Origin of the sequence: Deinococcus sp. HSC-46F16 (assembly GCF_024171495.1) — a bacterium.
Classification (GTDB): Bacteria; Deinococcota; Deinococci; order Deinococcales; family Deinococcaceae; genus Deinococcus.
The window spans coordinates 51,759-106,352 of record NZ_JALJZW010000001.1; the positions used below are offsets into that span (position 1 = coordinate 51,759).

57 protein-coding genes (2 of these 57 running past the window's edge) are annotated in these 54,594 nt (G+C 71.6%); 21 read left to right on the top strand and 36 right to left on the bottom strand.

Translation table 11 applies throughout. The features are described from left to right. Positions 1–466: the 3' portion of a signal peptidase I gene (lepB, locus tag L1280_RS00350; RefSeq protein WP_253580012.1), read on the top strand. 164 nt of this gene lie to the left of the window's left edge; 466 of the gene's 630 nt are visible here — the last part of the coding sequence; its start codon lies off the left edge, out of view; it ends in the stop codon at positions 464–466. A 1-nt stretch (position 467) separates the two neighbouring features. On the opposite strand, the gene L1280_RS00355 is transcribed toward lepB, so the two are convergent. The 6 genes from L1280_RS00355 to L1280_RS00380 all read right to left on the bottom strand — a co-directional run bounded on the left by L1280_RS00355 (position 468) and on the right by L1280_RS00380 (position 3,974). After that, entirely contained in the window at positions 468–1,022 is a 555-nt protein-coding gene (locus tag L1280_RS00355) for a DUF1684 domain-containing protein (protein ID WP_253580013.1), read from the bottom strand. Then, positions 1,019–1,222 carry an RNA-binding S4 domain-containing protein gene (locus L1280_RS00360; RefSeq protein ID WP_104991146.1) on the bottom strand — a complete coding sequence of 68 codons (204 nt, stop codon included), beginning with the start codon at positions 1,220–1,222 and terminating at the stop codon, positions 1,019–1,021. The genes L1280_RS00355 and L1280_RS00360 overlap by 4 nt, the downstream gene beginning before the upstream one ends. 82 nt (positions 1,223–1,304) lie before the next feature. After that, entirely contained in the window at positions 1,305–1,823 is a 519-nt protein-coding gene (locus tag L1280_RS00365; RefSeq protein ID WP_253580014.1) for a hypothetical protein, read from the bottom strand. Continuing rightward, complete coding sequence (locus tag L1280_RS00370; RefSeq protein WP_253580015.1) at positions 1,823–2,590, bottom strand: hypothetical protein; 768 nt, start codon at positions 2,588–2,590, stop codon at positions 1,823–1,825. Before L1280_RS00370 ends, L1280_RS00365 begins: the two co-directional genes overlap by 1 nt. Then, positions 2,587–3,501, bottom strand: a complete 915-nt coding sequence (locus L1280_RS00375) for an Ig domain-containing protein (RefSeq protein WP_253580016.1) — start codon at positions 3,499–3,501, stop codon at positions 2,587–2,589. The genes L1280_RS00370 and L1280_RS00375 overlap by 4 nt, the downstream gene beginning before the upstream one ends. A gap of 296 nt (positions 3,502–3,797) precedes the next feature. Beyond that, positions 3,798–3,974: a hypothetical protein gene (locus tag L1280_RS00380; RefSeq protein WP_253580017.1), complete on the bottom strand. Its 177-nt coding sequence runs from the start codon at positions 3,972–3,974 to the stop codon at positions 3,798–3,800. Between the two features lie 50 nt (positions 3,975–4,024). Here L1280_RS00380 and L1280_RS00385 point away from each other — a divergent pair, with 50 nt between their 5' ends. Then, complete coding sequence (locus L1280_RS00385; RefSeq protein WP_253580018.1) at positions 4,025–6,946, top strand: insulinase family protein; 2,922 nt, start codon at positions 4,025–4,027, stop codon at positions 6,944–6,946. A gap of 56 nt (positions 6,947–7,002) precedes the next feature. Here the strand turns inward: L1280_RS00385 and L1280_RS00390 are convergent, their stop codons facing one another. Further along, positions 7,003–7,443, bottom strand: coding sequence for a 23S rRNA (pseudouridine(1915)-N(3))-methyltransferase RlmH (locus L1280_RS00390; RefSeq protein WP_253580019.1), 441 nt, complete (start codon positions 7,441–7,443; stop codon positions 7,003–7,005). A gap of 71 nt (positions 7,444–7,514) precedes the next feature. On the opposite strand from L1280_RS00390, the gene L1280_RS00395 reads away from it, so the two are divergent. The 4 genes from L1280_RS00395 to pfkA all read left to right on the top strand — a co-directional run bounded on the left by L1280_RS00395 (position 7,515) and on the right by pfkA (position 10,169). After that, on the top strand, positions 7,515–7,943 hold the full coding sequence (locus L1280_RS00395) for a hypothetical protein (protein ID WP_104991140.1): 429 nt from the start codon (positions 7,515–7,517) through the stop codon (positions 7,941–7,943). 68 nt (positions 7,944–8,011) lie between these two features. Beyond that, positions 8,012–8,242 (top strand): hypothetical protein, encoded by a 231-nt coding sequence (locus tag L1280_RS00400; protein WP_253580020.1) that lies wholly within the window; start codon positions 8,012–8,014, stop codon positions 8,240–8,242. Next, entirely contained in the window at positions 8,239–9,099 is an 861-nt protein-coding gene (gene rsmI / locus L1280_RS00405) for a 16S rRNA (cytidine(1402)-2'-O)-methyltransferase (RefSeq protein ID WP_253580021.1), read from the top strand. Before L1280_RS00400 ends, rsmI begins: the two co-directional genes overlap by 4 nt. 26 nt (positions 9,100–9,125) lie before the next feature. Continuing rightward, entirely contained in the window at positions 9,126–10,169 is a 1,044-nt protein-coding gene (gene pfkA / locus L1280_RS00410; protein WP_253580022.1) for a 6-phosphofructokinase, read from the top strand. A 61-nt stretch (positions 10,170–10,230) separates the two neighbouring features. Here the strand turns inward: pfkA and ftsZ are convergent, their stop codons facing one another. The 11 genes from ftsZ to L1280_RS00465 form a co-directional block, all read right to left on the bottom strand. Continuing rightward, positions 10,231–11,331: a cell division protein FtsZ gene (ftsZ, locus tag L1280_RS00415; protein ID WP_253581047.1), complete on the bottom strand. Its 1,101-nt coding sequence runs from the start codon at positions 11,329–11,331 to the stop codon at positions 10,231–10,233. Between the two features lie 108 nt (positions 11,332–11,439). Further along, positions 11,440–12,807: a cell division protein FtsA gene (ftsA, locus tag L1280_RS00420; protein ID WP_253580023.1), complete on the bottom strand. Its 1,368-nt coding sequence runs from the start codon at positions 12,805–12,807 to the stop codon at positions 11,440–11,442. Beyond that, the gene (locus L1280_RS00425) at positions 12,807–13,556 is read right to left on the bottom strand and encodes a cell division protein FtsQ/DivIB (protein WP_253580024.1); all 750 of its coding nucleotides are present in this window, start codon (positions 13,554–13,556) and stop codon (positions 12,807–12,809) included. Before L1280_RS00425 ends, ftsA begins: the two co-directional genes overlap by 1 nt. 84 nt (positions 13,557–13,640) lie before the next feature. After that, positions 13,641–14,531, bottom strand: coding sequence for a UDP-N-acetylmuramate dehydrogenase (locus L1280_RS00430; protein WP_253580025.1), 891 nt, complete (start codon positions 14,529–14,531; stop codon positions 13,641–13,643). Next, the gene (gene murC / locus L1280_RS00435; protein WP_253580026.1) at positions 14,528–15,943 is read right to left on the bottom strand and encodes a UDP-N-acetylmuramate--L-alanine ligase; all 1,416 of its coding nucleotides are present in this window, start codon (positions 15,941–15,943) and stop codon (positions 14,528–14,530) included. The genes L1280_RS00430 and murC overlap by 4 nt, the downstream gene beginning before the upstream one ends. 31 nt (positions 15,944–15,974) lie before the next feature. Then, a complete protein-coding gene (gene murG, locus L1280_RS00440) occupies positions 15,975–17,063 on the bottom strand; it encodes an undecaprenyldiphospho-muramoylpentapeptide beta-N-acetylglucosaminyltransferase (protein ID WP_253580027.1) in 1,089 nt (362 codons plus the stop codon). 95 nt (positions 17,064–17,158) lie between these two features. After that, a complete protein-coding gene (locus tag L1280_RS00445; protein ID WP_253580028.1) occupies positions 17,159–17,908 on the bottom strand; it encodes an AIM24 family protein in 750 nt (249 codons plus the stop codon). A 55-nt stretch (positions 17,909–17,963) separates the two neighbouring features. After that, complete coding sequence (locus L1280_RS00450; protein ID WP_253580029.1) at positions 17,964–19,136, bottom strand: pyridoxal phosphate-dependent aminotransferase; 1,173 nt, start codon at positions 19,134–19,136, stop codon at positions 17,964–17,966. A 101-nt stretch (positions 19,137–19,237) separates the two neighbouring features. Then, positions 19,238–19,822 (bottom strand): response regulator transcription factor, encoded by a 585-nt coding sequence (locus L1280_RS00455; protein ID WP_152869689.1) that lies wholly within the window; start codon positions 19,820–19,822, stop codon positions 19,238–19,240. Then, positions 19,819–20,892, bottom strand: coding sequence for a sensor histidine kinase (locus tag L1280_RS00460; RefSeq protein WP_371922854.1), 1,074 nt, complete (start codon positions 20,890–20,892; stop codon positions 19,819–19,821). Before L1280_RS00460 ends, L1280_RS00455 begins: the two co-directional genes overlap by 4 nt. A 91-nt stretch (positions 20,893–20,983) precedes the next feature. Further along, the gene (locus tag L1280_RS00465) at positions 20,984–21,940 is read right to left on the bottom strand and encodes an MBL fold metallo-hydrolase (protein ID WP_253580030.1); all 957 of its coding nucleotides are present in this window, start codon (positions 21,938–21,940) and stop codon (positions 20,984–20,986) included. Positions 21,941–22,109: 169 nt separating this feature from the next. Here L1280_RS00465 and L1280_RS00470 point away from each other — a divergent pair, with 169 nt between their 5' ends. After that, on the top strand, positions 22,110–22,718 hold the full coding sequence (locus L1280_RS00470; RefSeq protein WP_253580031.1) for a LysE family translocator: 609 nt from the start codon (positions 22,110–22,112) through the stop codon (positions 22,716–22,718). Between the two features lie 197 nt (positions 22,719–22,915). Here L1280_RS00470 and lepA read toward each other — a convergent pair whose 3' ends face one another. Further along, complete coding sequence (gene lepA / locus L1280_RS00475; protein ID WP_253580032.1) at positions 22,916–24,721, bottom strand: translation elongation factor 4; 1,806 nt, start codon at positions 24,719–24,721, stop codon at positions 22,916–22,918. Positions 24,722–24,821: 100 nt separating this feature from the next. Here lepA and L1280_RS00480 point away from each other — a divergent pair, with 100 nt between their 5' ends. Then, on the top strand, positions 24,822–26,162 hold the full coding sequence (locus tag L1280_RS00480; RefSeq protein WP_253580033.1) for a M28 family metallopeptidase: 1,341 nt from the start codon (positions 24,822–24,824) through the stop codon (positions 26,160–26,162). A 54-nt stretch (positions 26,163–26,216) separates the two neighbouring features. Further along, the gene (locus tag L1280_RS00485; RefSeq protein WP_253580034.1) at positions 26,217–27,044 is read left to right on the top strand and encodes a GNAT family N-acetyltransferase; all 828 of its coding nucleotides are present in this window, start codon (positions 26,217–26,219) and stop codon (positions 27,042–27,044) included. 8 nt (positions 27,045–27,052) lie between these two features. On the opposite strand, the gene L1280_RS00490 is transcribed toward L1280_RS00485, so the two are convergent. Then, positions 27,053–27,265, bottom strand: coding sequence for a hypothetical protein (locus tag L1280_RS00490; protein ID WP_253580035.1), 213 nt, complete (start codon positions 27,263–27,265; stop codon positions 27,053–27,055). 159 nt (positions 27,266–27,424) lie between these two features. Between L1280_RS00490 and L1280_RS00495 the strand changes: the two genes are divergently transcribed. Further along, a complete protein-coding gene (locus tag L1280_RS00495; RefSeq protein ID WP_253580036.1) occupies positions 27,425–27,775 on the top strand; it encodes a hypothetical protein in 351 nt (116 codons plus the stop codon). 131 nt (positions 27,776–27,906) lie between these two features. Here the strand turns inward: L1280_RS00495 and L1280_RS00500 are convergent, their stop codons facing one another. Continuing rightward, positions 27,907–28,539: a ribonuclease HII gene (locus L1280_RS00500; RefSeq protein WP_253580037.1), complete on the bottom strand. Its 633-nt coding sequence runs from the start codon at positions 28,537–28,539 to the stop codon at positions 27,907–27,909. An 84-nt stretch (positions 28,540–28,623) separates the two neighbouring features. On the opposite strand from L1280_RS00500, the gene L1280_RS00505 reads away from it, so the two are divergent. Beyond that, complete coding sequence (locus tag L1280_RS00505) at positions 28,624–29,817, top strand: methyltransferase (RefSeq protein ID WP_253580038.1); 1,194 nt, start codon at positions 28,624–28,626, stop codon at positions 29,815–29,817. A gap of 4 nt (positions 29,818–29,821) precedes the next feature. Here the strand turns inward: L1280_RS00505 and L1280_RS00510 are convergent, their stop codons facing one another. The 5 genes from L1280_RS00510 to recF form a co-directional block, all read right to left on the bottom strand. Continuing rightward, entirely contained in the window at positions 29,822–30,427 is a 606-nt protein-coding gene (locus tag L1280_RS00510) for a hypothetical protein (RefSeq protein ID WP_253580039.1), read from the bottom strand. A 73-nt stretch (positions 30,428–30,500) separates the two neighbouring features. Beyond that, entirely contained in the window at positions 30,501–30,866 is a 366-nt protein-coding gene (locus L1280_RS00515) for a DUF4397 domain-containing protein (RefSeq protein WP_253580040.1), read from the bottom strand. Positions 30,867–31,037: 171 nt separating this feature from the next. After that, positions 31,038–32,942, bottom strand: coding sequence for a hypothetical protein (locus L1280_RS00520; protein WP_253580041.1), 1,905 nt, complete (start codon positions 32,940–32,942; stop codon positions 31,038–31,040). Positions 32,943–33,070: 128 nt separating this feature from the next. Next, positions 33,071–33,928, bottom strand: coding sequence for a DUF721 domain-containing protein (locus L1280_RS00525; RefSeq protein WP_253580042.1), 858 nt, complete (start codon positions 33,926–33,928; stop codon positions 33,071–33,073). Positions 33,929–34,021: 93 nt separating this feature from the next. Then, complete coding sequence (gene recF, locus L1280_RS00530; protein ID WP_253580043.1) at positions 34,022–35,098, bottom strand: DNA replication and repair protein RecF; 1,077 nt, start codon at positions 35,096–35,098, stop codon at positions 34,022–34,024. 80 nt (positions 35,099–35,178) lie between these two features. Here recF and L1280_RS00535 point away from each other — a divergent pair, with 80 nt between their 5' ends. Continuing rightward, positions 35,179–36,003 (top strand): N-formylglutamate amidohydrolase, encoded by an 825-nt coding sequence (locus tag L1280_RS00535; protein ID WP_253580044.1) that lies wholly within the window; start codon positions 35,179–35,181, stop codon positions 36,001–36,003. A gap of 45 nt (positions 36,004–36,048) precedes the next feature. Here the strand turns inward: L1280_RS00535 and L1280_RS00540 are convergent, their stop codons facing one another. Continuing rightward, positions 36,049–37,038 (bottom strand): polyprenyl synthetase family protein, encoded by a 990-nt coding sequence (locus L1280_RS00540; protein WP_253580045.1) that lies wholly within the window; start codon positions 37,036–37,038, stop codon positions 36,049–36,051. A gap of 67 nt (positions 37,039–37,105) precedes the next feature. Here L1280_RS00540 and L1280_RS00545 point away from each other — a divergent pair, with 67 nt between their 5' ends. From L1280_RS00545 to L1280_RS00565, 5 genes are all read left to right on the top strand, one after another. Further along, positions 37,106–37,807 carry a TVP38/TMEM64 family protein gene (locus L1280_RS00545; protein ID WP_253580046.1) on the top strand — a complete coding sequence of 234 codons (702 nt, stop codon included), beginning with the start codon at positions 37,106–37,108 and terminating at the stop codon, positions 37,805–37,807. A gap of 122 nt (positions 37,808–37,929) precedes the next feature. Further along, positions 37,930–39,009, top strand: coding sequence for a phosphoribosylformylglycinamidine cyclo-ligase (gene purM, locus L1280_RS00550; protein ID WP_253580047.1), 1,080 nt, complete (start codon positions 37,930–37,932; stop codon positions 39,007–39,009). After that, positions 39,006–39,719: a histidine phosphatase family protein gene (locus tag L1280_RS00555; protein WP_253580048.1), complete on the top strand. Its 714-nt coding sequence runs from the start codon at positions 39,006–39,008 to the stop codon at positions 39,717–39,719. The genes purM and L1280_RS00555 overlap by 4 nt, the downstream gene beginning before the upstream one ends. 78 nt (positions 39,720–39,797) lie before the next feature. Further along, the gene (meaB, locus tag L1280_RS00560; protein WP_253580049.1) at positions 39,798–40,730 is read left to right on the top strand and encodes a methylmalonyl Co-A mutase-associated GTPase MeaB; all 933 of its coding nucleotides are present in this window, start codon (positions 39,798–39,800) and stop codon (positions 40,728–40,730) included. Continuing rightward, positions 40,727–41,254, top strand: a complete 528-nt coding sequence (locus L1280_RS00565) for an isoprenylcysteine carboxyl methyltransferase family protein (RefSeq protein ID WP_253580050.1) — start codon at positions 40,727–40,729, stop codon at positions 41,252–41,254. Before meaB ends, L1280_RS00565 begins: the two co-directional genes overlap by 4 nt. 9 nt (positions 41,255–41,263) lie before the next feature. Here L1280_RS00565 and L1280_RS00570 read toward each other — a convergent pair whose 3' ends face one another. After that, positions 41,264–41,773, bottom strand: coding sequence for a hypothetical protein (locus L1280_RS00570; protein WP_253580051.1), 510 nt, complete (start codon positions 41,771–41,773; stop codon positions 41,264–41,266). 165 nt (positions 41,774–41,938) lie between these two features. On the opposite strand from L1280_RS00570, the gene L1280_RS00575 reads away from it, so the two are divergent. After that, positions 41,939–43,108: an MFS transporter gene (locus L1280_RS00575; protein WP_253580052.1), complete on the top strand. Its 1,170-nt coding sequence runs from the start codon at positions 41,939–41,941 to the stop codon at positions 43,106–43,108. A gap of 316 nt (positions 43,109–43,424) precedes the next feature. Here L1280_RS00575 and L1280_RS00580 read toward each other — a convergent pair whose 3' ends face one another. The 4 genes from L1280_RS00580 to L1280_RS00595 form a co-directional block, all read right to left on the bottom strand. Beyond that, the gene (locus tag L1280_RS00580) at positions 43,425–44,945 is read right to left on the bottom strand and encodes a hypothetical protein (RefSeq protein WP_253580053.1); all 1,521 of its coding nucleotides are present in this window, start codon (positions 44,943–44,945) and stop codon (positions 43,425–43,427) included. After that, positions 44,942–45,715, bottom strand: coding sequence for an ABC transporter ATP-binding protein (locus tag L1280_RS00585; protein WP_253580054.1), 774 nt, complete (start codon positions 45,713–45,715; stop codon positions 44,942–44,944). The genes L1280_RS00580 and L1280_RS00585 overlap by 4 nt, the downstream gene beginning before the upstream one ends. A gap of 52 nt (positions 45,716–45,767) precedes the next feature. After that, positions 45,768–47,156, bottom strand: a complete 1,389-nt coding sequence (hisD, locus tag L1280_RS00590; protein ID WP_253580055.1) for a histidinol dehydrogenase — start codon at positions 47,154–47,156, stop codon at positions 45,768–45,770. A 96-nt stretch (positions 47,157–47,252) separates the two neighbouring features. Continuing rightward, positions 47,253–47,696, bottom strand: coding sequence for a hypothetical protein (locus tag L1280_RS00595; protein WP_371922855.1), 444 nt, complete (start codon positions 47,694–47,696; stop codon positions 47,253–47,255). Between L1280_RS00595 and L1280_RS15775 the strand changes: the two genes are divergently transcribed. Further along, positions 47,691–47,888, top strand: coding sequence for a hypothetical protein (locus L1280_RS15775; protein ID WP_253580056.1), 198 nt, complete (start codon positions 47,691–47,693; stop codon positions 47,886–47,888). The two genes, L1280_RS00595 and L1280_RS15775, sit on opposite strands and share 6 nt — an antisense overlap. On the opposite strand, the gene L1280_RS00605 is transcribed toward L1280_RS15775, so the two are convergent. Further along, entirely contained in the window at positions 47,885–49,054 is a 1,170-nt protein-coding gene (locus L1280_RS00605) for a phosphopentomutase (RefSeq protein WP_253580057.1), read from the bottom strand. The genes L1280_RS15775 and L1280_RS00605 overlap by 4 nt on opposite strands. Positions 49,055–49,191: 137 nt before the next feature. Between L1280_RS00605 and lptB the strand changes: the two genes are divergently transcribed. Then, on the top strand, positions 49,192–49,971 hold the full coding sequence (lptB, locus tag L1280_RS00610; RefSeq protein WP_234009047.1) for an LPS export ABC transporter ATP-binding protein: 780 nt from the start codon (positions 49,192–49,194) through the stop codon (positions 49,969–49,971). Between the two features lie 15 nt (positions 49,972–49,986). Next, positions 49,987–51,882 carry a DUF3084 domain-containing protein gene (locus L1280_RS00615; RefSeq protein ID WP_253580058.1) on the top strand — a complete coding sequence of 632 codons (1,896 nt, stop codon included), beginning with the start codon at positions 49,987–49,989 and terminating at the stop codon, positions 51,880–51,882. A 78-nt stretch (positions 51,883–51,960) separates the two neighbouring features. Here L1280_RS00615 and L1280_RS00620 read toward each other — a convergent pair whose 3' ends face one another. The 3 genes from L1280_RS00620 to L1280_RS00630 all read right to left on the bottom strand — a co-directional run. Further along, complete coding sequence (locus L1280_RS00620) at positions 51,961–52,812, bottom strand: carbohydrate ABC transporter permease (RefSeq protein ID WP_253580059.1); 852 nt, start codon at positions 52,810–52,812, stop codon at positions 51,961–51,963. A 12-nt stretch (positions 52,813–52,824) separates the two neighbouring features. Beyond that, complete coding sequence (locus L1280_RS00625) at positions 52,825–53,778, bottom strand: carbohydrate ABC transporter permease (protein WP_253580060.1); 954 nt, start codon at positions 53,776–53,778, stop codon at positions 52,825–52,827. A 114-nt stretch (positions 53,779–53,892) separates the two neighbouring features. Next, a protein-coding gene (locus L1280_RS00630; RefSeq protein WP_253580061.1) for an ABC transporter substrate-binding protein crosses the window boundary here: on the bottom strand, positions 53,893–54,594 show its 3' portion. Its footprint extends 561 nt past the window's final position; only the last 702 of its 1,263 coding nucleotides appear in the window; the start codon falls outside the window, past its right edge; it ends in the stop codon at positions 53,893–53,895.

Below are 54,594 nucleotides of genomic sequence, written 5' to 3' on the forward strand. Positions count from 1 at the left end.
CAACCGCGACCTCTTGCTGCTGCTCAAGTACCCGCGCTGGCTGCGGGCCTGGGGCGTGCCCACCGCCTACCCGCAGCGCGGCGACCTGCTGATCTTCAAGGCGCCCGCCGACAGCCCCTACAGCTATGACACCCGCCTGGGGCTGCGCTACCGCCCCTACAACGTCAAACGCCTGATCGCCCTCCCCGGCGAGACGGTGGAAATCCGGGACGGGCAGGTTGTCGTGAATGGCCGCGTGCTGGCCGAGAGTTATGTCAACGGCGGCGTGCTGAGCGACCAGCCGCCCGTGCAGGTGCCCCCTGGCAAGGTCTGGGTGCTGGGGGACAACCGCCTGATCGGGGAGAGTCTGGATTCCCGCGCGTATGGCCCGGTGGACCTGCGCGACGTGGCGGGACCGGCCAACCTGCGGCTGTGGCCGAAACCTGCGCTGGTGGGTGGGCCAGAGGCCAGAGGCGACGGGTCCTGAGTCAAGGCTGCTCGGATTCTGGCAGCCGTTCGCCCGCCCGTACGGGCACGGGCAGCCAGTGCTCGCGCGGGGGCAGGGGGCACGTCCACCCGTCCCCATACGCGCAGTACGGGTGGTAGGCGAGGTTGAAGTCGAGGCTCACCCGCAATCCCTCCGGGGTGCGGGCCAGCGGCGCGTCGAGGTAGCGCCCGGCCCCGTAGGTGTCCTGCCCGCTGGTGCCGTCGCGGAAAGGCACAAAGACCCGTGCGGGGGCCTCATCGCTGGGAGGGGCGAAGAGGGTGAGGCGGTGGGGGCCGTCCGGCAGCGGCAGCGTGACCTCCCCGAAGCGGGCCATCGGGCGCGGCTCACCCGTGTTCGTCGCTAGGGTGACCTTGGCGCCGTCGCCCGGTTCGACGGGCAGCACGAAGGTCCACTCCGGGTCGGGGGCGAAGTAGCTCAGGCCGTGGAAGTCGGCCAACGCGTCCGCAGGAATAGGCCCCTTGCCCGATGCGAAGTGCGCGTCCTTGCGGCGGCGGAAGTCGAGCAGGGCTTCTGCCCAGGCCGCGTCCCCGGTCACCAGTCCACCCGCAGGCGCTCGCCCGCGTACTCCACCACGTCACCCCGGCGCAGTTTTTTGCGCCGACGCGTCTCGATCTCCCCGTTGACCCGCACTTCGCCGCCCTGCACCCGGAACTTGGCCTCGCCGCCGGTCTCGACCATGCCGCGCAGCTTCAGGAAGTCCTGAAGGTCGATGGTGTCGCGCTCGTCGCCTGTCATGGGGGCAGGGTAGCAGGGGAAAAGCTCTCAGCCGTCAGCCATCAGCTTTTTTTGCTGACGGCTGATGGCTGAGAGCTGATGGCTAGAACTTGTACTGCGCCGAGAACAGCCGCACGTCCGCGTCGTCCACCTTGCGGTCGGCGTTGAGGTCGCCCGCCAAAGCGCCCGTCTTGCCGTAGTTGTTCATCAGCAGGGCGAGGTCGGTCAGGTCGATGGTGCCGTCCCCATTAAGGTCCGCTCCGCTGAGGCGCACGCGGGCGGCAGCGGGCGTCCACTCGCGCAGGCCAAGTTCGCGGGTGAGTTCGGTTCGCAGCACCTCTGCCAGCGGCAGCGGCCCCTGCGGGTTGAACTCGATACGGCGCTCGCCGCCCACCGTCAGTGTGCGGGCGGCCACGTCGGGGTTGAAGGGCACCGTGCCCCCCAGCACCAGCACCGGGCCGCCGCTGGTGTCCAGGGTGACCGGATTCTCGGGCGTGCTGAGGGCCGCCAGCGCCGCCTCCACCGCGCGGGTGAGGTCCGCGCCCTGGGGACGCAGCTTCACGCTCGCCGCGCCCGCCGTGCCCGCCAACAGCGCGAGGGCCAGCAGAGAAACCCGCCGCATCACTGGCCCCCCCGCGCCGCCCGCAGCGCGTCCCGGAAGGCGGCCGGGTCAGTGGGAAAGGCGTTTGGGTCGGCAGGAGCGGTCGCGGCTGGGGCTGTCGTCGCGGGTGTGCTGGGGGTGGCTGGAGGAGTTGTCGGAGTCGTCGCGGCCGGAGGGGTTGTGCCTGTCGTTCCCGTGGTCGTGGTTCCGGTCGCCGCCGGAGCAGTGGGCGTCGTTGTCCCAGGCGCGGTCGTCGTGGTGGGAGGGGTCCCTGCTGTCCCCGTGGTCGCCGGAGTTGTGGGCGTGGTCGCCGTTCCCGTCGCCGCAGCGGGCGCAGTGGCCGTCGCCGTGCTGCTCGTGGCGGCAGTATCGGCAGCCGCGGCACCGGGCCGCGTCACCTGCCCGTTTACGATGGGATAGAAGCCCTGCGAGAAACCCACCAGCGGGCTGTCCATTCGCCCACCGTAGAGCAGGAAAAAGCCCTCCTGCCCGGCGCGGAGTTCCGGCACGCCTTCCAGGCCCGCGAGCACGTACAGCGCGGGCTTGCCCTCCCGCTGCGGCAGGGCCGCGGGGTCGCCCACCACGGCCTCACCCACGGTGAGGGGGTAGACCACCCAGGTCACGTCGCCCTCGGTGACGCGCGTGGACGTTCCCAGCGTGGCCCGCACGATGATCGCCGCCTTGCGGGCCTGCTGGGTCAGGGTGAGGGTCGGTGCCGTGGTCGCCTGCGCCGTGAGTGGAGCGGCTCCCAATGTCAGCGCGGCCAGCAGCGCCAGCGTCCGCTTCACTGTCCGCCCCCGCTGCCCGGTGTGGTGGGGGGGGTGGGATTGGGAGCGGACGGCGCGGCAGGCGTAGTGGGGCTCGGCGTGGTCGTCACCGGGGTCGCGGCGGGCGGCGTGGTCGTGGACGACACCGGGGCCGTGGTGCCCGTGCCACTCGTCGCCGGGGCCGGAGTCGCCGTCGGCGCGGGGGCAGGCGGGGCGGGTAGCTTCTGCTCGGCCAGCAGCTTCCCGGCCCCGTCCCGCGCCTCGAACGCGAAGCGCGTGGTGTCCAGCTTGACGACCTTTTCCGGCTTCATGCCCACCAGGGCGACGCGGGTGCCGTTCGCGGGCACGCTCTTGAAGCCCAGATCGACCGTCAGGGTGCGGCCCGTGACCTTCCAGAACAGGACCCCGGCAGCGTCGGCGGGCTGCACGCGCGTCACCGTCACGCCCTCCGGCAATTCCCAGGTCACGCGGGCGGCGCGGACGGTGCGTGGGGCGGTGATGTTCAGGGGGATGCGGGTCTCGCCGCGCAGCTCGCCGTTCGGAAGCTGGGGCTTGAGGGCCAGCGCGGGCAGCTCGTTCACGTTGAGGGTGTACTCGCGCACCTTGGAGCTGAGGTTGGCGTCGGCCGTTTCCAGCGTGAAGGTGTACGCGCCCGTCTTGGTGGGCGTGCCCGACAGCCGCAGGCCGCTGAGGGTCACGCCGGGGGGCAGCGTGCCCGAGGCGAGGCGCACCGTGTACGGCCCCGCGCCGCCCGAAACCGTGACCGGGGCCTCGTAGCGCTCGCCCGCGTAGGCCACCGGCAGGCTGTTCGTCGTGAAGTTCAGGGCGTCGCGCAGGCCCGTCGCGCCCGACCCGGTCGGCAGCGTGTCGCCGCACGCCCCCAGCACCAGGGTGCCGAGCAGCAGCACGCACGCGGAGGTGACTTGTCGCATGGGGGGAGTTTAGCGGGCCGGGATGAGGAGGGGAGGGGTGGGCACTCAGTTTCGCGCGTTACTGGCACCCTGGGCAGGAAAGCGCCGGGGCCAGTGTTGACCCTCTCCCCCTGCGGGTGACTTGCAAAGCTCCGAACGAGAGGGGGCGTGTGACCCGCCTGGGCGCCCCCTCAGAATCAACGGAGCCTGCCCACTGGGTTGAGAGAACAGCATGTTCCGGCTGGCATTCGGCAGGACGCCCTCCCTGGGTCGAACGCCTCTGCCAGGACAGGGCGTCGGGCCGCCGTCCTTGCCCTTCACCCCCCCGACTTCAGCCCCTCCCGCCCCCGCGCCTCAGCCCCGAAATAGAGGGCACCCGTCAGCGGGTCTACTGTTCCGCTGCCACGTTCTAGACTCGGGCGCAGGCGCCAGAAGCCCCATAGCAGCGCGGCGGGAATACCGATCAGCCCCAGCCCAATCAGGAGGTCCGTCATGGCTCAGCGTACCGCGTTTTCCCGCCAGCCCCGGCGCTAGACTTTCCCCCATGACCGTCACAACCCGCACCGCCCTGCCCGCCCCCGGCGACCGTCTGGGCCGCTACACCGTCGAGCGCGTGGAAAGCCTGCCGGAGATGCAGGGCACGCTCGTGCTGCTGCGCCACGAGCTCGGCGCCCGGCACGCCCACGTCGCCCGCGAGGACGACAACCTCGCCTTCGGGGTGACCTTCCCGACGGTGCCCAAGGACTCCACGGGGGTGGCGCACATCCTCGAACACGTCGTGCTGATGGGCAGCCAGCAGTACCCGGTGGCCGATCCCTTCTTCGCCATGCTGCCCCGGTCGCTGAACACCTTCATGAATGCGATGACCGCGAGCGACTGGACGACCTATCCCTTCTCCACCCGCAACGAGCAGGACTATTTCAACCTGCTGGGCGTGTACCTCGACGCGACCTTCTTCCCCCTGATGCGCTACGAGAGCTTCCGGCAAGACGGGCACCGCTTCGAGTTCGAGACGCCGGACGACCCCACGACCCCCCTCAAGCTTCAGGGCGTCGTCTACAACGAGATGAAGGGCGCGATGGCCTCGCCCGGCGCGGTGATGTACCGCTCGCTGGGCGCGGCGCTGTACCCCGACCTCACCTACGCCAACAACTCCGGCGGGGCGCCCGAACACATCCCCGGCCTCACCTACGAGGACCTGCGGGCCTTCCACGCCGCGCACTACCATCCTAGCAACGCCTTTTTCTACACCTACGGCACCCTCGACCTGACCCGCGTGCTGGAGGAAATCGAATCGCACGTGATGTCCAAGTTCAGTCCCCAGACGCTGGACGTGAGCATTCCCGACCAGCCGGGTTTTGACGCCCCGCGCCGCATGGAGGTCACTTACCCCGGCACCGACGTGGAGCGCGGCGGGCAGGTGCTCGTCGCCTGGAAGCTGGGCCACACCACCGACCCCGACCACAACCTGCGCTGGAGCGTGCTGGGCGACGTGCTGCTGGGCAACCCCGCCGCGCCGCTGACCCGGCCCCTGATCGAGTCGGGGCTGGGCAGTGCGTTGGCTGACCTGACCGGCTACCGCGACTCCTTCCGCGAGGGGGCCTTTGCCGCCGGGCTCAAGGGCCTGAGCGCGGGCAAGGCCGACGAGGTCGAGGCGCTGGTGCTGGACACCCTGCGCCAGATCGCCGGGGAGGGCATTGACCCCGCCCTGATCGAGAGCAGCCTGCACCAGTTCGAGATTGGGCAGCGCGAGGTGTCCAACAGCGGCTTCCCCTACGCCCTGCAAGTCATGTTCCGCCTGCTGGGGCCGTGGCTCTACGGCGGCGACCCGGTGACCGGGCTGCGGCTGGAGGCTGAACTGGAGCGGCTGCGGGCCGACCTCGCTGCCGGGCGGGTGTTCGAGCCGATGATCGAGCAGGAGTTGCTGGACAACCCCCACCGCGTGACCCTGGTCCTGCGCCCCGACCCCGAGCTGATGGCCCGCACCGAGCAGAGCGAGCGCGAACTCGTGGAGCGCCTGAGCGCCGACTTCACCGACGAGGACCATGCCCGCATCGTCGCGGAGAGCCTGCGCCTCAAGGAGCTTCAGGAGCAGCCCAGCGACCCCAGCGTGCTGCCCACCCTCACCCTGAACGATGTCCCCGCGACCGTGCTGCGCGTCCCCTACGACACCGAGACCGTGCGCCGGGCGCTGGTCGGCCGGGTGCCGCAGCCCACGGGTGGGCTGGTGTATCTGGACGTGCAAGTGCGGCTGCCGGAGGTGCCCGAAGACCTCCTGGGCACCCTCCCCCTCTACGCCTACGCGGTCACCCGCAGCGGGGCCGCCGGGCAGGATTACCTCGCCCTGGCCCGCCGCATCGAGGCGGTGACCGGCGGCGTGAGCGCCAGCGTGGGCGTGGGAGGTCAGCCGGGCGATCTCGACGCCTTGCGCCTCTCGCTGACCTTCGGCGGCAAGGCCCTCTCGCGCAACGGGGCGGCGCTGGTGGAGGTGCTGCGGGACCTGATCGCGGCGCCGGAATTCACCCGCGAGCGGCTGGACCAACTGCTCAAGCAGCGGCTGGCGGGCCTGAAGGCCAGCGTCGTGAACGCGGGCAGCGCCTACGCCGAGCGCCTCGCCTCGGCTGGGGTCAGCCCCGCCGCCCGCATCGAGGAGGAGTTCAGCGGCCTGACCGCCTTGGCCGCCCTCACCCGCATCGTGGAGGGCGGCGAGGCCGAGGTGGACGCGCTGCTCTCGCGCTTCAGCCGCATCCGTGACCTGATCCTCCAGGGCGAGGGGTTGCTGTGCCTGACCGCCACCCCGGAGGATGCCGCCCTCGACCTCGGCCCCATCACGGGCACCTTCGGGGAAGGGGAGACCGTGGGGCGCCCCCGGCCCGGCACCCTCGCGGGCGGCCCGCAGGCGCGGCTCACCGACTCGCCCGTCGCCTTCAATGCGGTCGCGTGGCAGACGGTGCCCTACACCCACCCCGACAGCCCCGCGCTGCTGGTGCTCTCGCGCCTGCTGCGGAGCGAATACCTGCTTCCCGAACTGCGTGAGAAGGGCGGCGCGTACGGCGGCAGCGCGGCCTTTGACGCGAGGGCTGGGGTCTTCACCATGAGCAGTTACCGCGACCCCCACGTCGCCCGCACCTACGAGGTCTTCCGCGACGTGCCCACGTTCCTGGCGGGCGACCTCGGCGAGCGCGAACTGACCGAGGCCATCCTGGGGGCCAGCAAGACCCTGGATCCCCTCACCAGCCCCGACACCGCCGGGCGCCTGCGCTTCTTCGGCGATCAGGCGGGCTACACCCCCGAGGTGCAGGAGGCGTACAAGGCCCGCCTGCTGGCCGTCACCCTGGACGACCTGCGCCGGGTGACCGCCGAGTGGCTGACCCCCCAGCGGGCCGGATATGCCCTCGTCGCGGGCAAGGACCCCAACGCGGAGACGGAGGCGCTGGGGCTGCACTTCGAGGTGCAGAGCGTCTAAGCCGCACTGGCCGGAGAGGGGGAGACGTTCTGCGCGTCTCCCCTCTCGTTTGGGCGTTACCCCCGGTGGTACGGTTCCCCCGCCGTGATCGTGGAGGCCCGGTACAGCGCCTCCACCAGCACGATCATGGCGAGGTCGTGGGGCAGGGTCAGGTCGCCCAGGCTCCACAGCCGCCGTGCCCCGGCCCGCAGCGCGTCGGTATGCCCGTCCGGCCCGCCCACCGCGAAGGCGAGTTCGCCCGTGCCGCCCACGGCCTCGGCCTCCAGAAAGGCGGCCAGCCCCTCGCTGCTGAACTGCCGCCCGCGCGGGTCCAGCAGCACCAGCGGCGCCTTGCCCGCCGCCCGCGCGATCGCCCCACTCTCGGCGGCCTGGGTCTTGCCCGTCACCCGCGTGACGCGCAGCTTGTGGTAGCGCCCCAGCCGCCCCGCGTACTCGTCCCAGCCCGCCTTCGCGTAGGCGAGCTTGGGGTCCCCGACGGTGATGAGGTGCAGGCGCATGGGGGAGAGGATAGGGCGGCGGGGGGGCTCACGGTGTTCCAGGCGGGCGGCGACAGGCTAGACTGCCGCCCATGAACTACGCCGCGACCCTGGCTGTCTTGGTCGTGCTGGCGTTTTCCTTTCCGCTGATGGTGCGGCTGGGGACCCAGGTAGGGGTGCCGGAGGCGTACAGCGCGGCCACCCTGGGGGCGCTCGTCACGCTGGCGCTGGCGACCTATCTGGTGCGCTGGCAGGTGGGGCGGCACCGGGTCACGCTGGAGCGGCTGGCGTCGGCGCGGGCACAGGTGCTGGCCGACCCGGAAAATCCCCGCGCCTACTTCGTGGGGGGCGAGCACCTGGGAGTGATCCTGCTGCGCCTGGGCCGTCGCCGCGAGGCCGCCGAGGTCATCGACCGCTACGCCCGGCTGGGGGGCGCCCGCGAGGGCGAGATCGTGGCGCTGCGCGAGGCCCTGTCCAACGCCGAGCGCCGCCAGCGCCGCGCCCAGGGCCGCGAAGCCTGAGGCAGGAGGCGCCCCGGATGGCGCAGCCGCGACAGTATCCGGGGGCCGGGTGCTCTAGAGTGGAGGTCATGAGGGCGTACAAGGGCATCGTGGAGGGCGGCGTCGTCGTGCTGGTCGGGGCGCGGCTGCCCGAGGGCACGGTCGTGACGGTCACGGTGGGCGAGGCCGAGTTGCTGCGTGCCCGCATCACCAGCGCCCTGACCCGCCGCCGGGTGCGCGTGCGGATCAAGCCGCTGCCGGGCCTCGCCGCCGAGTCCGCCCTGCCGGGCAGCCTGCCCCAGGGTGGGGGCGAGGATTGACTCCGGCCGACGAGACGGGGGCGGCCGCCTCTGGTCCCCCCCACGTGTGGCTGGTCCCCACCCCGGTCGGCAACCTCGGGGACCTGACCTTCCGGGCGGTGGAGGTGCTGCGTGGTGCCGACGCCGTGGCCTGCGAGGACACCCGCCGCACCGGGGCGCTGCTGACCCACCTGGGCATCAGCCGCCCCCTCGTGCGCCTCGACGCCCACACCATGCACCGCGCCCCCGCCGTGCTGGAGGCACACCCCCGGCTCGCCTACGTCAGCGACGCGGGCACGCCGGGCATCAGCGATCCAGGCTCGGAACTCGTGCGGGCGGCGGTGGAGGTCGGGATTCCGGTGGAGGTCCTGCCTGGCCCGACGGCCTTCGTGCCCGCGCTCGTCCTCTCGGGCCTGCCCACCGCCCGCTTCACCTACGAGGGCTTCCTGCCCCGCTCAGGCCGCGAGCGCAAGGAGAGGCTGGCCGCCATCGCCGCCCGCCCCGAGACGACCGTGCTGTACGAGAGTCCGCACCGCCTGGCCGACACCCTCGCGGACCTCGCCGCCGCCTGCGGCCCGGAGCGGGAGGCCAGCGTGACCCGCGAACTCTCCAAGCGCTTCGAGGAGACGGCGCGGGGCACCCTCGCGGACCTCACCGCCCACTTCGGGGAAGGGGTGCGCGGTGAGATCGTGGTGGTGGTGGCCGGGCGGCCCCAGGGCACCCTCCTTCCCGGCGAGGAGGCCCCCGACCCCGAGGCGCAGGCCCGCGCGTGGGCTGCCGAGGGCCGCCCGGCCCGCGAAATCCGGGAATTGCTCGTCGCGGCGGGTTTGCGTAAGAATGACGCTTATGCGCTGGCCCTGCGGGTCACGTCGCCTTGAATCCCTTCCCACCTCCGAGGTCTGCCATGTCCGAATTGCCGCCTGCCGATCTGCCCCAGCCCCCCGATCTCCCGCACGCCGAGCCGCATCCCAACCCGGCTGCAATCAAGCGTCTCGCCGTCCTGACGAGCGGCGGCGACGCCCCCGGCATGAATGCCGCCATCCGCGCTGTGGTCCGCACCGCCACCCACCACGGCATCGAGGTCGTAGGCGTGCGCCGGGGCTTTTCCGGCCTGCACCGGGGCGACCTGCGAATGATCGGCCCAAGGGACGTGGCGAACACCATCCAGCGCGGCGGCACCGTGCTGCTCACCGCCCGCAGCAAGACCTGGCGCACCCCAGAGGGCCGGGCGAGCGGGGCGGCCCACCTGCGCGAGTGGGGGGTGGACGGCCTGATCGTGATCGGCGGGGACGGCTCCTTTCACGGCGGATATTACCTACAACAGGAGCACGGCATTCCCATCGTCGGCATTCCCGGCACCATCGACAACGACCTGTACGGCACCGACCACACCATCGGGTACTTCACGGCGGTGGAAACGGCGCTCGGCGCGGTGGACAAGCTGCGCGACACCGGGGCCTCGCACGAGCGCATCTTCGTGATCGAGGTGATGGGCCGCCACGCCGGGCACATCGCCCTGGAGGTGGCGGTTGCGGGCGGCGCCGAGGAGGTTTTCATCCCTGAGGACCCCAAGCCCGTCGACGGCGTGGTCCAGATTGTCAAGGACAGCGTGGCGAAGGGCAAGGCCAGCTCCATCATCATCGTCGCGGAGGGCTATCCGGGCAGAGCGCAGGGGGTGGCGAGCGCGATCGAGGCCGGGACCGGCCTGGAAACGCGCGTGAGCATCCTAGGCCACATCCAGCGCGGCGGCTCGCCCGTCAGCAGCGACCGGGTCCTCGCCAGCCGTCTGGGGGAAGCCGCCGTCTACGCCCTGATGGACGGCGTGGCTGGGGTGATGGTGGGCCGGGTCAACGGCGAGGTCATCCACACGCCCCTGAACGAGACCTGGGAGCGGCGCAAGGACGTCAGCCGCGACCTGTACCGCTGCGCCATGACGCTGAGCGTGTAAACCTGTGGATAAAGGAAAGGGGCCACCAGCGGATGCTGTGGCCCCCTTCCCTGTGGTCGTCTCAGTCCCGCCCGACGTTCCGCAGGAAGGCGGGGATATCGTAGTCCTTGGGGTCATAGGAACCCCCGCCCTGACCGCGCACGGGGCGCACGAAGGTCTCCAGGCTGGAGCTGCGGCCGCCCCCCGGCTTGCCCATGCCCATCCCGGCCGAGAGCGTGCCGGGGAAGGTCCCCTCGCCGAAGCCGGTGGCGATCACGGTGACGCGCACCTCGTCGCCCGCCGCCTCGTCGGGGGTGATGCCGAAGAGGATGTCGGGGTCCTCGAAGCCGGTCGCCTCGCGGATCTTCTCTACGATCTCGTTGGCATCGGTCATGGAGAGGTCGTAGCCGCCCGTCACGTTGATCAGGATGCGGCGGGCGCCCTCGATGCCGCGCTCGAGCAACGGCGAGTGGATCGCGCTCATGGCGGCTTCCTCGGCCACCTTCTCGCCGCGCCCCGCGCCGATGCCCATCAGGACCGTGCCCGAGTTCGAGAGCATGTTTCGCACGTCCGCAAAGTCGAGGTTGATCATGCCCTCGACGTTGATCACGTCGCTGATGCCCTTGACCCCGTAGTACAACACCCGGTCGGCGATCAGGAAGGCCTCGCGGAAGCTCACCTTCTTGTCCACCGCCGTGAGCAGCTTCTCGTTGTTCACCACGATCATGCCGTCGACGCGCTCGGTGAGCTTGGCGATCCCCTCTTCGGCGACGCGCTGGCGCTTCGGCCCCTCGAACTTGAAGGGCCGGGTCACGATGGCGACCGTCAGGATGCCCATCTCGCGGGCGATCTCGGCCACGACGGGCGCCGAGCCGGTGCCGGTCCCGCCGCCCATCCCGGCGGTGATAAACAGCATGTCGGTGCCGTCGAGGTACTCCTTGATGCGCTCGCGGTCTTCCAGCGCCGCCTTCTCCCCGACCTCGGGGTCGGCCCCGGCGCCCAGGCCGCGCGTCAGGCGGTCCCCGAGCTGGATGCGGACCTCGGCGTGGCTCTTGGCCAGCACCTGCGCGTCGGTGTTGCCTGCCACGAACTCCACACCCTCGAGTCCCGATTCGATCATGCGGTTGACGGCGTTGTTCCCCGCCCCGCCCAAGCCAATCACGCGAATTCTCGCCGCTTGCATCATGTCTCCTTCGGAAGGAGGCGGCTGCCTCCCTCTGCTTTGCTCCGGGTAGCTTACCGTACCTTTACGGCCTTCACGGCAAAGGTGAGCCGCGTGCCCCTGTTCGGGCTACATCCAGTCCTTGAAAAAGCCGCGCACCCGGTCCTTGAGGCTGACCCCGTCCTTGGGCCGCTCCTTTTTGGGCGCAGGCTGGCTCGGCGCGGGGGCTGCTACCGTGACGGTACCGGGGTCCTTTTTGGGTTCGGGGTTGCCCTTGGCGGCGGGCTGCGGCTGCGGCGTGGGGGGCGGGGGGGCCGGTTCCTCCGGGCGGAAGACCGACACCGGCACCTTGCCGTCCTGCCCGATGCCGTACAGCACCAGCCCGACGCCCCCGGCGTGCGCGGGGCCACTCACGATGTCGGTCAGGCCACCGATGCCGCGCGGACGCCCCACCCGCACGGGCAGGCGGAAGCGGTCGCGGGCGAGTTCGGGAATCCCGCGCAGTGAGCTGGCTCCACCCGTCAGCACGACCCCCTGCGCCACGAGTTCCACCGGGCCGAGCGCCTGGTCGATCTCGTCGCGGACCATGCCGAAAATCTCGGTCAGGCGCGGCTTGATGATGCGCGACAGCTCAAAGGCGCTGATCGCGTGGGTCGAGCCGTTCGCGGTGGTGATCTCCAGCGTGAGGTCAGGGTCGGCGAGTTCGGGCACGGCCGCCCCATAGCGGCGCTTGACGTTCTCGGCTTCCTCGTGCGGCAGCTTGAGAATCTGCGCGAGGTCGGCCGTCACGTGGTCCCCGCCGATGGGAATGCACGCCGAGTGCGCGAGGTTGCCGCGCTTGAAGACGCCCACGTCGGTGGTGCCGCCCCCCATGTCGATCACCACAACCGTCTGCGACTGCTCGGCGGCCTCCAGCGTGGCGAGGCCCGAGGCGAGGGCCTGGAGGACGAAGCCTTCCACCTTCAGCCCCGCCTCCTGCACGCAGCGGCGCAGGTTCAGCAGCGGCCCGGCCGTCCCGGCGACGATATGCACGTCGACTTCCAGCCGCACGCCGTGCATGCCCACCGCGCTCTTGATGCCTTCCTGCCCGTCCACCACGTACTCCTGCGGCAGGGTGTGGATGATTTCTAGGTTGGGGTCGAGGGGCACCGCGCGGGCGTTCTCGATGGCGCGGTCCACGTCGGATTGGCTGATTTCCTGGTGACGGCGAATCGCCGCGAGGCCGTGGCTGGTGATTGCCTTGACGTGGTTGCCCGCGACCGACACGAACACGGAGGCCACCCGCACCCCGCTGACGCGCTCGGCGGCCTGCACCGATTGCCGAATCGCCCCGGTGGCCCGCTCCAGATTCACGACGGCGCCGCGCTTCATGCCCTCGCTGGGCACGCTGCCTTCGCCGATGATGTCGACCGAACCGTCATCGCCGACCTCGCCGATGACGGTGGTGATTTTGGTGGTGCCGATGTCCAGCCCCACGATGATCGGGTTGTCCTTCATTACTGGACGCTCACCCCCCAGGGGTAGATGTGGATCTCTTGATCGGGAAATTGCACGATGGCCCCAGCATACTTCAGCAGCGTGGCAAGGTCCCCGCTCCAGGCCGTCGTGGTTGGCGTCGCCGCCGTGAACCCGCTGGGGGTGTAGGCGACCGACTGCACATTGTAACGCCGCAGGGCACGCGTCAGGGCCAGGGCCTCGGCCCGGCGGTCGGGTCCCCACCCGCTGATCAGGGGCAGGCCAGCCACGTTGCGGGCGCCCGGCAGCACCGTGCCGTCCTCGGCCAGCGTCACGATCTCGCCGCCCGGCCCCTTCCACCGGGCGAAGGGCTCGCGCTCGCGCACCCGCACGACTACCGCGTCGGGAAAGCGGCGGGTCACGGTCGCCGCCTCGATCCAGGGACTCCGCGCCAGCCCCCCCGACCGCCAGCGGCCGTAGTACAGCCACCCGAACTCCGGCGTCAAGCCCGCCAGCCGCCGCACCTGTGCCTCCGAGAGCCGCTCGTTTCCCTGCACCGTCACGGTCCGGATGGGCAGGAGAAACCAGCTCGCCGCCAGCAGCCCCAGGACCGCCGCTACGCCGAGGGTCCACCACAACGGGCGTAGGTTCCGGGGGGGGCGAGGAGAAGGCGGTGGGGGAAGCATTTCCTCCACTGGTTCGGGGACGAGCGGTTCGGTGGGGGTGGGTTCAGGAGCGGGCTTAGGTGGGGGCACCCGGCGGTTTCTGGGCCGGGGGTCGGGATCGGTCATGGGGGGCAGTCTAGCGGCCCGCCGTCAGCGAGCAGCGCTCAACAAAGAAGTCCCGATTTCAGCGGGGTTCCACGGGCGCGGCGTTCAGCCTGGCAGCGTCTCCGGCCACAGCTCGTATTCCAGCTCCAGCGGCACGCCCACCCGCTCGCGGATCAGGCGGAGCAGGGCGTGGACATCGGCGGCGGTCGCTCCCCCCAGGTTCACGATGAAGTTGGCGTGCTCCGGGGCGATCATGGCCGCGCCCACGCGGGTGCCCTTCAGCCCGGCCTCGTCGATCAGTTGGCCCGCGCCCTTGCCGCTGCCGGGGTTCTTGAAGGCGCAGCCGGGCGTCTTCATCTTGGGCTGCCCCTTGCGGGCCTGGTCCGCGAAGTTCATCTTCGCCAGCACCTCTTCCGGAGTGGAAGGGCGCAGCTTCAAGCGCACGCGGGTCACGATGTGGTTGCGGGGAATCCCGCTGTTGCGGTAGCCCCAGGCGAGGTCGTCGGGCGTGACCTGCCGCGTCCCCTCCGGCGTCACGATCTCCAGCGTGTGCAGCCCGTCGAACATCTCGCCGTAGCGCGTGCCCGCGTTCATCCACACCGCGCCGCCCACCTGCGCGGGAATGCCCACCGTGCCTTCGAGGTTACTCAGCCCGAGCTTTTGCAGCTTGCGAATCAGGCCGGGGAGGGGCACGCCGCCGCCCACCCAGCCCGTGACGATCTGCTCGGACGTGCCCAGCGCCGGGTCGGGCGTGAGGTCCGCCTGCGCGAGCGGCCCGGTCAGGCGAATGACCCGCTCGGGCACCCCCTCGTCCGCGATGACGAGGTTGCTGCCCCCGCCCAGAATTCGGTAGGGAGCCTCCATCGCCTCCGCAAGCTGGGCATGGTCTGCGACGAACCAGACCTCCGACTCGCCGCCCACGCCCAGGGTGGTGTAGCGGGCGAGGGGCTGGCGCTCGACCCGCGCCCCGGTGCGGCTGGGACTCAGGGTGGTCATGCCTGCCCCCCTGCGGCCAGTTCACGGGACAGCTTCCACACGTCGCCCGCCCCCATCGTCACGATCAGGTCGCCCGCGTCCGCCGTCTCGCGCAGGTAACGCACCACCTCGGCGCGGTCGGGGAGGTAGCGCACGCCCGCGTGCCCGCCCTCGCGCATCCGGTCGCTGACCAGCGTGGCGTGAATGCCGGGAATGGGGGTCTCGGAAGCCGCCGCGATATCCAGAATCAGCACCTCGTCGGCGGGCATCAGCGCGTCGGCCAGCCGGGGCCAGGACTGCTGGGTGCGCAGGTAGCGGTGGGGCTGAAACACCACCCGCACCCGCCGCCCGGTCTGCCGCGCGGCCTGCACCGCCGCCGCCACCTTGGTGGGGTTGTGCGCATAGTCGTCTACCACGAGCGCCCCGTTCAGCTCGCCCACCCGCTGCCAGCGCCGCCCCGGTCCCCGGAAGGCGGCGAGCGCGTCGGCGGCGGCCCGGAAGTCCCCCCCGTAGAGGTCGGTCACCGCCAGCGCCGCGAGCGCGTTCAGCACGTTGTGGGTGCCCGGCAGCCCCACACGGGCCTCGCCCAGCACCTTCCCCCGGCGCGTCACCGTGAAGGAGGTGCCCTCGGCGTCGGGGCGCAGGTCTAAGGCGCGGTAGTCAGCCCCCTGGGCCTGGCCGTAGCTCAGGCGTTCGATCGCCTCACCGCACAACTCTTCCAGCCCCGGCCAGTCGGCGCAGTACAGGACCCGGCCCGACTGCCCCACGAAGCGGGCGAAGGCGGCGTGCTGCTCCTCCACCGTCTCCCAGTAGGTCGCCTGATTGCCGCCCACGTGGTCGTCTTCCGCATTGGTGAACACGGCCGTCTCGCAGCTCAGCGCCGCGAAGCCCCGGTCGGACTCGTCCACCTCCGCGACGAAGGGGCCTTGCCCCAGCCGCGCATTGGAACCGAACTCAGGCACGATGCCCCCCACGAAGGCGGAGGGGTCCAGCCCCGCGCCCGCCATTGCCACCGCGATCATGGAGGTCGTGGTGGTCTTGCCGTGGGTGCCGATCACCCCCACCGAGGGCGAGGCGGTCAGCAGTTCCCCCAGCAGCGCCATGCGGGGCCGCACCTCCACCCCGGCGGCGCGGGCGGCGACCAGTTCGGGGTGGTCCTTGGGAACCGCTTCCGACGCGACGAGTACGTCCACGCCGGCCACATGGGCGGCGTCGTGGGCATGGGCCACCGCGATGCCGTCGCGGGCCAGCCCCTCGGTGAGTTCGGACGCCTGCTCGTCGCAGCCGCTGACGCGCACCCCCCGCGCCGCGAGCAGCCGCGCGAAAGCGCTCACGCCGATGCCGCCGATGCCCATCAGGTGGTAGTGGGGCTGACCGTGTGGGGAGGACGGGGTGCCGGGGGCGGCCTTGGTGGGGGGGGAGGGGTCAGTCATGGTGGGAAGGAGGGGAGGCACGCGGACAGGGTCAGCGGACGTGCCGCAGCACGAGGTCCGCGAGCCGCGCGGCGGCCCCGGCGGGCGAGCGCCCCAGGGCCGCTTCCCGCATCGCCGCCCGCGTGCCGGGCTGGGCACACTCTAGCACCGCCCCGCCCAGCGCCCCGGCGAGGTCCGATTGTGCGACCAGCCGCCCCGCGCCCGCCGACTCCACACTCTGCGCGTTGTGGAACTGGTGGTTCTCCGCCGATTCGGGCAGCGGCACCATCACCAGCGGCACTCCGTGAAAGGCCGCCTCCGCCAACGTGCCCGTGCCTGCCCGTGTAATCCCAAAGTCCGCCGCCGACCACGCGGCGACCGCGTCCACGTAGGGGGCGGGGTGGTACCAGGACAGGTCGGCCACGCGCGGGGCCACCTCCTCCAGCCAGCGCGGGCCGGTGGAGTGCAGCACCTGCACGGGTTGGCCGTCCGGGGTGCGGCCTTCTGGCCCAAACACGGCCCGCAGCACGTCGGGTACCCCGGTGTTGAGGGCCAGTGATCCCTGCGAGCCGCCCATGATCAGCACGGTCAGCGCTCCCTCGCGCAGGCCCAGCCGCGCCAGCGCCTCCGGGCGGGGCAGACGCTCCTCGCGGACGGGCATGCCGACCTGGGTGGCCTTATCGGGGTTCAGGCCCACGACCTGCGGGTACGCCGTGCCCACTGCCCGTGCCCGCCCCACGGCGAGGCGCTGGGTCAGGCCCAGGCGGGCATTCTGCTCGTGCAGGACGGTGGGCAGGCCCAGGCTCTGCGCGGCGAGCACTCCGGGCAGGCTGGCAAAGCCCCCGTACCCGACGACCGCCCCCGGCCGCGCCTCCCGCAGGAAGGCCCGCGCTTCCGCCACCCCCCGCGCCGCCCGCAGCAACTCTCGGGGGTCGGGGCGGCCCTGCCCGCTGCGGGCGAGCTTGCCCGCGTCCACCCCGTGAAAGTCCAGGCCCGAGTCGGCCGCGAAGCGTTCCTCCATGCCGCCACGCTGTCCCAGCAGCAAGGCCCGGTGCCCCCGGCCCATCAGTTCCCGCGCGGTGGCGACCGCCGGGTAGATGTGCCCCCCGGTGCCGCCCGTCGCCATCACGATCAAGGTCATCCGGGGGAGTGTAGCGGGTGGCCCGGAGGGTGTGGAGCAAAGGGGAGGGGTGGGGGCGTCGTGTGCGCCTCCCACCTTCCTCTGCTCCACAGGGCTCAGTCGAACAGGTCCCCCAGCGTCTTGCCCACGCTCCCGCCGCCTTCGCCGAACATCCCGGCCTCGAACTCCTCGTAGGGCTGCACCACCACGAAGCCGTCGCCCTGGAAGACCATCTGGTAGGTCTCGCCGCCGCCGCGCCCGAACATGGAGCGCAGGTCGGTCGCCATGCGGAGCTGCGGCTGGAGGTTGCCGCTCCAGGCAATCGTCGCGTTGGGGTCGGTGAAGATCGGTTCGTTCGGTGTGACCCGCAGCGTGAGCGGCTTGCCGTGGCTGAGGATGGCGACCAGCCCCTGCCCCTGCACCCGCACGCTGAACAGTCCGCCCGCCGCCATGCCCGCCGCACGGCGCTGCATGGTGATGTCGTACTGCACCGAGTCCTCGAAGGCGAGCAGGTCGTTGCCGTTCACGTTCAGGCTCTCGCCCGACAGCCGCAGAATCTGGATCTCCTTGCCCTGATCCGCGAGGTAGGCCACGCCCCGACCCTCGATCTTGGCGAGCGGGCTCATCTCCTGGCTGACCGCCCGCTTGAGGGCCTTCATCAGCCCGCCTTCTAGGGTGCCCTCGCGCTTGAAAGAGAGGTTGCCCTTGTAGGCGATCATCGCGCCGAGCTTGCTCCACACGCGGCCATTGACCTTGACCTCCAGCATCTTGCTGGATTCGAGTTCGAAGACCTCGCCGGGATTGTCGCGCTCGGCGGTCTGGGCCAGGAAGTCGCGGAGACTGTAACTGCCATCAGCATTCGTCATACGGCTAGGGTACGGGGTGGGGGGCGGAAGGGTTCCGGGCAGAAGCTGTCAGCCTTCAGTCCTCAGCCGTCAGCACAGCTTCTATGCGCCGCAGCGCTTCCCCCAGCGTGTCCAGCCCCGCCGCATAGCTCAGGCGTACCCGCCCCGGCGCCCCGAACTCGGTGCCGGGGACCACGGCCAGGCCGCCTTGCTCCAGCAGCAGGCGACTCGCCTCCAGTTCGTCGGGGTGCAGGCGGGTGGAGTCGGGCAGGACGTAGAAGGCGCCCTGCGGAGTGGGTGTGGGCAGCCCCAGCCCGTTCAGCCCCGCCACGAGGAAGTCCCGCCGCTCGCGGTAGGCGGCCCGAGCCTGAGCCACGAAGCGGGCCGTCGCCCCGTGCTCGGTCAGGGCTGTGAGGGCGGCGTACTGCGAGACGGTGCAGGCCCCCGTCGTGCTCTGCGATTGCAGGGCGTTCATCGCCGCGATCCACTCGCGCGGCCCGCCCGCGTAGCCAATCCGCCAGCCCGTCATCGCGTAAGCCTTGCTTGCGCCGTTGACCGTCAGCGTGCGCTCGGGGGCGTAGCGGGCGGGACTGACGTGCCCGGCGTCGTACACCAGATGCTCGTAGATCTCGTCCGAGAGCAGATAGAGGTCGTGCCGCCGGGCGAGTTCGGCCACCGCCTCCAGCACCTGGGCCGGGTAGACCGCTCCCGTGGGGTTGCCGGGGCTGTTCAGCACGATCAGGCGCGTTCTCGGCGTGATCCGCGCTGCCAGTTCCTCCGGGTCGAGGACGAAGCTCGACTCCGCCCGCGTGGGGACGGAAATGGGCACCGCCCCCGTCAGCGCCACCATCTCCGGGTAGCTCACCCAGTAGGGCGCGGGGATAAGCACCTCGTCGCCGGGGTTGAGCAGCGCGAGCAGGGCGTTGAAGATCGCCTGCTTGCCCCCGCTGCTCACCATCACGTCGCCCGGCGCATAGTCCAGCCCATTCTCGCGGGCGAACTTGGCGCTCACGGCCTCGCGCAATTCGGGAAGGCCGTTGACGGGGGTGTAGCGGGTGTGCCCGGCCTCGATGGCGGCGATGCCCGCGGCCCCCACATGCGGCGGCGTCTCGAAATCCGGCTCCCCCACGCTCAGGCTGAGCACGTCGGCCCCCGCGCGCCGCAGCTCCAGCGCCCGCGAGGTGACGGCGACCGTGGCCGAGGGTTTGAGGCCGCGCACCCGCGCCGAGAGGGGGAAAGCTGTGCCCATGCCCCAGCCTAGAGCTGAAGCGCAGCCGGGAGCTTAGGCAGGCTAGAGAAGCGGGAAGCGGAGGTCTCCCCCCACTTCCCACTCCCGACGTCCCACTCCCCCTACTGCAGCAGCCCGATGCTCCGCGCCCGGCTGACCGCCTCGGTGCGGTCCCCGGCTTCGAGCTTGACGTACAGCCGGGCAAGGTGGTCCTTGACCGTATCGGGGCTGACGCCGAGGTTCTTGGCGATCTCCTTGTTGGAAAAGCCCTGGGCCAGCAGCGGCAGCACCTCCGACTCGCGGGGGGTCAGGCGCGGCACCTCGACCTGCGGCAGGCGGTCCACGTCCGGGTGCGCCACGATGTCGCGCAGTTGCCGGGCGAGCGACTCGGGGTCGGTTTCCTTGCTCACGTAGCCGCGTGCCCCGGCCGCCCGCGCCGCCTGCACGATGGCGGGTTCGGCAAAGGTGGTGATCAGCACGCTGACGACGCCGGGGTGGGTCTGGCGCAGCCGCTCGCAGACCTCGATGCCGGTGAGGCCGGGCATCTTCACGTCGAGGAGGGCGGCGTCGGGTTCCAGGGTCCGGCAGGCGCTCAGGGCCTGGAGGCCGTCGGCGGCTTCCGCGACCACGTCGAAACCCTGGTGCAGCAGCGCGTATTTCAGGCCCATGCGGAAGAGGGGGTGGTCGTCGGCAATCACGATTCTCAAGGGGTCACCTCCGGGAACAGCAGGCAGAACGTGGTGGGCAGCGGCGAGGCCGCGTCGCGGCGGTACTCCAGCGCCCCGCCGTGCGCCTCCGCGACCCGGCGGGCGATAAAAAGGCCCAGGCCCGTCATCCCGGCGGCGTACTGCTGCCCGGCGATGGTGGCGGGTTGCGCGTTGAAGGGTTGGGCGAGTTCGGACAGGGGCGCACACAGGCCGGGGCCGTCGTCGCGGACCTCCAGCCCCCGTGGGGTCACGCGCAGTTCCACGCGGGTGCGGGCGTACCGCAGCGCGTTGGCCGCGAGGTTGGTCACCGCCCGCTCCAGCACGGCCGCGTCGGCGTGGGCGTGGCCTGTTCCGGTCGCCGTGAGGGTCAGGCCACGCGCCTGCGCCTGAGGCGAGAGCCGCCGGGCCACCTCCGCGAGCAGGGTGCCGAGGTCGGTGCACGAGGGCGAGAGCTGCACCTCCTCGCGCTCGAAACGGTGGGCGTCGGCCATCTGGGCGACCAGGGCGAGCAGCCGGGCATTCTCCCGCTCGACCTCGCCCGCGACCTCGCGGCGCTGCTCGGCGCTCAGGGCGCCCTGGCCCAGCAGCCGCGAGAGGTGCCCGGTGGCGATCAGCGGCGTCCGCAGGTCGTGCACCAGCGTCGCCATAAAGGCCCCCCGCCGCTCCTGCTCGGTGGCGAGCCGTCCCAGCAGCCCGGTAAAGGCCCCCCGCAGCGCCCGGATTTCTGCCGGGTCGTCCGGGTGCGGCTGCGCGAAGCTGCCCGCCCCGACCTCGCCCTCCAGTCGCCGCAGCGGGCGCAGCAGCACGCCGCTCAGCAGGTAGCCGACCCCGCCGCACAGCGCCGCGACCAGGATGAGCCACAGTGCCAGCGTGGACGAGGCCGCCTCGCCCGCCAGCGTGAAGGTGAGGCCGAGGTTCGGCAGGAAGGTCAGCAGGAAGATCACCAGCGTGAACTGGGTCCGCAGCGTCCCCGCCCGCGTGCCCACGCGCAGGCGGGGTGCCGGGTGCGGGCGCCGGGACACGGTCCCCAGAACCCCCGGCCGAGCGACCTGCGCGTCTCCTGTGCTCACGGAGGGGAGTGTAAAAACCCCGCTCTGACAGAATCCCCACACCTGTGAGGCGGCCATGATGACCCGCCCGGTGTGGGGACAGGGGAGAACTTTAGCGGCGGCGCAGGAGTATCAGCGCCAGCGCCCCCAGCGCGAGACCTGCCAGCACCCGCTGCCTCAGGGGATCGGGACCGACCGGAGGCACGCCCACGGGCACCGGATGATTCACGTACCAGCCCCGGCGGGGGCGCCCCAGCTCGTCGAAGTTGCGGGCCAGCCGCGCGAGGTCGGCGTCCATCTCCGGCCCTGACATGGGGTGTCCGTGCCCGGTGACCACCAGCCAGGGATGCAGCGCTGAGAGCCGCCGCACCGAGTCCCGCGCCTCGTCCCAGTTGGGCGTGTAGTAGGCGGGCGGGCGGTGAATCAGGGTGGGGCGCAGCGCGAAGGCGCCTGCCGCCGACTCCTGCTTCGTGGTCACGAAGGCGTCCCCGGCGATCAGGGTGCGGTCTTCCTCGCGCCACAGCGAGACGTGCCCGGAGGAGTGCCCCGGCGTGTGCAGCCAGCGCCACTCCGGGAGGTGCGGCACGCTGCCGTCTTCCGGGAGCGGGCGCACATGCGGCCGGAAGTCGAAGGGACCGGGCACGAACGCGGGCGAAAGCAGGCTGGTCGTGCCGCCCACCGTGGGGTCGGGAAAGGGGTAGGGCGCCCTGCCGGTGAGGTGCGGCAGCTCCAGCGGGTGCGCGTACACCGGCACCGGCCACGTTTTCAGCAGGTCGTGCAGCGCCCCGATGTGGTCGAGGTGTCCGTGCGTGAGCACGATGGCGACCGGGGGACGGCCCGCGTGGTACTCGTCCGCCGCCTTGCGAATCAGCCCCGCCGTGCCCGGCATCCCCGCGTCGAGCAGCACCCAGTCCTCGCCGGGCAGGCCCATCAGAAAGGCGTTCACCATCGGTAGGCGCACCCGCACCACGTCCGGGCGCAGGACTTGCGTGCCCCCGAAGGTCGAGACGGGCGGCGCGGGCGGGCGAAGGCGGTTCAGGTCGGGCGAAGGCTCAGGCGCGTGGGTCATGGTGGGCGTCCTTTCGGGGTGAGATGAGAATGCTGCAGCTCTTCTCACACGGTAGGCAGCCTGCATGAGCGCACCCCTTGAGTGCGGCGGGGTGACCTTGAGGGAAAGCGGGCGGGACGGCCTGCCGCAAGGTAGGCTGCCCTTCCCCCAACGCATTCCCGGAGGTCCCATGCTGACTGTGCCCTTCTTGCTCACCTCGCTGGTCGTCGCCCTGATCCCCGGCACCGGGGCCATCTACACCGTCTCTACCGGCCTCTTTCGCGGATGGCGGGCCAGCCTGACGGCCGCGTTCGGCTGCACGCTGGGCATCGTGCCCCACCTGATCGCCAGCCTGCTGGGGTTGTCGCTGATCCTGCACCTGAGCGCGGAAATCTTCACCGCACTCAAGCTCGCGGGCGCGGCATATCTGCTCTATCTCGCCTGGGCCACTTGGCAGGAGCGCGGCGGCCTCCGTTTCCAGGACGAGGGCACGCGCGGCAGCCTTCAGGTGATCGGGCGGGCGGTGCTGCTGAACCTCCTGAATCCCAAACTCACGCTGTTTTTCCTGGCCTTCCTGCCCCAGTTCATCGCACCGGGTCGTCCGGAACTGCCGCAGTTCCTCGCCCTGAGCGGCGCGTTCATGCTCGTCACCTTTCTGGTGTTCGCCGCTTACGGCCTGCTGGCGGGCAGCGTCCGGCAGTTCGTCACCACTTCTCCCCGCGCCTTGCTGTGGCTGCGCCGCTCCTTTGCGGCAGCCTTCGCGGGCCTGAGCGTGGAGCTGGCGTTGACGGAACGCTGAGCGGCACCGGAGAAAGGCGCTGGGCCGTGGGGGCTGTCAGCGCCTGGTGCGTCTTGAAAGAACTTCTGCAGGTTCCGGCCCAGCAGTGACGAAAACTGTTCAATCCGGGCAGAGCGGGCAGGAAAAAACGGTTTCTGGGAAGGGAGTGACCGGATTGGTGGGGTTCCGATTCGAGAACGGATTGGACGGAAGCCGTATCACTCGTCCGTGCTGAGCACCGCCAGGAACGCCTCTTGCGGCACCTCGACCGTGCCGATCTGCTTCATGCGGGCGCGGCCCTTCTTCTGCTTTTCCAGCAGCTTCTTTTTGCGGGAGATGTCGCCGCCGTAGCACTTGGCAAGCACGTCCTTGCGGTACGCCTTCACCGTCGCGCGGGCGATGATCTTGCCGCCGATGGTCGCCTGCACGGGCACCGGGAACATCTGCCGGGGGATGACCTCGGCCATCTTGTCCACGATCTTGCGGCCCAGCGAGTAGGCCTTGTCCTCGTGCACGATCACGGCGAGGGCGTCCACGACCTCGTTGTTCACCATGATGTCGACCTTGCGCAGCTCGCCCTCGCGGTAGCCGATCTGCTCGTAGTCCATCGAGGCGTACCCGCGCGAGATGGACTTCAAGCGGTCGTGGAAGTCGTACAGGATCTCCGCGAAGGGCACCTCGTAGATCAGCTCCACGCGCTTGCCCACGTAGTTCATGGTAACCATCGAGCCCCGGCGTTCTTGCAGAAGCTGCATCACTGGCCCCACGTAGTCCTCGGGCAGCATGATGGACAGCTTGATGTACGGTTCCTCGACCAGCTTGATGCGGTCGCGGGTGGGGAACTCGGCGGGGTTCTGGGTCTCGAAGACCTCGCCGTTGGTCAGGGTCACCCGGTACACCACGGCGGGCGCGGTGGCGATCAGGTCGAGGTCGAACTCGCGCTCCAGCCGCTCCTGCACGATCTCGGCGTGCAGCAGGCCCAGAAAGCCGCAGCGGAAGCCGAAGCCCAGCGCCTCGGACGTTTCGGGCTCGAAGGTAAAGGCCGCGTCGTTGAGCTTGAGCTTTTCGAGCGCGTCGCGCAGCTTGCGGTACTCCTCGGTGGAGGTGGGGTACAGGCCCGAGAACACGACGGGCTGCGCGGGCTTGAAACCGGGGAAGGGCTCGGGGGTGGGGCGGTCTTTCTGCGTCAGGGTGTCGCCCACCTGCGCGTCGTGGATGTCCTTGATGCCCGCCGCGACCCAGCCCACCGTGCCCGCCGGAAGCGACTCGCCCACGACGAGGCCCGGCGAGAAGGTGCCCACCTTGTCCACCTCGAAGGTCTTCTCGGTGGAAAACAGCATGATGGGCTGCTTCGGCGTCAAGGTGCCCTCCAGCACCCGCACGAACAGAATCACGCCCTGGTAGGCGTCGTAGAACGAGTCGAAGATCAGCGCCTTGAGGGGCGCCTGCGGGTCACCCGGCGGTGGCGGAATGCGCTCGACGATGGCTTCCAGAATCTCCGGAATCCCCAGCCCCGCCTTGCCCGACGCGAAGACGGCTTCCTCGGCGGGAATGCCGATGACTTCCTCCAGCTCCTGCGCTGCGCCTTCGGGGTCGGCGGCGGGAAGGTCGATCTTGTTGACCACCGGCACGATTTCGAGGTTGTTGTCGATGGCGAGGTAGGCGTTAACGATGGTCTGCGCCTCCACCCCTTGAGAAGCGTCCACGAGCAGCAGCACGCCCTCGCAGGCGGCCAGCGAGCGTGACACCTCGTAGTTGAAGTCCACGTGCCCCGGCGTGTCGATCAGGTTGAAGACGTACTGCTCGCCATTCTCGCGGCGGTAGTTCAGGCGGATGGGCGTCGACTTGATGGTGATGCCGCGCTCGCGCTCCAGCTCCAGCGTGTCGAGGGTCTGGTCGCGCTTGTCGCGCTCGCCCATCGCGCCGAGCCGCTCCAGGATGCGGTCGGCCAGCGTGGACTTGCCGTGGTCCACGTGGGCGATGATGGAAAAATTGCGGATATTGGCGGTCGGCCCTTCGGTCACGGGGAGCAGTGTACGGCACCGCCCCCGCCCGCTTCTGTCTGCTGAGGCGGGGGCCGCATCTTCGCGCCCGCCCCCGCCTCCTGGCCGCTACCCTGGCCCTATGCCGCACCGTGCCCTTCCCACCCGCCCGGCCCGCCCGCTGTGGCAGTGGGCGCTGCCGTTCTTGGCCGTGCTGGGCGCAGCGGGCGGCGGTGTCTACCTGAGCACCCGCCCCCAGAATCCCCCCGTACAGGCGGCGGCGCAGGCCCGCACGGTCGCTGGGGACTGGGCCGAGTTGCGGGCGCTCGGTCCCCGTCCGGTGGGCGAGCCGGGCCACGCGCGGGCGCTGGACTGGCTGGAGGAACAGTTGGAGGCACTGGGATACCGCGTCACCCGCCAACCCGTCACGCTGGAGCGGCCCTTCGACCTCGGCGGCACGGTGACTGTGGGGGAACTGCGTGTGCCCGCCCACGCCCTCTACGGTGCCGGGGGTGGCGAGCAGTCGGGGCGGCTGGTGCCCCTGCCGGGCGGCCTCTCACCGGGGGCGATGGAGGCGCGGGGCCTGCGCGGCCAGATCGCGCTGCTGCGCTGCCAGGACTGGGAGGACACCGGGCTGTCCCGCGGCGAGATCGTGGGCCGGGCGACCCAGGCGGGAGCGCTGGGGCTGGTCCTCGTGCAGGACTGCGAGGTCGCGCGGCTGGAGCGTGTTTCAGGCACCCCCTTGCCGATGGTGTGGGTCAGCGCGGCGGACGGCCGGAAAGTCTGGGCGCGGGCGGGCCAGGCGGCTGACCTCGTGTCGAAGGTGGAGCGGCGCGAGGTCACGGGGGCCAACCTGATCGCGGCGCGGGTGGAGGCGAAGCCCGAGATCGTCCTGGGGGCGCACCTCGACAGCGTGAACGCCTCGCCGGGCGCCAACGACAACGCGAGCGGCGTGCTGGCCGTGCTGGAGGTGGCGCGGCGGGCAGCGGGCACCCCGCTGGCTGAGCGGACGTGGTTGGTCCTTTTCGATGGGGAGGAGGACGGGCTGTACGGCAGCCGCACCTTCGTGGACGCGCACCGCTTCCCGCTGCGGCAGACCCGCGCGATGCTCAACCTCGACATGGTGGGCGTGGGGGCCGAGCCGCTGGGGGTGGCCGCCCACGCCGAGCTGCGGCCCATCGCGCAGAGGGTACGCCCCGGTGTGCGGCTGTTCGAAGACAACCCGCCCGAACGCGAGTCCTTCGGCCGGTCCTCCGGCGTGACGGGAAGCAGCGACCACGTTCCGTTTATCGGCTGGGGCGTGCGGACCGCCTTTATCCACCGGGGACTGGACGAGGGCTACCACGCGACCGCTGACCGGACCCTTTCGCCTGCGCTGGTGGAGGGCGCGGCGGCCTTCGCGCTGGCCCTGGCCCGCAAGACGCTGGACACCCCCTGGACCCCGACAGAGCCGTGCGAGGGCTTCAGCAGCGACGGCTGCTAGCCTCCGCTCTTCGGCGGATGCCCGGCGGGGGCACCCACCCTTAACCTGCCCGGCATGACGCCTCCCTTCCGCACGCCCCACGCACTGGGCTACCGCACCGACCTCGCCCTGAGGCGGCTGGCCGGGGCGCAGACCGAGGACCGGGGCGACTTCACCGTGATTCGCACGCCGGACAATCCCACCTTCTGGTGGGGCAATTTCCTGCTGCTGCACGCGCCGCCCGCGCCCGGCAGCCTGGAGCTGTGGCTGGCCCGCTTCCGCGAGGCGCACTCCACGGCCCGGCATGTCACCTTCGGGCTGGACACTGTCGGTGGGGAGGCGGGCGCGGCCGGAGAGTTTGAAGCCGCCGGGTTCCGCCTCACCCGCGACACCGTGCTCACGACCCCGGCCACCACCGCGCCGGAACGCCCCCTGCCCAGCGGCGTGACCATGCGCCCCCTGGAAACGCAGGCCGACTGGGACGCGGCACTTGAGCTGCGCGTCGCCGTGAACGCCGCCGACCCGCACCCGCTGGAGGAGGGGGGCTACCGCACCTTCGCCGCCGGGCGCCTCGCGGGGCTGCGCCGCGCACAGGAGGCGGGGCACGGGGCCTGCCTGGGGGCTTTCGTGGCAGGGCAGCTGGCGGCGGGTCTGGGCGTGTACGACGCGGGCGGGGGAGTCACCCGCTACCAGAATGTGGAAACCCACCCGGCGCAGCGGTCACGCGGCCTGGCGGGCCACCTCGTTCACTTCGCGGGCGGGTGGGCGCGGCAGAACCTCGGGGCGCAGACCCTGGTGATCGTCGCCGATCCCGAGTACCACGCCCAGCGGCTCTACGAACGCGTGGGGTTTCGCCCCAGCGAGCTACAGACCGGGCTGGAACGGCCCCCTGCGGGGGGGTAGGCGGGGGCTTACTCCTCGCGCAGCGCGTGGGCGTTGTAGCGGTTCGCCAGAATGAAGAAGGTGGGCGCCCACAGCCCCACGAAGATGCCGAAGCGCTCACCGTGGGCGCGTTCCTCGGGCGTGCTGCCCGTGCCGCCGCGCGTGGCCCAGATCGCGATGGACCCCAGGATAGAGGCGGCGCCCGCCAGCGTCATCAGTTGGGCAAGGTTGCGGCTCGACATGGTGGCCCTCCCTCGGGGAACTTTGGCCCGCGCCCCCGCTGCGGTTCCGGCGTGACTCCCGCCCCCGGCCCGCTGCCGGGTGACTGTGCCCCGCCCGTGTCTGCCCGTCACTGTGACCCGCCCGGCCGCCCGACTCTGCATGCTGGGCGACAACTCGGCTTGCCCGAGTCCCGCTGGGACGTGCTGCGGGGACTGCTGGGCCGGGGACTGGTGATCGGGCTGGGCGTCGCGCTCGCGGCGGCTCTCGTCGGCCACTTTCTGATCCGGCCCGGCTGGGAGGGAGTGCGGCTGGGCCTGAACAGCGCGGGGACGCTGATGTGCGTGCTGGCGGGGTCATTCGTGATAGGCGCGTTCGACTCTCAGGAGGCGACGGCTTCCTCGCGGGGGCGACTGGGGGAAGGGACCGAGCGCATGGGCTGGCCTCTCGCCGCCCTGACCGTCAGCCTGCTGGCCGCCGGGGTGTGTTTCGGGCTGGCGTGGCTGGCCGTGCGAATTCCGTCCGATGTCTGAACCGTCGGGAGAGCGCCGACGGTTGATCCATCTCCCGGAATCCGCCGTTGTTCCTGCTCTGCTTCGCAGCTTGGCAAGTCCCTTCGGTCGGATTTCCGGGCGTTTTCAACACCCCTCAATCGGAATCGGGATCAGTCACTGAACAGGCCCGCCTGAAGCAGTCGGGCGATGGGCGCGTACCCCCGCCGATGCACCGGACTGACGCCCAACTCGGCCAGCGCCGCGCGGTGGGCCGGGGCGCCGTAGCCCTTGTGGGCCGCGAAGCCGTAGCCGGGATGCTGGGCGTCGAGTTCGGTCATCAGCCGGTCACGCTCGGTCTTGGCGAGCAGGCTGGCGGCGGCGACCGAGTAGCTCAGGGCGTCGGCCTTCGGGGGGGCCAGCAGCGGGAGGGGGGTGCGCAGGCGGAGGTAATCGGTCACCAGGGCCTGCGGGGCCGGGTCCAGCCGCTCCAAGGCCCGCGCCGCCGCCGCGTGGGTGGCGCCCAGGATGTTCAGCCGCTCGATCTCGTCGGGCCAGGCGTGCTCGACCGCCCAGCAGGCGGCCACCCGCCGGACCTCCGCTGCGAACGCTTCCCGCTGGGCCGCCGAGAGCTGCTTGGAATCCCGGAAGGGGTAGTCCTGCGCCAGCCCCGGCAGGATCACGGCCGCCACCGTCACCGGCCCTGCCCACGCGCCCCGGCCCGCCTCGTCCACCCCGGCGACCCGGAAATAGCCGCGCCGCCAGTGCTCGCGTTCGAAGGACCAGTCGGGGGTGACGGAGGGCATGGAGAAGACGCTATCAGCCATCCGCAGGACGCCGGAGCTTGAGGCCCCGGCCTGCGGACGGCTGACCGCTGATAGCTTCTTCCCGTGACCCGCAAGCCCAAACCCAAAGTCCGCTTCTCCCGCCCGGCCCGGCCCCCCGCCGAGGTGCCTCCCCAGGCCGAGGCCGGAAGCTATTTCGATGTGCGCCCTGCGGCGCTGCCGCCCCGGCTGGAGGGCCTCCGCGCCCTCACCAAACCCGGCGTGCGCGGGTTTCCGGGGGTGGACGACGCGCAATCACTCCTCGCGCAGACGATGCGCAGGGACCGGGTGCGCGGCGACGTGCTGGACCTCGCGGCTGGGGGCGGGCTGCTGGGGTCGTTGCCCGGCGTGACCCTGCGGGCGGTGGAGGGGTCGGCCCCGGCCTTGGCGGCGCTGCGGGAGGCCGGACTGGACGCCCACCCTGCCGCGCCCGGCGACGACCTGCGGGAGAGGTGGCCCGAGCGTCCGCGCACGGTGGCCCTGGTGCTGGCCGGGGACCGGGGCAACGCCTACGCGCTCGCGCAGGTGGCCTGGGCGCACGCCTGCACGCCGCCCGGCGGGACCCTCTACCTTGCTGGGGACCGTGACAAGGGCTACGACCGCTACGTCCGCGCCGCTGGAAACGCCTTCGGCACGGGCGAGACGATCGCCCGCGACGGCGGCATGCGGGTGGCCCGAATGGTGCGCCGCCCCGGTCCCACCCCCGCCTTCCCCGACCCCGAGGGCTACGAGCTGGAGGGCCTGCGCGTCGTCGGCCTGCCGGGCGTCTTCAGCGCCGCGAAGCCCGACCGGGCGACCGCCCTGCTGCTGGGGGCGCTGGAGGAGGTGGACTTCACTGGCCAGCGCGTGCTGGACCTGGGCTGCGGCACCGGACTGATCGGCGCGTGGGCGGCGCGGCGGGGCGCCGAGGTCACGCTGGTGGACGGCGACCTCCAGAGCGTGCGGAGTGCGCAGGCCACCCTCGCCGCGAACGGGTTGCCCGGCGAGGTGCTGCACAGCGACGTGGACGCGGGGCTGGGGGAGCGGACCTTCGGCGCCGTGCTCACCAACCCGCCCTTCCACGTGGGACGCGGGGTCGTGCTGGACGTGGCCCGCGAGTTCATCGCGGCGGCGGGGCGGCGCCTCACTCCCGGCGGAACCCTGTACCTCGTCGCCAACGAGCCGCTGCCCTACGAGGCGGCGCTGGGCACCCTCGGCCCGGTGCGCGAGCTGCGGCGCGAGGGGGGCTTCAAGGTGCTGGCGGTGACGCGGGCCGGGTGATGGCCTAGCGCCCCAGCGTGGCCCGCACCGTCCCCGCCTTGGGGTCGAGCACCACCGTCGGCCAGGGATTGACCGTGCGGCGGGTCCTGATCCGCACCGTCAGCGGCAGCGCCGCGTCAAAGCGCAGGGGCGTGAGCCGCCCGCCGCTGAGCAGCGCCTGGGGGGAGCCGCCCTGCGGGGTGACCGTCACGTCGATGCCCGCGAGGTCGTCCCGCAGGGCCTCCGGCACTTCGTCCGGGGCGTCGGCGCTCACCACGCCGGGTCCCGGCAATCTCACCCGCAGGTCGGCGTAGTAGGCCAGCAGAAAGGCGTCCTCGGTAAAGCGGGCGAGCGCGTCGCCCAGGGTCGCGGCCCGCACGGTGACCTCGGTGCCCGAGTGGGTCAGCGTCACGTCCGGGCAGGTCACGTCGTAGGGACCGGGCAGCGAGGTCTCCTCCTCCGGCGGCCCCCACAGCAGCAGGCCCCGGTCGCCCACGCGGGGATTCCCGGCGCAGAGGGCCTGCACCTGTTCGGCGCTCAGGGCGGTGGGTTCGCTCACGGGGCTGGCGGCAGGCGCACAGGCGGCCAGCAGCAGCAGGGCCGCGAGGGGCAGGCGTCGGCGGTGGGTCATGGGAGCCTCCTGGGCGGGCGGCAAGGAGGCCGCCAGAGCCGCGCCGCCCAGGGCCTGGCTCCGGCGGCCCGGTCTACCGCTGGCTCAGGGCGAGGCTCAGGGTCGGGAAGTTCAGGTCCGTGTCTCCGGAGAGCCGCAGGGTGAAGTCGCCCCACTGCGCGACCTCCAGCTCCGTCTCCAGCAGGTTGGCTGGGCCGGGCACCACGTTGTACGCGGTCACCACGAAGGTGTGCTTACCGGAGGGCAGGTCGTGCCCGAACATCGTGGGAAAGGCCGGGAACATGTTGTCGAACAGCAGCACGCCGTTCAGGTATACGTCGACCAGTCCGCTCTGCCCGTGGTCGTTCAGGAAATAGACGCGGGCGGCCTGGACCGGGGCGAGCGCCGGGGCGCACAGGGCGGCGAGCAGCAGGGCCTTAGGCAGCAGGGAGGTTCGCATGGCGAGTGTCCTTTCGGGTGCCGGGGAGCACCGGGCGGAGGAGCTGGCGAACGGTGGCCGGATGGGTGCGGCAGGGTCGGGTGGGGGCTTCACCTCCTCATGGGTGAGGGGAAAGGCGAGTGCAGGGGCGGCAGGTGGGGAGGCCCGGAGGTCGCCGCCGGGCCGGAGGTGTCACTCGTTAGAAACGTTGTCGGGGCTATTGCCGCTGACGGTGCCGCCCGTCTGGATGTAAGCGGCGCCCCTGCGGTTGAATACCCCGCCGCCGTTCCGGGTGGCCGCATTCCCGGTCACGCTGCCGGAGGTGATGGTCAGCTTGCCACCGTTGAAAAAGCCCCCGCCCACATTGCTGGGGTCGGTGATCTGGTTGCCGCTGACCACCGCACCCGCCAGGGTGAATTCAGCCGTGGGTGAGGTTTCGTAGGGACCGTCGAGATTGACCCCGGCCCCCCAGCGGGCCTTGTTGCCGCTGATGGTGCCGCCGCTGGCGGTCATCCTGGCCCCGGCGTACAGGCGCACGCCGCCGCCGCCCTCGTGCCCTTCCTGACTGCTGACACTGTTGCCCGTGATCGTCCCGCCCGTCATGGTCACGGTGCCGCCGATCACGAGGCCACCGCCCGTCACGGTGGCCTGATTGCCGCTGACTGTGCCGCCCGACAGGTTCAGGGCGGCGAAGCGGCCGATGTCCAGCCCCCCTCCACGCTGAGCGGAGTTGCCGCTCAGGGTCCCGCCCCGGAGGTCCAGGGTGGTGCCCCCCGCTTCGGCGCTGCCGACGGCGAACCCACCGCCATACGGCGCGGTGTTGCCCCGAATCACGGCATTGCCCTCGACGGTGAGGGCCGTCTGTTGTCCGGCCTGCGAGTAGAGCTGTGCGCCGCCGCCACCGCCCTGCGCCGTGTTGTTCTCGATGACGCCGCCCGTGACGCTGCCGGTGCCGTAGAAGCTGATGGCCCCGCCGTTTCGCCCCGCACTGTTGCCCGCGAAGTTTCCCCCGGTGATCTGCAGGGTGCTGCTGGCAGTGGTGCTCAGTGCTCCGCCATACAGCGCCGAGTTGCCCTTGAAGGCGCCGCCGCTGATGGTCAGGTTCCCGGCACTGTGGATGACGCCACCGCCACTGTTGACGGTTCCGGTCGCCCGGTTGCCCTCAAAGGTGCCTCCGCTGAGCGTGACGGCGGACCTGTCGGCCCCGGAGATGTACAGCGCCCCACCCGCGATGGTGGCACTGTTGTTCCTGAAGGTGCCTCCCTGGATGGTGGCGGCCGTTGACAGGAGGGCGACTCCCCCGGCGCAGCCCCGGCGACCATCCGCCGTCTCCGGGAAGGTGCAGGCGTTGTTCTCGAAGAGGCCGTCCCGAATGGTCAGGGTGGCGGCCGGTGACGTGGCGGAACCCGCGGTCGTATGCCGAAGGACGCCGCCCGTGTAGTACGCCACGTTGCCCTGAAAGGTCCCGCTCTCGATGGTCAGGCTGCCCCGGTTGGCAATCGCGCCGCCGGAGCCCGTGCTCTCGCCCTCGATGTCCGGGGTGGGAATGAAGGCCTCGTTCGCGGTCATGGTGACGTTCCGGAGAATCAGGCTGGCGCCCGGCGCGTTGTAGAGGCCGCCGCCGTTCATGGCCCGCCCGCCCGTGACGGTCACGCCGTCCAGCGTCAGGGCGCCGCTGTTCAGCAGATTGCCGCCCCAGGTGGCCCTGGAGAGGGCTTGGCCGGTCGGAGCCGGAACCTCGACAGGCTGCCCCACGCCCCCCTTCAGCGTGCCGCCCTTCAGGGTCACTTCTCCTCCGGCGGCCACCTCCAGCGCCCGGCCTTTTCCGGCAGCGTCGAGGGTCACGCCCCCGGCAAGGATCGTCACGTCCTTGTCGATGGTGACCGGGCTGGCGAGCGCCACCGTTCCGCCCGCCGTGAAGCGCAGGGTGTCGCCGTCTTTCGCGGCGGCCAGCACCTCGCGCAGGCTGCCGGGGCCGCTGTCGGCGAGGCTGGTGACCGGGGTTCCGGTGGGCCGGTTTCCCCCGCCGCACGCGACGAGCAGCAGGCCGAGCGAGAGGGCGGCGGGTCGGGAAGCGGTGCGGGTAGCCTTTCTCATGGGGGATCCCTCCTCCCCCCGGTGGGCGGGCGGAGGGATCCCACCCGCGCCGGAGGTGGAAAGATCGTGAACCCGGAGGCGTCAACGGAGCGTCAACGTCGTGTCATGGGGGCGCCACCGGCCCCGTCCTACCGCCCCGCCTCCAGCGCGGTCCGCACCCGCTCAGGCAATGTGGCGTAGTCGGCGCGGGTCAGTGGGCGGCGCGGCTGGCGGCGCGTGAGCGCCACGAACAGTTCCGCCTGTTCCGCCAGAAAGTCGCGGTACCCGGCCTCGCCGCCGCCGCGCACGCATTCCAGCGCCAGCAATTCCAGCGCCTCCCGCAGCGAGGCCAGCGCCAGGAACCGGGCCGCGTCCGCGCCGCTGTTGCCCAGCAGGGCGGGCAGCGCGGCCAGCCGCTCGGGATGGCGGGTCAGGGTGCGGGCCGCCCGGCGCACGTTGGGGTCTTCCAGGGTCAGCCCGCAGGCCCGGCAGGGCTGCTCGCGGCTGGCCTCCCCGCACACCGGGCAGGGCCGCCAGCCCTGTTCCTCGCGCCACTTCCGCGCCCGCGTGATCGCCTCGGCGGCCTTGAGGGCCACGCCCCTGAGGTCACCTTGCACGTCTTGCACCAGCGCCCGCGCCCGCTCGCGGTCGGGAGCGGGGAGGGGCGCTTGCCGGGGCACGTCCGGGGGCGGCGGCACGGTGCCGACGCTGAAGCGGATTTCCGTGACCCGCTCCTCGCCCAGCACCTCGTTGAGCCGCCGCAGGAAGTGGTGCCGCTGCAACGTGAGGTGGTGCGCCGTCGCCGAGTCGCGCACCTCTACGAAGAGGGTGCCCCCCTGCTGCGACCGGGGCCGTGTGAGCCGCGCGATCTCCGGTCCCACCGCCTGCGGCCACGCCAGGATCGCCCGCGCCTTTTGCACCCCCTTGGCGATGCGGGCCGTGCCGAGGGTTGCGCCCATCAGGTCGGAGAGGCCACGCGGACCACCGAGGCGTCGGGGGTTACTCATGGGTGCCTCGCGGCACCGGGAGTGGGCAGGGGGCCGTAGGAAGTGGGAAAGGCCAGGAAGTTGCCGACCACGGACCACTCCCCACTTCCCGCCTCACGCCGTCACCTCCAGCGCCCCCGCCCCCACCGGTTGCCCTTCCGGGGTGAAGCGGCCCGAGTGTGCCCGTAGGGTCAGCGCCGAGCCGGGCACCCGCTCGGTCCCGGTCACGATGGCCTGCGGCACGCTGGCGGCGAGGTCCAGCAGGAAGGAGCGGCGGCCGGGATCGAGTTCGGCGGAGAAGTCGTCGATCAAAAGGACGGGCTTTTCCCCGAAGCGCTCGGCGAGCAGTTCGAGTTCGGCGCGGCGCAGGGCCAGCGCCACGGTGCGGCCCTCGCCCCGGCTGGCGTACTCGCTCGCCGGAAAGTCGCCCAGCCGCAGCACGAGGTCGTCGCGGTGCGGCCCGGTCACGGTGGCCCCCCGCGCGAGTTCCTCGGCCCGCTTTCCGGCGAGGTCGGCCGCGTAGGTCTCGGGAGCGGTGGATTCCTGAAGGGTCAGTGTGAGCGCCTTGCGGCTGCCCAGCGCCGCGTTCGCCTCGGCGGCGAGTTCGGCCAGCCGGGTCAGCGCCCGGCGGCGAAACAGCATGATGTCGGTCCCCAGCTTGACCAGAGCCTCGTCCCAGACGTGCATCGCCCAGTCCTCACCCGCCCGCAGGGCCGCGTTGCGCTGCGACACCGTGCGTTCGTAGCGGGCGAGCTGCTGACCGTAGCGGGCGCTCAGGCGTGAGAGCAGCGCGTCGAGGTACGTCCGCCGTCCCGCCGGGGGGCCGAAGACGAGGTCAGAGTCCTCCGGGCGAATCCACACCGCACTCCCGCGCGGCAGGTCGCCTGTCTTGGCCCGCACCCCGTCCACCTTGAGCTGCCGCCGCCCGCGCCCCAGCCCGACCTCCTGAATGCTGAGGCTGCCGCCCTGCTGCACGTCGGCCCGCACGTAGGCTTCCTTCTCGCCCGACTGCACGAGCTGCTCTAAGCGCGTCACGTCCGTCAGCCCGGTCAGGGCGAGGTAGGCGGCTTCCAGGAGGTTCGTCTTGCCCGCCCCGTTCTCCCCAAACACGCCCGTCACCCCCGCCGGAAAGGTCAGGGTGTCCGGCGCGAGATTCCGGTAATTCAGGGTGGAGAGGGCCGAAAGCTGCATCCCCTCAGTCTAGCGGCGGGGGGGAAAGGGGGCGGTGCGGCAGGCCGCAGTTGGGCGGGGGCGGGCGTACCATCGGCCCCATGACCCCTGCCCGTGACGACCTCCTGATCCTGGCCCCCCACCCGTCCGGGGCACTGCCCGCCGACGTGCTGCGCGAGATGCTGGGGGAGGACATGTTCGACACCGGCAAGCGCGAGGCCTTGCAGCGCCGCGTCTTTCTGGAAGGGGACCCCTACACGGACCTGATCTTCGCACTGCCCGGTGCCCGCTTCCTGCAAGCGCCGTGGAGCCGTTTCGCCGCCGACCTCAACCGTCACCGCGACGACCAGGCCGACAATGGGGTCGTCAAGCTGACCGACTTTGCCCGGCAGCCTCTTTATCCGGCCGGGTTCACCCTGTCTCCCCAGGCGCGGGAGGCCCGGCTGCGGCGGGTCTGGGACGCCTTCGACAATCAGGTGGAGGCCGAGATCGCGGGGGCGCGGCTGATGATCGTGGGGCACGCGATGGCCTCGCGCGGCCCGGCGCTGGGGCCGGACACCGGAGCGCCCCGCCCGGCGCTGACGATCATGCCGGGCACGGCGGCCAGCCCCACCTTCCCCCCCGAGTTGTGGGAGGAGCTGCGGAAAGCGTGCGAGGCGGCCTTCGCCCCGGTCCTGATGGGCACCCATACGCGGGTGGCGGTGGGCGACCCCTGGACCACCGACACGCTAAGCGCCCGCTGGAACGCGCGGACGGGGGTGCCCGCCTTCGGGCTGGAGGTCAACGTGGGGCTGTATTTCCCCGAGTGGGGGGTGCCGGACGGGGCGGCGCTGCGGGAGTTGAACGCGGGGTTCGGGCGATTCGCGGACGCGGCGCTGGAGCTGGTGAGTGGGAAGGAGGCAGTGGGAAGTGGAAAAGGCCCGTAAGCCGGGGCGTCGGCTCCTGCCCACCCGTTCCACTCCCCACTTCCCCTACGCCTCCCGCGTCGCCAGCCCCCGCACCGTGTCCACCAGCTCGCGGGCAGCCTGTGGGTCGGGGGCGTCCGCCAGCGCCTCCTCCAGCAGGGCCAGCCCCTCCCGCGCCTCGGCGTCGGCGTGGGCCTGGGCGTGGGCGACGCTGCCGCTTTCCAGCAGCCAGCGGTGAATCCGGGCGATGGCGCCCGCGTCCTTGTCGGCGCGGGGGCGGGCCATCTGGTTCAGAAAGAGGGCCTTCTGGTCTGCCGGGGCCGTTTCCAGCCAGTGCAGCACGATCAACGTCCGCTTGCCCTCCAGCAGGTCGCCGCCGATCTCCTTGCCGTACTGCGCGGCGTCGCCCAGCAGGTTGAGCACGTCGTCCCGGATCTGGAAGGCCGCGCCGAGCTTCAAGCCCGCCGGGGTGAGGCGCTCGTCGGGGGTGTGCCCAGCGGCCAGCGCTCCCAGGCGCAGCGGAACCACCACGGTGTAGTGGGCGGTCTTCAGGCGCACCATCTCCAGGTAGTCGGCGCCCGTCAGCGCCCACTCACCACTCTCCACCCAGCTCAGGTCGAGGTGCTGGCCCTCGGCGGTGCGGTGAATCATCGCCAGGAATTCCTCCATGCCGCCCGGCACCCCGGCACGGTGGACGGCAGCCCACATGTAGGCGTGCAGGGCGTCGCCCGCGTTGATCGCCAGCGGGACCCCGTGCAGGCGGTGCAGCGCGGGTTGGCCCCGGCGCTCCTCCGAGTCGTCCTCGATGTCGTCGTGGATCAGCACCCAGTTCTGGAAGAGTTCCAGGCCCGCCGCCAGCCACAACGCCCCCTCCCACGCGGGGGTGCCGGGCCGCGCCCCGTGCGCCCGCGCGGAGGCCAGCAGCAGCGCCGAGCGGATGCCCTTGCCGCCGCGCTGCGGATAGTCGCGCAGCATGGCGTGGAAGTGGGCCAGTTCTGGGCGGCCCGCCTCCTGGGGCAGCAGCGACAGCACGCGGGTCAGCAGTTCGGGGTGCATCGGGGGGCAGCATAGCGGGGCAGAAGGGACTGGCCGCCTCCTCACCCGGCCCCTCTACACTGCCGCCATGACCTCCGCGCCCCTCCCTCCCCGCCGAGCGGTCGCGGCGCTGCGGTGGATTCTCCCCGCCGCACTCGTGCTGGGGCTGACCGCGCTGGCCCTCACGCCGGACGCGCGGGCCTTTCTGGGTGAGGGCTGGGAGGCCCTGACCTCCAGCGACCCGGCGGTCACCCGCGCCTTCGTGGAAGACCTGGGCTGGGCCGGGCCGCTCGCGCTGCTGGCGGGGTTCGTGTTGCAGGCGGCGGTGCCTGTGCTGCCCGCCCTGGTGATGACGGCGGTGACGGCGCGGGCCTACGGTCCGGTCGAGGGCTTCTTGCTGGTCTACCTGGGCACCCTGCTGGGGGCCGCCGCCGGGTACGGCCTGGGCCGAGCGCTGGGGGACACGCTGGTGCGGGCGCTGGCGGGCGAGCGGGCACGGCAGACGGCGCACACCTTCGCCGAGCGCTACGGCCTGCAGGGGGTGCTGCTGGTGCGGCTGATGCCGGTCCTCTCCGCCGACGTGCTCAATCTGGTCGCGGGGGCGGCGGGCATGGGCTTCCGGCCCTTTATGGTGGCGACGGCGGTGGGGGCGTTGCCCGTTACGGCGCTGGTGGTGTGGCTTAGCGGCTCGGCCACCCGCATGGCCTGGGGGCTGGGGCTGCTCTCGGCCGTGGTGGGGCTGGGGGTGCTGGGGCGGTGGTGGATGGTGAAGAGGGGGAGTGGGCAGTAGGGAGTGGGACTTCTGCTGGAGCGCGAGCTTCGGCCGGAGCTTCCACCCCCCGCTGCCCACTCCCCGCCTCCGCTATGCTGCCTCCCGAGCGGCCCCGGCCTGGGGCAACACCTGGGAGGAGCATGACGCAAGCCAACACGGACGCGGCCCCCGCTTATGAGCGGGCAGGCGTGAACATCGACGCGGGGCACCGGGCAGTCGCCCTGATGAAAGGCGCGGTCGCCCGCACCCACACCCCCAACGTGCTGGGCGGCCTAGGCGGCTTCGGGGGCCTCTTCCGGGCAGCCTTCGGGGACCTGAAAGACCCCATCCTCGTCGCCTCCACCGACGGGGTGGGCACCAAGACGCGGGTGGCCGTCCGCACCGGGCGGGTAGGCGGCCTGGGCGCCGACATCGTTCACCACTGCGTGAACGACATTCTGGTGCAGGGCGCCCGCCCCCTCTTCTTCCTCGACTACGTGGCGACCTCGCGCCTGATCCCGGAGCAGGTGGCGTCTATCGTGGCGGGCGCGGCGGGGGCCTGCGAGGCCCTCGGCGTGGCGCTGCTGGGCGGCGAGACGGCCGAGATGCCGGGCGTCTACACCGAAGGCGAACTGGACCTGGTGGGGACCATCGTGGGCGTCGTGGACCGGCCCCGGCTGATTGACGGCTCGCGGATCCAGAGCGGCGACACCGTGATCGCGCTGCCCAGCAGTGGCCTGCACACCAACGGCTACAGCCTCGCGCGGATGGCGCTGGATGACCTGGACTGGGCCGAAGCGCGGGCCGACCTCGGCGGCGAGCGGCTGGAGGACCTGCTGACCGTGCCCCACCGGGCCTACCTGGGCGCCTTCGACGCGCTGACCGGGGCCGGGGTGGACGTGCGCGGCATGGCGCACATCACCGGGGGTGGGCTGGTGGACAACCCGCCGCGCGTGTTTCCGGCGGGGCTGGGGCTGCGGGCGAACACCGGGTCGTGGACGGTGCCCCCCATTTTCGAGCTGATCGTGCGCCAGGCCGGGATGGAGCGGGCCGAGGCGTTCCGGGCGCTGAACATGGGCGTGGGCTTCCTGTTCATCGTCCCGGCGGGGGAGCGTGAGGCAGCGCTGACGGCCCTGCGCGGGGCGGGGGAGTCGCCCTGGGTGATCGGGGAGATGGTGCCGGGCGAGGGCGTGACGCTGGACGGACTGAATGGCGCCGGACTGGACGGGACCCCCTCTTGAAGAGGTACCGTCCCCCCACCGGCTTCCGGCTGCCCGACCGCCGTACCGCGACCGAGTTCTGGGTGGTGCGGCACGGCGAGAGCACCTGGAACGCGGACGGCCGTTACCAGGGCCAGACCGACGTGCCCCTCAGCCACATCGGAGTGTTGCAGGCGGCGGCGCTGGCCGAGCGGCTGCGGGGACAGCACTTCGACGCGGTGTACACCAGCGACCTCACCCGCGCCTCGCAGACCGCCGACGCGGTGGCCGAGCGGCTGGCGGGGAAACCCACCGTGCAGCCCGAGCCGGGATTGCGCGAGATTGACGTGGGCGAACTCGGCGGGCTGGTCGTGGCCGACATCGAGCGGCAGCACCCGGAGTACCTGCGCGACCTCCAGACCGATCCCTGGGGCACCCGGCGGCCCGGCGGCGAGAGCATGGCCGACCTGTTCGCCCGTTGCGGAGAGACCTTCGAGCGCCTGCGGGGGCGGCACGCGGGCGGGCGGGTCCTCGTCTTCACCCACGGCGGCGTGGTACGGGTGGCCGTGGGGCTGGCGCTGGGCGGTGTGCCGGGCCATGCCTGGGCACGCCTGAGCGTCACGAACACCTCCATCACCCGCGTCCTGCTGGGCGAGGACAGCGGCACCCTGCTGGGCTTCAACGACGACGCGCACCTCGAAGACCTGATCGAGGCGACCGAGGCCGACGACGTGCTGGGGCAGGCCCCGTGAGGGCCGAGCGGGGCGCTAGCCTGGGGACACCATGCGACGGCTTTCTGTCCACACCTCTCAGAAGGCGGAGGTGACCCCTTGACCCCGCCTGACCTCGTGACCCGCTTCCGCGCCGGGGACCCCCGCGCCCTGGCCCGCGCGATCACCCTGGCCGAAAGCGGCCTAGATGCCGCCCGGCCCGTGCTGCGGGCCGCCCGCGAGCGCGAAGGCCGCGCTGTCGTGCTGGGCGTGACCGGCAGCCCCGGCAGCGGCAAGAGCACCCTCACCGACGCCCTGATCGCCGCGCTGCGGGCGCGGGGTGAGCGGGTGGCGGTGCTGGCAGTGGACCCCAGCAGCCCGTACTCCGGCGGCGCGATCCTGGGCGACCGCATCCGCATGCTGCGGCATCACGGCGACTCCGGGGTGTTCGTGCGCTCGCTCGCCAGCCGCGGCGCACTGGGTGGCCTCTCGCCGCGCACCCTGCCCGTGCTGGCGCTGCTGGAGGGGGCGGGCTTCGACTGGGTGATCCTGGAGACGGTGGGCGTCGGTCAGTCGGAGGTGGATGTGGCCGCCGTGTGCGACCACACCCTGCTCGTCGTGACCCCGGCGGGTGGGGACGGCGTGCAGGCGTTCAAGGCCGGGATCATGGAGATCGCGGACGTGATCGCCGTGAACAAGGCCGACCTCCCCGGCGCCGACCGCACCGTGCGCGAGTTGCTGGCCGCTCAGGGCCTCGGTGCCCACGACGAGCACACCTGGTTTGCCCCGGTGCGCCGCACGGTCGCGCAGACGGGCGAGGGGGTGGAGGCCGTGCTGGAGGCCGTCCTGGCCCACCGCGCCCATCTCGGCAAGGAGGGCCTGCACGCCCGCCGCGAGCGCCGCGCCGAGTTCGAGGTGCGGACGCTGGTGCAGGAGCGCGTCCTGAAACGGGCGCGGGAGGTCAGCGGCGACCTCTATGCGCGGGTGGCGCGGGGTGAACTGGACGCGGACGCGGCGGCGGACGCCCTGCTCGCGGGCGAGGCTGTTCGGTGAAGGCCCGGACCCTCGCCCCCCTCCTCTTCGGCTTCCTGCTGGTGCAGCGCCTGCTGGAGTTGCGGGTGGCCCGCGCCAATGAGCGCTGGGCGCGGGAGAACGGCGCGGTCGAGTACGGCCGCGAGCATTACCCCCTCTTCTTCCTGCTGCACCCGGCCTGGATGCTGGGCCTGCTGTGGGAGGGCCGTCGCGCCCGTGGTGGGGTGAACTGGGCGGCGCTGCTGCTGTTCGTGCTCGCGCAGCCGCTGCGGTACTGGGTGATTCGCACCCTGGGCCGCTACTGGAACACCCGCATCCTGATCGTGCCGGGGGGCGAGCGGGTGACCGGGGGGCCGTTTCAGTACGTGCGGCACCCCAATTACGCGGTCGTGGCGCTGGAACTCGCCTCCGGGCCGCTGGCGGTAGGAGCGTGGCGCACGACGCTGGCGGGGACCGTGTTCAACGCCGCCCTGCTCCTCCTCATCCGCATTCCTGCCGAGGAGCGGGCGCTGCGGGCCTACCGCGAGGCCGCCTCCGAAGGCTGACGCTCCGTTCTACGAGACGCGGCGCAATTTGGTCGGCACCCGCTGCTCAAACTTCAGGCCCGTCGGGGTGTCTGCAAGGGCCACGGCGCTCAGCACCCGCAGGCCTTGAAGCTCCAGCCGGGTGCGGCCGGGGCAGTTCGTGCGCTCCACCCCCACGGCGACCGCCCGCACCCGCAGGGCGGCGGCCTCGGCCCGCAGCAGCAGTTCCAACTCGGCCAGCCCGTCGGTGAGGTGCCGGGTCACGATCACCGCGTCCCCCAGGACCGGCCCCTCCACCCGCTCAGGGAGGCGGCCGTCTGCCTGCACCTCCAGCACGGTCAGGCCCCGCAATCGCCCCAGCGCGTGCGCCAGCGGCTCCGCGCCCGGCAGCGCCACCGCAACTTCCAGTTCGGGCAGGTCACGGGCAAAGAGCGCCGCGACTTCGGCCCAGTCCCGTTCGGGCAGGGCCGCGAGTTGAAGGTCGAGCCGCTCCTCCGAGGGCAGGGTTGCGGCCACGGCGGTGCGCAGAGCGAGGGTCATACCATAGCCTAAGCTGTGAAGAAGGCCACATCCGCTTCACATCGTCACATTCGCCGAGGCAGGGCCTTCATATTTCCTTGAGCGTCGGAGGCTGTCGGCTTCTCCAGCGGGCCAGCCGCGTGCGCCCGCTCGTGTTGGGGGTCGCGGAGGCGTAGCGTGTCGCCCATGCAGGCCGCCCCCGCCCGAATCGCCGCCCGTCATGCCACCGCCGTCGCCGTGGCGGTCACGGCAGGTCACTTCATCAACGACGCTTACGGGGCCATGCTCACGCCGCTGACCCCCGCCCTTCAGGGCAAGTTCGGCGTGTCCATCGCCGCTGTGACGCTACTCTCCAGCGTCTACAGCCTGACCTCCAGCGTGCTGCAACCGCTGCTGGGGATTCTGGGCGAGCGCCTTGACCGCCGCTACGCCGCCGCGCTGGGGCCGCTGATGACGGGCCTGGGCCTCACGGCGATGGGCTTCGTGCCGTGGTTCGGGGCGCTGGTGCTGCTGGTGGCGGTTGCGGGCTTCGGGAGCGGCTTTTTCCACCCGGCGGGCGCCGCTTACGTCGCCCTGAGCAGTCCGTCCGAGAAGCGGGGGCTGTGGGCGAGCCTGTTCAGCGCCGGGGGCACGGCGGGCATGGCGCTGGGGCCGGTGTTCGCGGGCGTGGGGCTGGAGAATCTGCCCTGGTTTGCCTTGATCGGGGCCGTGATCGCGGCGATCACTTTTGCCGTCACCCCGCCCGGCCGGGCCGAGGGGCGGCGGGTTTCGCTGGCCGAGTACGCGGGCATCTTCCGGGGGCCACTGGTGGGCCTGTGGGCGATGGCGGTGCTGCGGTCGCTTGCCAGCATGGGGTACAACGCGATGCTGCCCTTCATCCTGCTGGGCCGGGGTTTCGGGGCGCGGGAGGTCGGGGTCACGCTGGCCGTGTACGCCGTCGCCAGTGCCATCGGGGGGATCGTGGGGGGGCGGGCCAGCGACCGCTACGGGCGGGTGCCGGTGCTGCGGGCGGCCATCCTGACGACCATTCCCTTCTTCGTGCTGCTGATCCTGTCGAGCCCGGCCAACTGGTGGTTTTACCCGCTCACCTTCCTGGTCGGGGCGGCGGTAAATGCCAGCGTCCCGGTCGGGGTGGTCGCCGCGCAGGAGTACGCGCCGGGGCACGTCGCGGTGGCGAGCAGCATCATGATGGGCTTTTCGTGGGGCTTCGCGGGGTTGCTGATCTTCCTGGTGGGGGCGCTGGCGGACGTGACGACGCCGACGACGGCGGCGCTGGTGAGCCTGACGCTGCTGCTTCCCAGTGCGCTCATCGCATACCGGTTGCCGGAGCCGAAGCGGGCGGCGTTCGAGAGCTGAGGCCTAAATTGAATGGAGAAGAGGTGGGCAAGCTGTCTTGATTCGGTTTGCCCCCACCCCCAGCCCCTGCCCCCAGAGGGGACGGGGGAGTAGCGCTGCGCTAGGCGAAGGTCGTCCCCCCATCTTCAAACCTCGCTTGCCCCGCCTCGGTGTCCCCCTCCACGCCGTCCTCCCGCCCAATTGGAAGGCCTCGGCGCTGACGCGCCGAACGGCTCGTCTGCCTTCTGCCTGGAAAGTGGACTCGCGCGGCGGGGGCGCTGAGGGCGGCTGACACAGGGAAAAGACGGCTTTTGCAACAGCAAGTCGGGTCTAACCCTCACCGCGCGTCAGTTCCCCGCCCCCCATACGCCACCGCCAGCGCCACGCCAGCCGCCAGCAGCGGCGCGAGGCTCCAGGCCTGCCCACGGGCCAGCGCATACGCCCCCACGCTCAGGCCGCCCTGAAACAGCAGGGTCAGCAGGGTCTGTCCCAGGGTGTTGCCCGGCCGGGTCTTGAAGGCGTCCGCCCGGCGCACGGGCAGGGGCCGCCACAGCACCAGCAGGGCGCTTCCCGCGACCCCCAGCGCCACCAAACATAGGAGAGCGAGGGCCAGGCCAGGGGCCAGCAGATCCTGCGCGGCGAACAGCCCGACGCCGAGCACTCCCAGCCCCAGGGGTGGCAGCGCGGCGGCCAGCCACTTGTCGCGCCGCAGGGCCGCCGGGCTGCGCGGGGCGGTGACGAGGAGGTCGGGGGCGTCCTCCGCGTTGAGCGTCAGGTGCGCCAGCGCCGAGGCGAGGCTGGCTCCCAGCAGCACGATGCCCGCGCTCGCCGCCCCCTCTACCGAGCCGCGCCACGCCGAGGCCATCAGCGGCAGCATGTAGACGAGTTGCAGCAGCGTGCGCGAGAGCAGTTCGGGGTCGCGGCCCACCATCCGCCATTCCTTGAGCAGCGTGGCCTGTCGTGCTGGGCGAAAACGCAGCGGCCCGGCCCGACCGCGCTCCGCCCGCCGTCCCCCGCTGCCCTCGGCGGTGGCCGCCACCCCGCTGACAAACAGGCGGGTCAGCAGCGGCACACTCAGCGCGAAGGCCAAGGCTGACCCCAGTCCCAGCGCCAGCAGCGGCCCCGGCTCGCTCCACACGGCGCGGGCGGGCCACCACAGGGCCGACTCCCGCTCCGGCCAGCTGCCGCGCCCCGGCCCAAAGCCCTCGAACACCCGCAGCACCAGGTCGCCGCGTCCGCTCATCCCCAGAATGTTGGGCAACTGGAACGCCAGAAAGAGGCTCGCCCCCAGCAGCGCCCCCACCACCGACGCCGTGACCCGCGCCCGGCGCACCCCCAGCACCCGCACCAGCCCCAGGGTCAGCCACAGCCCCAGCGTCGCCGCGAGCAGGGCCGCCCCCAACCACCATCCCAGCAGCCCCAGCCCGCGCCACGCCCCCAGCACCACCAGCAGGAAGGTGAGAGGCACGATCAAGAGCGCCGACCCCAGCGCCCCCGTAAAGGCCACCCCCAGCGCCCGCGACGCCAGCACCGTGCGCGGCGAGACGGGCGAGTGCAGCAGCAGGTCGAGGTCGCCCCGCATGTACAGCGCCTCCAGCGCCGCCGTCACGCACGCCGAAACCATCAGCGTGAAGACGAAGACCAGCCCCAGCGTCAGCGGTCCCAGCGCCGCATCGGGGAGGGGGCGGCCCAGCGGGACCCCAATGAGCAGGGATTGCAGAAAGAAGTAGAGCGCCGCCCCCAGCCCCACGGCGAACACCGCCCCCACGATCAGCCCCCGCCGGGTCCCCCCGCTGAGGTTCTGCCACGCCCAACGCGTCTGCCAGCGCAGCAGCCACGGCAGCGAGCCGGGCCTCACGCGGGGGTCCCCGCCGGGTCCTCGGCACCCACGCGCAGCCCGGTCAGGCTGAGGAAGGCGTCCTCCAGCGTGCCCGTCCCCGTGCGGGACAGCAGCTCGCCCGGCGTGCCCTCTGCCACGAGTGTGCCCGCTGCGATGATGCCGAGGCGGTCGGCGAGCCGCTCGGCCACCTCCAGGATGTGGGTCGTCAGCACGACCGCGCCGCCGCCGTCCACGAACTCGCGCAGCGCGTCCTTGACCTGCCGCGAGGCCGCCGCGTCCAGCCCGGTCAGCGGCTCGTCGAGCAGCATCAGGCGCGGGCGGTGGATCAGCGCCCCGGCGAGGGCGAGTTTCTGTTTCATCCCGCGCGAAAAGCCCTCGGTGCGCTCCTGGCGGTGCTCCCACAGGTTCAGCCAGCGCAGCAGCCGCTCGGCTTCGGGCGCGGCCTCGCGGGCGTCCATCTCCCACAGCCCCGCCACGAATTCCAGGTACTCGGGCGGGGTCAGCTTGCCGTACAGGAGCGGGTCGTCGGGGAGGTAGGCAAGCTGCCGTTTGGCGGCGCGGGCGTCGTGCGTCACGTCATGCCCGTAGATGCGGGCCGTGCCTCCGTCGGGCCGGGTCAGCCCCGCGATCATACGGATGGTGGTCGTCTTGCCCGCCCCGTTGGGACCGAGCAGCGCGTACAGCTCGCCGGGCGGCACCGTCAGGCTCACGCCTGCCACCGCCGCGCGGCCCCCAAAGCTCTTGCGCAGGTCGAGCAATTCCAGGGCCGGGAAGGAAGCGAGGCTCATACCGGGCACTATGCGCCGGGGCGCGGGAAGGTTGCGGCGCAGATGCGGCCGATTACAGTCCCGAGGTCGTCTCCTCGGCTACGTCCGCCATCGCGGCCAGGGTCGCTTCGGGGTGGGCGTCGGGCACAGTGGGGGTCAGGCGGCTCTCGATGGCGCGGGCGTGGGCTTCGAGCCCCTCGGCGCGGGCGAGGACGGCAGCGGGGGGACCGATGCGGCGCAGCGTCTCCTCGCGCACCCCCACCACCGAGATGATGGTCTGGAAATCGCGCACGTTGACCGGACTCATGAAGCGGGCCGTGCCCCCGGTCGGCATCACGTGGCTGGGTCCGGCCACGTAGTCCCCCAGCGCCTCCATGCTCGCCTCGCCCACGAAAACGCCCCCGGCGCGCCGCACCTCGTCCAGCAGGCTCCAGGGGTCGCGGGTCAGCAGGCAGAGGTGCTCGGGTGCGTAGAGGTTGGAGAGGTCCAGTGCCTCCTCCAGACTGGCGGCCAGGACAATCTTCATCCGGCTCAGCACGCTGTCCCGCGCCCAGCTCCGGTTCGGCTCGGGGAGGGCTTCCAGTTGACCGTCGAGCTGATTCTGCACCTCGATCAGCAGATCCCGGCTGGTGGACACCAGCACGGGTTCGGCTCCCAGGTGCTCGGCCTGCGCGAGCAGATCGGCGGCCACGAAGCGGGGGGAAGCGCTGTCGTCGGCCACCACCAGCGTCTCGGTCGGCCCCGGCAGGCTCTCGATGCCCACCGCGCCGTACACCAGCCGCTTGGCGATCACCACAAAGAGGTTCCCCGGCCCCGCGATCTTGTCCACGCCGGGCACGCTGGCGGTGCCGTAGGCGAGCGCTCCAATGGCCTGCGCCCCGCCCACCCGGAAGACCTGCGTGATGCCCAACTCGCGGGCCGCGACCAGAATCGCCGGGTGGACTGTGCCGTCCCGACCCGGCGGCGTCGTCACCACGATCTCGGGCACGCCCGCCACCTGCGCGGGCACCGCCGTGTGAATCAGGGTGGAGATCAGCGGCGCGAGGCCGCCGGGCACGTACACGCCCACCCGCCCCAGCGGGCGCACGAGCTGCCCCAGGGTGCCGTCCGGTCCCTCCTGCAGGAAGCCGTGCGCGGGCTGCTCCTCGTAGAAGGCCCGCACCCGCCGGATCGCGAGCCGCACCGCCTCGTGCAGTTCCGGCTCAATCTGCGCGGCCTCCAGCTCCGCCCCGGAGACTTCCAGCGCCTCCGGGCGGTGGCCGTCCAGCCGCTCGGTCCAGTCGCGCAGGGCGTCGTCCCCCCGCGCCCGCACGTCCGCGAGGATGCGCGAGACGACCTCCTCGGGGGTCAGCGGCTCCCCGAAGGTCTGTTCGATACGGGCCAGCACGCTCTGCGGCACCGGAATCTCGGAGAAGGTACGGGTCAGGGCCGCGCGGGCGGCGTCGCCTTGAAGGACTTGCATGGGGACACTCCTGGGTGAGGGCAGGGGAGAGGGGAGAAAGGGGCCGGGGGCCTGCGTCATCCTGCTGGGCGCGGACGGCCCCCGGCCCAGGGCTGCCTAACCCGCCCGCCGTCGGCGGCGCTCGGGCTGCGGCTTTCTGGGCGGCTCGGTCACGGCCTCCAACGACCCGAAATCGGTGGGCTGAATCAGGCGCAGCAGGCGGTGGGGCGGCGCGGCCTCCACGAACACATACGCCCCGCCCGGCCGCAGCAGGTAGACGCGGGCGGGGATGTCCCCCACCGCCGTGTCGGGCAGCCGCTGCACCAGCACGTGTCCCCCCGCCATCTGCACGGTGGCCCGCTCGACCTCTTCCAGCCCGCGCAGCCACACCAGCAGCGAGACGGGGTCGTGATGTTCGGTGGTCAGCGGCGCGGTGGCCTCGTCGCGGCCCTGCCTCAGCGTGACCAGCCCGCTGCGGCGGTCGAAGGTCGTCTCGAAACTGGCCCGATTCCGCCCGTCACCCTCCGCATAATGCAGGCTGGTGAGCAGCCGAGGGTGCATCCGGCTCTGCTGCACCCGCCGCAGCTCGGGGAGTACTCCGCCGAACTCGGTTTCCACCCGCGCGACCAGCGCCCCACGTTCGGGGTGCAGCGTCCACTCCTGCGACCCCGCGAAGCGCCCGCCCAGCAGCAGCGTGAGGCTGAACTGCTCGGGGCCGGGGCGGAAGGCCGGGGCGGCTTCGGGCGGGGTTAGTCCTTCAGCCGCGTCCAGAAGCTCTCACCCGGCCCATCCCACTCGGCCCCCAGCGCGGCGGCGACGGTCGCCCCCACGTCCGCGAAGGTGGCCCGCTCGCCCAGGTCCACCGCCCCCGTCAGGCCGGGGTGCCAGCCCAGCAGCAGCCCGTGTTCGCGGGTGTGGTCGGTGCCGTGCCAGGTGGGGTCGTTGCCGTGGTCGGACACGAGGAGCAGCGCCCCGCCCTCCGGCACGGCGGCCAGCAGCTCCGGCAGCGCCGCGTCGAACTCCGCGAGCGCCGCGCTGTACCCAGCGGGGTCACGTCGGTGGCCGAACTTGGCGTCGAAGTCCACGAGATTGGTAAAGATCAGGCCGTTCCCGCCCTGGCGCATCCGCGCGAGCGTCTTCTGGATGCCGTCGGCGTTGTTGTCGGTGTGAATCTCTTCGGTGAAGCCCTGGTGCGCGTAGATGTCGGGAATCTTGCCGATGCCCACCACGTCGCGCCCGGCGTCCTTCAGCGCGTCCAGCACGGTGCGCGGGGGCACCAGCGAATAGTCCTTGCGGTGCTCATTCGCCCGCTCGAAGGGGTGCTCCCCCCGGAAGGGCCGGGCGATCACCCGCGCGACCGCGAACTCGCCCTGCAAGATTTCGCGGGCCGCCTCGCACCACGCGTACAGCGTCTCCAGCGGCACCACATCCTCGTGCGCGGCGATCTGGAACACGCTGTCGGCGCTGGTGTACACGATGGGAGAGCCGGTGCGGAGGTGTTCTTCCCCGTAGTCCCGAATCACGTCGGTGCCGCTGTAAGGCCGGTTGCACAGGTGCCCGCGCCCGGTCGCCGCGTCGAAGCGGTCCATCACGGCGGGGGGAAAGCCGTCGGGAAAGACCTGAAAGGCGTGCTGAAGCTGCACCCCCATGAACTCCCAGTGTCCGGTCGAGGTGTCCTTGCCGGGGCTGACCTCGCGCATCCGCCCGAAGGCGCCCGTCACCTCGCCCGCCGGAACCGTCCCCGGCGAGGTCTGCACGGTGGGGATGCGCGACAGCCCCAGCCGCGCGAGATTGGGGAGGTGGGCGGGCGCGGCCGTGAGCGTGTGGTTGAGGGTGTGGGCACCCGCGTCCCCGAAGGCGGCGGCGTCCGGCAACTCGCCCACGCCGACAGAATCCAGAACGATGAGGGTCAGGAGCATGGGGGTAGTGTACGGCGGGGGAGGGGAAGGTGGCGCCCCCGCCAAGTTGTACGGACGGCGCACCCCCGCCTCGCCTTCTGCCCCTTCGTCGCCCCCCTCACCCCCGCTCCCATGACCCCCGTGCTACGCTCGCAGACGTGACCGCGCCTGCCCCCCTTTCCGTCCCGCACGGCGTCCAGATCGACTTTCAGCGCCCCGAGCTGAGGGCCGAGGGCCTGCGCAAGAGCTACGGGCGGCGGGCGGTGGTGCGCGGGGCCGACTTCATCGTGCGGCCTGGCGAGATCGTGGCTCTCTTCGGGCCGAACGGGGCGGGCAAGACGACCACCTTCTACATGCTGGTGGGCTTTATTCGGCCCGGCGGGGGCCGAATCCTGCTGGGGGACCGTGACGTGACCCGGCTGCCCATGCACGAGCGGGCGCGGCTGGGACTAGGCTACCTGCCGCAGGAACCCAGCGCCTTTCGCAAGCTGACCGCACGGGACAACCTGCTCGCCATCCTCGAATACCAGGGCCTTCCCCGCGCCGAGCAGGAGGCCCGCGCCGACGCGCTGCTGGCCGAGTTCGGGTTGACGGCACTTGCCGGAAACTACGCCTACCAGCTTTCCGGCGGCGAGCGTCGGCGGCTGGAACTCGCCCGCGCCCTGACCACCGACCCCGACTACCTGCTTCTCGACGAGCCGTTTACCGGGGTGGACCCCAAGAGCATCCGCGAGATTCAACGCCTGATCCGCGAACTGCGCGACCGCCGGGGCATCGGCGTCTTTATCACCGACCACAACGTGCGCGAGACCATCGCGCTGACCGACCGCGTCTACCTGATGTTCGACGGGGAAGTGAAGTTCGAGGGCACCCCGCAGGAGTTCGGGGCCGACGAGGACGCCCGCCGCCACTACCTCGGCGACGACTTCGAACTGTAGGGGGAGTGAGAGCACGTGCTGTGGCTGTTTCTGCCCTTCGTGGTGCTGCTCTCGGGCGTGGTCGCCTACTCGGCCGACACCATCGCCCGCAGGGTGGGGCGCAAGCACCTGCGCCTCTTTGGGCTGCGGCCCAAGACGACCGCGCTCGTCGTGGCCGTGCTCGCGGGCATGGGCATCAGCGCGGCGAGCCTGGGGGCCTTCTTGCTGCTGAACCGCTCGGCCGTGAATACCATCGCGCAGGCCGATCAGCTTCGGCCCCAGATCAACGCTCTGCGTGAGGAGGTCGAGGGCGTGCAGGCCGAGCTGAAGGCTGCCCAGCGCGAGCGCGATGAGGCGCGGCGGGCGGCCCAGGCCCTTCAGCAGGAGCGGGCGCAGGCGCAGGCCAGTCTAGAAAAGGCGCAGGGGGCGCTGAGGACTGCCCAGCAGGCCCGCGACACCGCCCAGGCCGACCGCGCCCGTGCCCAGGAGCAGGCCCGCACCCTGCAAACGCGGGTGACCGAACTCACCGCCCTGGGCCGCACCCTGGAGGCCCGCGCCGAGGAGAGCCGCGCCGCTCTGGAGGCTTCCGAGACCCGGCTTGCCGACAGCCGCGAGCGTGCCCGCGCCCTGAACACGCAGGTGGAGACGTTGGGGAGCGAGGTCGCCGCCCTTGACCGCCGCGCTGCCCAAGCCGAGGCTGCCGCCGGGGAAGCTCAGGCCCGCGCCGACGCTGCCCAGACGCGGGCCGAGGCCGCGCAGTCGCGCGTGACTGTGCTCAACCGTCAGGTCGAGGCCCTGGAAGCCGCCCGCGAGGGGGTGCAGGCCCAGCGCGACGCGGCCACCCGCGAGCGAGACGCCGCCCGTCAGGCCCGTGCCGCGGCCGAGGCGGGCCGTGCCCAGGCCGAGGCCGCCCGTATCCAGGCCCAGCAGGCCCGCGACCGCCTCGCCGCCGAGCGCCGCACCCTGATCGCCGCCCGTGACCGCCTGGAGGGCGAGCGGGACGCGGCCGCCCGCGCACGGGACGCCGCCGTGCAGGCCCGCGCCTCCGCCGTCGCCGCCCGCGACGCCGCTACCCGCCAGCGCGACGAGGTCGTCGCCGAGCGCGACCGCCTCGCCCGCGAACGCGACGGCGCCGCCCGCGAACGGGACGCCCTGGCCCGCGAGCGCGACACGCTGGCCGCCGAGCGTGCCCGGCTGGTGGCCGACCGCGACGCGGCGGCCCGTGAACTCGCCAGCCTGCGGACCCAGCAGGCCGAACTGCGGGCCGCCAATGAGACGCTCGGCCGCGACCTCGCCAGCGCCCGCAGCAGCCTCGACCGCCTTCAGGACGAGTTTTCCAGCGCCCGCGACGAACTCAGCGCCAGCCGCAGCGCCGACCTCGCCTACCCGAAAAACGACCTCGTGTACGCGGGGGTCGTGCCAGGGGTGCGGAATCTCGACGCCTTCTTGCAAAGCGCGGCGGCGGCGGCGGCGGGCCGGGGAGCCAAGGGAACGCCGCCCGCCCGCCTGAACGCGGCGGCCCGCGAACGCCTGGAAATCAGCTTGCGCGGGCTGAACGCGAGCGCCTTCGTGCAGTGCCGCGCGGCGAACAACACGGCGGTGGGCTTCCCGGTCGACCTCACCTGCGCCGCCCGCCCCAACACCGTCCTGTACCGGGGCGGGCAGACCATCCGGCGGGCGACCGTCACGCTGGGCGACCCCCGCACCGTCCAGAACCAGGTTCAGGACCTCGTGCAGGACACGGTCATCCACCTCACCACCCGGGGCGTGCCTGCCGAATACATCACCAACGGCGGGCTGGGCGTCAACGAGTTCGTGGACCTGCTGACCCGCCTGGGCAGCCGCTCCGGTCAGAGCGCCGCCGTCGCCATCGCCGCCCGCGAGGACGTGCGGCCGGGCGGGCGGGTGGACCTGTATCCGGTGCTGCCGTGAGCCCGCTGCGCCGCTCCAAAGCCTGAACCAAGAAGAAGCCGCCCCACATCGGAGGCGGCTTCTAGTTCGAACTTTCTCTTAGCCCTTCACCGCTCCCGCCGTCAGCCCGGAAACGATGTTGCGCTGAAACACCAGCACCAGAATGATCAGCGGAATCGTCACGATCACCGAGGCGGCCATCGTCAGCCCGAAGGGGCTCTCGTACTGCGACGCCCCGGTGAAGTTGGCGATGGCGGGCGGCACCGTCGCCGCTGAGGCGTCGGTGGTAAAGGTCAGCGCGAACAGGAACTCGTTCCAGGCGTTGATAAAGGCCAGCAGGCCGGTGGTGACCAGCGCTGGGGTCATCACCGGGAGCAGGACCCGGAACAAGGTTTGCAGCGGCGAGGCGCCGTCCACGTAAGCCGCTTCCTCCAACTCGGTGGGAATCTCGCGCACGAAGGCGGTCAGCGTCCACACCGTGAAGGGCAGCGTGAAGATCATGTACGACAGGATCAGCCCGCCCCACGAGTTGTAGAGGCCAAAGGTCTGGATCATGGTGTAGAGCCCCGACAGCACCGCAATCTGCGGAAAGACGCTCACCGCCAGAATCAGGTACATCAGGATGGTCTTGCCCTGAAAGCGGAACTTGCCCAGCGCATAGGCCGCCAACACCGAGAGCAGCAGGCTCAGCAGCACCGTGCCCGTCGCCACGACCACGCTGTTGAGCAGGTTGCGGCCGAAAGGAGCCCCGGTGAACACGTCCCGGAAATTCTGAAAGCTCGGCACGCTGGGAAACCACTGCAGCGCCTCGGCCGAGAGCCGCGCCGAACTCGTCAGGCTGGTCTTGATCGCCCAGTAGAAGGGAAAGAGGACGTAGAACAGCACGACCGCCACGACCAGCCAGAAGAGAACCAGGGTGACGGTGCGGACCAGCGGATTTTTGGAATTCATGCCCTCACCCCCTCAGTCGAACTTCACGCGCAGGCTGGTCACGTAGATCGCCGTGAACACCATGATGATCAGGAAGATCAGCACGCTGATCGCGCTGCCGAACCCGAACTGCGAGTTCAGGATCAGCTCCTGCCGGGCATAGATGCTCATGGTGATCGTCTCCGGGGCGTTCCCCTTCACGATGTAAGGCATATCGAACACCCGCAGCGCGTCCAGCGTGCGGAAGATCAGCGCGACCAGAAGGGCGGGCGTCAGCAGCGGCAGGGTCAGCCGCCAGAACTGGGTCCACTTGTTCGCGCCGTCCACGTCGGCGGCCTCGTACATGTCGCTGGGAATGGTCTGGAGCCCCGCCAGCAGCAGCAGCGCCATGAAGGGGGTGGTCTTCCACACGTCCACCGCGATCAGCGCGGCGAGCGCCGTGTCGGGGTTGCTCAGGAAGGACTGGCCTGCCTGCAAGAAGCCTAGGCGCTGGCCCCAGTCCGAGATGATCCCGAACGAGTCGTTGTACATCCAGTTCCACATCTGGGCGCTCACCACGGTGGGAATCGCCCAGGGCACCAGAATCGCGGTGCGCAGCAGGCCCCGGCCCCGGATCTTGGAATTGATGATCAGCGCGAACGCCAGCCCCAGCACGGTTTCCAGCAGCACGCTGCCCACGGTGAACTTGACCGTGTTCCACACCGACTGCCACCACTCGGGAATTTGCAGCACGCCCAGCCCGGTGCCGTCTTCGGTGGTGAACCAGTAGTTGCCCAGCCCGATCCACCTCGGGGCCGGGTCGGTCAGGATGTTGTACTCGGTAAACGACAGGTAGATCGTCCGCAGCAGCGGGTACCCGGCGACGGCGGCCAGCACCAGCAGCATGGGCACGAGCAGCAGCAGCGCCACGCGGGTGCGGCTGGCTTGCAGGCCCCGGCCCGGCCGTGCGGGGGCCGCCGTGGGGCGGGAGGGAAGGGGAGTGGTCATCGGAGGCACCTCGCGGGGCAGGGGAGAGGAGCGGGAAAGCAAAAAGGGTGCCCCGTGAGTGGGGGCACCCGGACTCCGGGGGCGGCGGGACTCGCGGCGCCGCCCGCGCGGGTCTTACCAGCCGCGTCCCTTGATGCGGTTGAGCTGGCCTTCGAGGGTCTTCATGGCCGGGCCAGGAGCGCTCTTCTTGGTCAGCACGTTGTAGACGGCGGTGCTGAAGGCGTCACTGACCTGGTTGTACTTGCTGCCGGTCACGGTCGCGGGGCGGGCCACCGCGTTGGTGAACACGTCGTACAGGCTGCCGAAGAAGGGCACGGCCTTGAGCACGTCCTTGTCCTTGTACAGAGAAGCGATGGTGGGGTTGTAGCTGGCTTCCACCGCGCGGCGCTTCTGCTCCTGCACGCCGGTCAGGTACTGCACCAGGCTGGCGGCTTCCTTGGGGTTCTTGGAGTAGGCGTTCACGGCGAGCTGCCAGCCACCCAGCGTTGCGGCGGGCTTGCCGCCGGGGCCTGCAGGCAGGGCCGCCACGCCGATCTTGCCGCGCACGGCGCTGCCCTTTTCCTGTCCGGCCGCATAAGCGTAGGGCCAGTTGCGCATAAAGGCCGCGTTCCCGGCCTGCCACACGTTGCGGGCTTCTTCCTCACCGTAGGTCGTCACGGCCTGCGGCGCCACGGTGCCCACCAGCCCCTGGATCGCTTGCAGCGCCTGCACGGTCTTGGCGTTGTTGACCGTCACCTTGCCGCTGGAATCCACGATGGTTCCGCCGCCGAAGGAGCTGATCCACTCCAGCGCGTCGCAGGTCAGGCCCTCGTAGTT

Bases quoted from the DNA above. Each gene is read 5' to 3' on its own strand.
- L1280_RS00360 (WP_104991146.1), bottom strand. From the start codon at position 1,222: ATGACAGGCGACGAGCGCGACACCATCGACCTTCAGGACTTCCTGAAG.
- L1280_RS00365 (WP_253580014.1), bottom strand. From the start codon at position 1,823: ATGCGGCGGGTTTCTCTGCTGGCCCTCGCGCTGTTGGCGGGCACGGCG.
- L1280_RS00375 (WP_253580016.1), bottom strand. From the start codon at position 3,501: ATGCGACAAGTCACCTCCGCGTGCGTGCTGCTGCTCGGCACCCTGGTG.
- L1280_RS00380 (WP_253580017.1), bottom strand. From the start codon at position 3,974: ATGACGGACCTCCTGATTGGGCTGGGGCTGATCGGTATTCCCGCCGCG.
- L1280_RS00385 (WP_253580018.1), top strand. From the start codon at position 4,025: ATGACCGTCACAACCCGCACCGCCCTGCCCGCCCCCGGCGACCGTCTG.
- L1280_RS00390 (WP_253580019.1), bottom strand. From the start codon at position 7,443: ATGCGCCTGCACCTCATCACCGTCGGGGACCCCAAGCTCGCCTACGCG.
- L1280_RS00395 (WP_104991140.1), top strand. From the start codon at position 7,515: ATGAACTACGCCGCGACCCTGGCTGTCTTGGTCGTGCTGGCGTTTTCC.
- L1280_RS00400 (WP_253580020.1), top strand. From the start codon at position 8,012: ATGAGGGCGTACAAGGGCATCGTGGAGGGCGGCGTCGTCGTGCTGGTC.
- pfkA (WP_253580022.1), top strand. From the start codon at position 9,126: ATGTCCGAATTGCCGCCTGCCGATCTGCCCCAGCCCCCCGATCTCCCG.
- ftsZ (WP_253581047.1), bottom strand. From the start codon at position 11,331: ATGCAAGCGGCGAGAATTCGCGTGATTGGCTTGGGCGGGGCGGGGAAC.
- ftsA (WP_253580023.1), bottom strand. From the start codon at position 12,807: ATGAAGGACAACCCGATCATCGTGGGGCTGGACATCGGCACCACCAAA.
- L1280_RS00425 (WP_253580024.1), bottom strand. From the start codon at position 13,556: ATGACCGATCCCGACCCCCGGCCCAGAAACCGCCGGGTGCCCCCACCT.
- L1280_RS00430 (WP_253580025.1), bottom strand. From the start codon at position 14,531: ATGACCACCCTGAGTCCCAGCCGCACCGGGGCGCGGGTCGAGCGCCAG.
- murC (WP_253580026.1), bottom strand. From the start codon at position 15,943: ATGACTGACCCCTCCCCCCCCACCAAGGCCGCCCCCGGCACCCCGTCC.
- murG (WP_253580027.1), bottom strand. From the start codon at position 17,063: ATGACCTTGATCGTGATGGCGACGGGCGGCACCGGGGGGCACATCTAC.
- L1280_RS00445 (WP_253580028.1), bottom strand. From the start codon at position 17,908: ATGACGAATGCTGATGGCAGTTACAGTCTCCGCGACTTCCTGGCCCAG.
- L1280_RS00450 (WP_253580029.1), bottom strand. From the start codon at position 19,136: ATGGGCACAGCTTTCCCCCTCTCGGCGCGGGTGCGCGGCCTCAAACCC.
- L1280_RS00465 (WP_253580030.1), bottom strand. From the start codon at position 21,940: ATGACCCACGCGCCTGAGCCTTCGCCCGACCTGAACCGCCTTCGCCCG.
- L1280_RS00470 (WP_253580031.1), top strand. From the start codon at position 22,110: ATGCTGACTGTGCCCTTCTTGCTCACCTCGCTGGTCGTCGCCCTGATC.
- L1280_RS00480 (WP_253580033.1), top strand. From the start codon at position 24,822: ATGCCGCACCGTGCCCTTCCCACCCGCCCGGCCCGCCCGCTGTGGCAG.
- L1280_RS00485 (WP_253580034.1), top strand. From the start codon at position 26,217: ATGACGCCTCCCTTCCGCACGCCCCACGCACTGGGCTACCGCACCGAC.
- L1280_RS00490 (WP_253580035.1), bottom strand. From the start codon at position 27,265: ATGTCGAGCCGCAACCTTGCCCAACTGATGACGCTGGCGGGCGCCGCC.
- L1280_RS00500 (WP_253580037.1), bottom strand. From the start codon at position 28,539: ATGCCCTCCGTCACCCCCGACTGGTCCTTCGAACGCGAGCACTGGCGG.
- L1280_RS00510 (WP_253580039.1), bottom strand. From the start codon at position 30,427: ATGACCCACCGCCGACGCCTGCCCCTCGCGGCCCTGCTGCTGCTGGCC.
- L1280_RS00515 (WP_253580040.1), bottom strand. From the start codon at position 30,866: ATGCGAACCTCCCTGCTGCCTAAGGCCCTGCTGCTCGCCGCCCTGTGC.
- L1280_RS00520 (WP_253580041.1), bottom strand. From the start codon at position 32,942: ATGAGAAAGGCTACCCGCACCGCTTCCCGACCCGCCGCCCTCTCGCTC.
- L1280_RS00525 (WP_253580042.1), bottom strand. From the start codon at position 33,928: ATGAGTAACCCCCGACGCCTCGGTGGTCCGCGTGGCCTCTCCGACCTG.
- recF (WP_253580043.1), bottom strand. From the start codon at position 35,098: ATGCAGCTTTCGGCCCTCTCCACCCTGAATTACCGGAATCTCGCGCCG.
- L1280_RS00535 (WP_253580044.1), top strand. From the start codon at position 35,179: ATGACCCCTGCCCGTGACGACCTCCTGATCCTGGCCCCCCACCCGTCC.
- L1280_RS00540 (WP_253580045.1), bottom strand. From the start codon at position 37,038: ATGCACCCCGAACTGCTGACCCGCGTGCTGTCGCTGCTGCCCCAGGAG.
- L1280_RS00545 (WP_253580046.1), top strand. From the start codon at position 37,106: ATGACCTCCGCGCCCCTCCCTCCCCGCCGAGCGGTCGCGGCGCTGCGG.
- purM (WP_253580047.1), top strand. From the start codon at position 37,930: ATGACGCAAGCCAACACGGACGCGGCCCCCGCTTATGAGCGGGCAGGC.
- L1280_RS00570 (WP_253580051.1), bottom strand. From the start codon at position 41,773: ATGACCCTCGCTCTGCGCACCGCCGTGGCCGCAACCCTGCCCTCGGAG.
- L1280_RS00575 (WP_253580052.1), top strand. From the start codon at position 41,939: ATGCAGGCCGCCCCCGCCCGAATCGCCGCCCGTCATGCCACCGCCGTC.
- L1280_RS00585 (WP_253580054.1), bottom strand. From the start codon at position 45,715: ATGAGCCTCGCTTCCTTCCCGGCCCTGGAATTGCTCGACCTGCGCAAG.
- hisD (WP_253580055.1), bottom strand. From the start codon at position 47,156: ATGCAAGTCCTTCAAGGCGACGCCGCCCGCGCGGCCCTGACCCGTACC.
- L1280_RS00595 (WP_371922855.1), bottom strand. From the start codon at position 47,696: ATGCACCCTCGGCTGCTCACCAGCCTGCATTATGCGGAGGGTGACGGG.
- L1280_RS00605 (WP_253580057.1), bottom strand. From the start codon at position 49,054: ATGCTCCTGACCCTCATCGTTCTGGATTCTGTCGGCGTGGGCGAGTTG.
- L1280_RS00620 (WP_253580059.1), bottom strand. From the start codon at position 52,812: ATGAATTCCAAAAATCCGCTGGTCCGCACCGTCACCCTGGTTCTCTTC.
- L1280_RS00625 (WP_253580060.1), bottom strand. From the start codon at position 53,778: ATGACCACTCCCCTTCCCTCCCGCCCCACGGCGGCCCCCGCACGGCCG.